The following is a 57,671-nucleotide window of genomic DNA, read 5'->3' as shown; positions in this document are numbered from 1 at the left end:
TTGCCGCTTTTGTGCTGCTGATTGCCTGCTTCAACTTTGTAAACCTGGCCACTGCGAAGTCAATGCAACGGGCCAAGGAGGTGGGCATCCGCAAAACCATCGGGGCTAGCCAGCAGCAGTTGATGCTGCAGTTCCTGACCGAAACGGTACTGCTAACCTTTGTCAGCGTGTTGGTCGCGGCGGTTCTTACCTCCCTCGTGCTGCCAACACTCAACGACTTCACCGGCAAGGATATGTCATTCAACCTACTCGCCCAGCCGATTATCCCGCTACTGTTGATGATGCTAACGGTGGTAGTTGGGCTGGTGGCGGGGTTCTACCCGGCGCTGGTGCTGTCGGGATTCCAGCCTATCAAGGTGTTGAAGCGCTCCGTGGCAAGCGAGGGAATGTTTGGCCGGGTGCAATGGCTGCGGCACGGGCTGATTGTGGTGCAGTTCTCGTTGTCGATCTTCTTGATTGTAAGCGCCATCGTGGTTTTTCTGCAGGTTGATTACCTGCACAACAAAGACCTGGGGTTCAACCGGGAGCAGATCATGTTCTTCCCGATGCGGGGCGAAAACATGACCAAGAGCTACGAGGCGTTCAAAAGCGAATTGCTGGAAACGCCGGGTGTGGCGGCAGTTTCTATCGGCTACGGCTTTCCGGGCGACGCCGTGGCCGGCGACCAAATTTCGGTGCCTACTAAAGGCGAGCAAAAGCTGTATTCCGTCACGCACCTGATGGTGGACTACGACTACCTCAAGACGCTTGGCCTGCAGCTACTGGTGGGCCGCAACTTCTCGAAAAACTTGACCACCGATAAAGACCACGCCTTCATCATCAACGAAACCGCTGCTAAGGGACTAGGCTTCGGCACACCGGAGCGGGCTATGGGGCAAACGCTGGTGTGGAACGTAACGCCCGATTCGGTCAAGAAAGGGCAAGTTATTGGGGTGGTGAAAGACTTTCACTACAAGAGCCTCTACGACCGGGTGGAGCCCGCTGTGCTGCACATCAACCCAGCGGATTATTGGAAGGTAGCCGTCAAGCTGAAGGGCGAAAACATAAGCAGCACCATTGGGGGTGTAAAGGAAGCGTGGAGCAAATTCTCCCCTGATTACCCCATCGACTATAAATTCCTGGATGACAATTTCACCCAGATGTATCAGGCCGAAGACAAGCTGAAGTCCTTGCTTTGGGTGTTTACCTCGGTAGCCGTGTTCGTGGGTTGCCTCGGCTTGTTTGGGTTGGCTACGTACGCGGCCGAGCGTCGCAAAAAAGAAATTGGCATTCGCAAAGTATTAGGCGCCAACACGTCTACCATTGTGGCGCTGCTGTCAAAGGAATTCCTAAAGCTGGTGCTGGTAGCGGCTGTCATTGCGTTTCCAGTAGCTTGGATGGTGATGCGCAAATGGCTGGAAGACTTTGCGTACCGCATCAACTTCCCGCTGTGGGTTTTCCTAGCGGCTGGCGTGGCGGCTTTAGTTGTGGCCTTCCTCACCATTAGCTACCAGGCCATTAAGGCGGCAACCACCAACCCCATCAAGAACTTACGAGCCGAGTAATGCTAGAAAGGCTGGCAACGGCTACCTGTTAGCCAGCCTCGCTCCTACTGCTTTGTCATTGGTTTTCTGCTAAACTTCTGCTGTGGTCATGCTTCAAAACTATCTCAAAATTGCCCTACGCAACTTGTGGCGCAACAAAGCCTTTTCGGCTATCAATATTCTGGGGCTAGCCATCGGCCTTGCTACTTGCCTGATGATCATGCTGTTCGTGCAAAACGAATTAAGCTACGACCGTTACAACGAGAAGGCCGACCGTATCGTGCGGGTGGTGTTTCGGGGTTCGGTGCAGGGTCAGAAGATGAAAGAGGCGAATGTGATGCCACCGGTGGCGCAGACACTGCAAACGGAATACCCGGAAGTGCAGGCCGCTACGCGCATACGGGAAGGCGGCACTCCCCGCATCAGTTACGGGGATAAGTCGTTCAAGGAAAGCAGTGTGGCCCTCGTCGACTCCAACTTCTTCCAGGTTTTTACTATTCCCTTGCTTAAGGGCGACGCCAAAACGGCGCTACTTCAGCCCTATACCGTGGTTCTTTCGCAGGCCACGGCGCGCAAGTATTTCGGCAATGCCAACCCAATAGGTAAGGTCCTGAACTTCAAGGAATGGAACCATTCCTGCAAAGTGACGGGCGTGTTTGATAAGGTACCAGCCAACTCGCACTTCCACTTCGATGTTTTTGCGGCCCTGGCCAGCGACCCGGAGGCCAGAGCGTCGTCTTGGATGACCTCCAACTATTTCACCTACTTGGTGTTGCCAGAAGGCTACGACTACAAAAAGCTAGAGGCCAAGCTGCCACAAGTGGTCGATAAGTACCTGGGTCCGCAGTTGCAAAAAGCCGTGGGCATGAGTTTCCAGCAGTTTCGGCAGAAGGGCAACGACTTAGGGCTGTTCCTGCAACCTCTTACCGACATCCACTTGCGCTCCGACTTCACGGGCAACCTGGAAGCTGGGGGTGATGTGCGCTACGTGTACATCTTCGGCTCGATTGCCGGATTTATGCTCCTCATTGCCTGCATCAATTTCATGAACCTTTCCACGGCCGGCGCTTCCAAGCGGGCGCGGGAAGTGGGCGTTCGGAAAGTGCTCGGGTCACTGCAAAGTCAGTTGATTGGGCAGTTTCTGCTCGAATCCGTTTTGCTGACGTTAGTTTCTTTGGTGCTGGCCGTTGTGCTCGTGATTATGGCCTTGCCCGTTTTCAACGACTTGGCGCAGAAACAACTTACGTTCGACTTGATGGCTACTTGGTGGCTGTTGCCGGGCTTGGTGCTGTTCGGGGTGCTTATTGGTGTTTTCGCGGGCAGTTACCCCGCCTTTTTCCTTTCTTCTTTCAACCCGGTGGCTGTGCTCAACGGCAAGTTCACTTCGGGCAAAGGCAGTCTAGGCTTGCGCAGTGGCTTAGTGGTGTTCCAGTTCTGCATCTCTATTATACTGATGGTCAGCACGCTGGTGGTGTATCAGCAACTTGAGTACATCCAAAACAAGAAGCTCGGCTACGACAAAGACCATGTGCTGGTGCTGCCAGAGGCTCACTTGCTGGGCAAGCACGCCGAAGCGTTTCGGCAGCAGCTCCTGCAAGACCCACGGGTGGTAAGTGTGAGCACCTCGGGCTACTTGCCCGCCGGCCCAACATACTCCAACAACTTCCTGGTTTCCACCGACAGTAATCCCACGCAACTACTAAAAGTACTGCGCTACGAAGTCGATCCGCAGTACCTCCCCACGCTTGGTATCCAACTGCTGACGGGCCGCAATTTCTCGGCGCGCCACTCCACCGATTCAACGGCCGTGATTTTAAATGAAACGGCCGCCAAGACGTTCGGCTGGAACAAGAACGATTTAAGCCACACTTTGTCCAACTCCAGCAATCAAGGTCAGAAAATCACGTATCGGGTTATTGGGGTCATCAAAGACTTCCATTTCAAATCCTTACACGAGCCTATTACCCCGCTGGTTATGACACTGGCTCACAGCTCGGGCGCCATGATTGTAAAAGTGAAAGGTTCGGGCTTAGCTGATTTAGTGGCGTCGTTGAAAGAGCAGTGGACTAAGTTTTCACCTGACGAGCCGTTCTCTTACTCGTTTCTGGATGAGCGTTTCATGCAAACCTACGAGGCCGAAAAGAGGCTAGGCCGCATTCTTTACCTTTTCGCGGGTCTCACCGTTTTGGTGGCTTGCTTGGGTTTGTTTGGGCTGGCGACGTTCACGGCCGAGCAACGCACCAAGGAAATCGGTATCCGCAAGGTGTTGGGTGCTTCTGTCACCAACATCGTTTCGTTGCTCTCCAAGGACTTCCTGAAGCTGGTGGTAGTGGCCAACGTGGTGGCGTGGCCGCTGGCGTGGTGGGTTATGCACCGCTGGCTGCAGGATTTTGCTTACCGCATCAATGTTAGTTGGTGGGTGTTTGTCTTGGTCGGCGTAGTGGCGCTTCTCATTGCCCTAATGACGGTGAGCGTGCAAGCCGTGCGGGCTGCTGCGGCCAACCCCATCAAAAACCTGCGAGTTAATTAAGCTGCTTGCTGCTAATCATGCTAAAACGGAGCACGATTCAATGGAGCTAGTACCGCCTTTATGCCACAAAAAAGCCCCTCGCAAGGAGGGGCTTTTTATTGTTCGGCTCATTTTTACATCGTCTCGGATACGTAGCGAGCAAAGAGGCTTAGCTTATTGATTCCAGCCGCCACCCAATGCCCGGTACACGTTGATTGTGGCATTTAGCTGCTGCATCTTGGTTTCAATAAGGTCGAATTTCGACTCCAGCGCGTCGCGCTGAGTGAAGAGCACTTCCGTATAGTCGGCCCGGGCGGAGCGGAAGAGGCTGTTGGAAATCGTGCTCGACTGGTTGAGGGCTTGCACGGCCTTGGCTTTTTCGTCGTAGCTCTGGGCCAGGTTATTGATGTTGGCGAGCTGATTGGCCACTTCAATGTACGCGTTGAGTACGGTCCGCTCGTACTGGTACGCCGCCTGCGTCTGCACCGCGTTGGCGCTGCCATACACCGCTTTGATGCCGTTGCGGTTAACCAAAGGCGCTACCAAATCGCCGGCCAAGGAGTACAGCATGGATTCGGGCGTTGAAAACAGCAAGCCGGGCTTGTAGGCTCCGATTCCGGCAGCGCCAGTGATACGCAGCGCCGGATAAAAGTTGGCTCGGGCCACCTTCACATCCAGTTTAGTAGCCGCCAGTTGCTGCTCGGCCTGCCGGATATCCGGCCGGTTTTGCAGCAGCTGAGACGGAACTCCTGCTTGCACAACAGCCGGCACCAAATCGTTGAACGAGGCCGAGTTGCGCACTATCGGCCGCGGGTACCGGCCCACCAAGAAGTTGATTCGGTTCTCGGTTTCCACGATGCGCTGCTGAATGTTGTACTGCAGGCTGCGAGTGTTGTGCACCTGCGCTTCAAAGCGTTGTACCGCCAACTCGGTCACGCGGGCCGATTCCTTTTGCAGTTTCACTAGCTCCAAAGCATTGCTTTGCAGCTCGATGTTCTGCCTAGTGATGGCCAATTGATTGTCGAGCGCCAGCAGCTCGTAGTACGAATTGGCAATTTCGGCAATCAGGTTGGTGACTGTGAAATTCCGGCCTTCCACCGTTGCCAAGTAGCGGTTGGCGGCGGCAGCACGGGCGTTGCGCAATTTGTGCCAGATGTCTACTTCCCAGCTAGCCACGGCCCCAATCTGGTAGTTTGGCAGCGGGTCGGGGTTACGGTGTTCCGGCTTGATGTCGATGGCTTCTTCCGTTGCGCCCTGGAGCGTGTACCGGCTTGGCCGTTCTGCTTCGGCCTTGGCACCTAGGCCCACAAAGGGCAGGTACTCGCCTTTTCTGATTTGAACCTCGTTGCGGGCAATCTGAATTTCTTGTAAGGCAATGTTGAGCTCCTGATTGTTTTGCAGAGCAGTGTCAATCAGGGCAACCAGATTAGGATCGGTGAAAAACTGTTTCCACCGCATGGTTGCCGTACTGGTAGTATCCTTGGCAGTGGCAGTAGAATAGCTAGCCGGAACATTTCGGCTCTCTTTTCTGGCCACTATCCCCGGCGTTGTACAAGCCGCCGCTGCTACCGCTAGAAGGGCCGCGCTCAGGCTTTGATATATTCGTTTCTTAAGCATGAGTTTCAACTTCTTCAACTAAAACGTGCGGCTCGAATTCTGACAGAGGATTTTCGTTTTCATCCCCAATTAGCTTGCGGCCAGCGGCGAGAGTGCCAAAAATGTAATACAGGCCGGGCACGATGATTACTCCGAAAACGGTACCAAACAGCATCCCGCCCAAAGCCGACGTACCAATGGTGCGGTTGCCGATGGCCCCGGCACCAGTAGCCAACACCAGCGGAATCAAGCCCGCAATAAAGGCGAAGGAAGTCATCAGAATCGGGCGGAAACGCACCTTCGCGCCTTCAATGGCCGCGTCACGCACCGACATGCCTTCCTCGTGCTTCTGCACCGCGAATTCCACAATCAGTACGGCGTTCTTACCCAGCAGACCTACCAGCATCACCAGTCCCACTTGGGCGTAGATGTTGTTGGCCAAGCCAAGCGTTTTGATCAGCAGGAACGAGCCGAAGATACCCGCAGGCAAGCTCAGAATTACGGCCAGCGGCAGCAGGAAGCTTTCGTACTGCGCGGCCAACACCAGGTACACGAAGGCAAGCACCACCAGGAAGATGTAGATGGCCTCGTTGCCGCGCGACACTTCGTCTTTCGACAAGCCGCCCCAGTCGATGTCGTAGCCGCGGGGCAGGGTTTTCTTGGCTACTTCCTGTACCGCCTTGATGGCCTCACCCGAGCTGTAGCCCGGAGCCGCGTCGCCGCGGATAGAAGCCGTGGGGTACATGTTGTAGCGGTTGATTTCGTTGGCGCCCTGGCCTTTCACAATTTTCATGAAGGCCGAAAACGGTACCATTTCACCTTTGTCGTTTTTCACCCACATGTCCAGGATGTCCTTGGGCAGGCGGCGGTACTCCGGCGAAGCTTGCACGAACACCTTGAAGAAGCGCTGGTACTTGATAAAGCCCAATTCGTAGGTCGAGCCCACCATGATGGACAGCGTGTTCATGGCGTTACCAATGCTCACGCCTTTTTGCATGGCCAGTTGGTTGTCGATCTGCAGTTCGTACTGCGGATAGTTGGCCGAGAAGAAAGTAAACAGTCCGGCCAGCTCCTTACGCTTTTTCAGCTCGGCCATGAAGTCTTCGTTCACCTTTTCCAGCGCTTTATAGTCGCCGGTGCTGGTCTTGTCGAGCAGTTGCAGCTGGAAACCACCCGCCGCGCCATAACCCGGTACTGCCGGTGGCTCGAAGAATTCGATGGTCGCGCCAGGGATTTCCTTGGCCTTTTCTTCCAGGCTCATCACGATGTCGTGGATGGATTCCTTGCGCTCGTGCCAAGGCTTAAGGTTAATGAGCAGCGTACCGGCGTTGGAGCCACGACCTTCGGTGAGCACCTCGTAACCAGCCAAGCTGGAAATGCTTTCGATGCCGGGCACTTTCTCCGACAGCTTCGAGAGTTGCTGCGACAAGGCGTTGGTGCGCTCCAGCGTCGAGCCGGGCGGCGTCTGAATAATGGCGTAGAGCATGCCCTGGTCTTCGGCCGGAATGAAGCCGGAAGGCAGCGTAGACGAAATGCCGAAGATGCCGACCCCGAAGGCAATCAAAATTGCGAAGGTGAACACGCGGCGGTCCACTACTTTTTCCAGGATGTTGGTGTAGCGGCCAGTCAGGCGCTCAAAGCCCCGGTTAAACCAGTCGATGAAGCGGTTGATAGGCGTTTTCTTGCGGGGCTGGCCGTGCGTGTTCTTCAAGATCATGGCGCACAGCACCGGCGTCAAGGTCAGGGCCACGATACCGGAAATGACGATAGACGAGGCCATCGTAATCGAGAACTGGCGGTAGAAAATACCCACCGGACCGCTCATGAAGGCAACTGGCACGAATACGGCCGTCATCAGGATGGTAATGGCGATGATAGCACCGCTGATTTCGCCTACTACCTCGCGCACCGCCCCGTAGGGCGAAAGGTGCTTTTCCTCCATCTTGGCGTGCACCGCTTCCACCACCACAATGGCGTCGTCGACCACGATACCAATGGCGAGTACCAGCGCGAACAGCGTAATCATGTTAATGGTCATCCCGAAGGCCTGCATGGCAATGAAGGCTCCCACCAGCGACACTGGCACGGCGATAATCGGGATGAGCGTGGAGCGCCAGTCGCCGAGGAACAAGAACACCACCAGGGCCACCAAGATAAAGGCGTCGCGCAGGGTGTGAATTACGTTCTCAGTCGAGGCGTCGAGGAAGTTCGATACGTCGTAGCTGATCTTATAGTCCATGCCGGGCGGCATGGTTTTCTTCAGCTCTTCCAGCTTGGCTTTCACGCTTTTGATTACCTCACTGGCATTCGAGCCGTAGGTTTGCTTGAGCATAATAGCCGCCGAAGGGTAGCCGTCGAGGTTGGAGTAGATGTCGTAAAACTCCGAGCCCAGCTCCACGTTTGCCACGTCCTTGAGGCGCAGCGTTTCGCCGTTGGAGTTGGCTTTAATAATGACGTTCTTATACTCCTCCACGTCGTTGAAGCGGCCCTTGTAGGTCAGCACGTATTCCAGCGCCGAGGCCTCTTTGCCATCGGAGCGGCCGATACGACCCGGCGAGCCAATAACGCTCTGGTCATTGAGCGCCTCCATCACGTCGTCTACCGACAGGTTGTAGGCCCGCATGCGGTCGGGCTTCAGCCACACGCGCATGGCGTACTGGCGGCTACCCAGGATGCTGGCCCGCCCGATACCGTCGATGCGCTGAATTTCGGGCAGCATGTTCACCCCGGCAAAGTTGAAGAGGTACCGCATATCGGTATTCTTGTCTTTGCTGTAGAGGTTGACGTACATCAGCATGTTGGGCACCACACGGTTTACCACCACCCCTTCACGCTGCACCAGCACCGGCAAGCGGTTCAGGATCTGCGCAATGCGGGTGTTCACGTTTACCACCGCCTGCTCGGGGTCGGTGCCGAGCTTGAAGACGATTTGGATGTTGGCTTCCCCGGCGCTTACGGCATCGGACGTCATGTACTTCATGCCAGGCACGCCGTTGATGGCCTGCTCGAGCGGAATAAGCACCGATTCGGTGAGCACCTTGGCGCTAGCACCAGGATACGCCGTGCTCACCATAACCATGGGCGGCGAAATCTCCGGGAATTGGGACGTGGGCAGGGTATTGATGGCCAGAATACCCAGGAACATGATTACCACCGATATAACGATGGCAAACACGGGTCGGCGAAGGAATCTACTGAACATTATCTAGTTGTTCGTGGCTGTGATGATGTGACCCTATTCCGAGTACACTTTCAGGTGCGAGATGACCGACTTCGGCTCTTGGTACTTGAAGCTGATCTTGTCCCCGTCTTTCACTTTGCGGATGCCTTCCAGCAATATTTTGTCGCCTGCTTTCAGGCCCGAGGAGATGATGTACAAGTCTGGCATTTCGGACGCCACTACCACTTCCCGCTGGTGCACCACATTCTTGCTGTCCACCACGTACATAAACTTCTTCTCGAGCACCTCGAACGTGGCTTTTTGGGGCACAATCAGGGCGTGCTTGAGCGGAACGGTCATCAGCACGCTGCCCGTTTCGCCGTTGCGTAGCAGCCCTTTGGGGTTTGGGAAAGTTGCCCGGAAGGCAATGTTGCCGGTTTCGTTGTTGAAGTCGGCCTCGATAGTTTGCACCACACCGGGCTGGTCAAATACCTCATTGTTGGCCATCCGCAGGTTAACGTTCATGGTGTTGTTGTCCTGCGCGTGGCTTTTGTAAGACAGATATTCCGCTTCCGGCACGTTGTAGTACACCCACATTTTGCTGTTGTCCGATAGGGTCGTCAGCAAGTCGCCTTCATCAACCAAGCTGCCTAACCGGGCCTGGAAGTGGTCCATAATGCCACTGAATGGCGCCTTGATGGCCGTGAATTGCAGGTGCGTTTGCGCTAATGACACTTCGGCCTGCGCCTTGTCGAGCTTGGCTTGTGCCAGAGCCAACTCATTAGGCGACACTACGTTGTTGTCGGCCAGCTTCTTGGTGTTCTGGTACTCGATGTTAACGAACTTGGCTTCGGCCTGCGACTTTTTCAGTTCTGCCTGATAGAGCATCGGCATGATCTGAAACATCATTTGCCCTTTCTGAACGTGTTGCCCTTCGTCTACAAAAATCTTCTGCAGGTAGCCTCTTTCCAGGGCCCGCATTTCGATGTGCTGGATGGAATGAATCTGAGCCACGTACTCCTTGGTGATGGTCGTGTCTTTTTGCAGAGGACTGGTAACTAAGAACTTGGTTACCTCTTCCTTTTCCTCTTCTTTCTTCGAGCAGCTTGTAGAGCAATACAAGACGCTGCAGCCCATGAGCATGAGCAGGAACGTTCTTTTCATGAGAACCTTAGTGGTGATCTTGGAAGATGTGTGTTGGGAGAAGTGTGCTGAAAGGGAATGGGCTGAGCCGGTGAGGCACTGCGGGCCTGCATTAACCGATAACTCAGTTGGTCTTTGGGGCGATTGGCTCGCTGACAATTGGGAATCTGTCGTTGCCAAATCACGCAATCCGGTAGATGGATAAAGTAGCTTACTGCGTTTATACATGCGTTATAATTTGTTTCACTTGGCAGCCGGCTGGTAAATGCCAGCAAAGGCGGCGTACTAATTCGATGCGGCGGGGGCGAAGCGAGGCGAAATGCCCCCGCTGCAATGCTGGTGTTAGAGGCTAAGCGCTACAAAACTCTAGTCGGAATATGAAGACGGTATGAAGTAATCTAGGCCCTGTAGTGCCGCGAGGCCCTTTCTTCACAAATACAGTTCGCCTTCAAGGGGTTAAGCGCATTTTTGCGAGCAAGCAGAAATAGAAAGCTCTTGCAAAAATGGGTTGGCTCGACGCTGCTACTTTTAGAATTCCATCCGGTTAGGCAGCGCAAAAAGGCGTACTAAAGGGCTGCTAGCGCGTTACCTTTTGACGAGTCAATCAAACATTTCGCAGCTCCTCAGGGATTAGCTATACTTGTCTTCAACCCCGATGATATACACGTACAGCTCCGAGATGTATGGCCAGCAGGCTATGGAAACCAGCGTATCGCACGCTTGGCCGGGGCTGCGGGTGGAACGCTACCAGCTAGCGGCTATGGCCATGCCGGCGCATTTTCACGAACACCATCTGCTGCTGATTCATCAGGGGCAACAGCCCATCCGCTCGCAACGCCGCAGCGGCCACCGCCTCGAAGAAGACCTGTTTAGTGCTGGCGACGCAGGCCTTTACCCAGCTGGCGAGTACGGCCCCATTGCCTGGGACGGCCCCACCGACATCATCCACCTGCACCTCGATGCCCAGGCGCTGGAAGCCAAGGCCCGCCATGACCTTGACCTGACGCGCTTTGCGCTGCACGAGCGGTTCCGGTTCGAGGATGGGCTAATAACGCACTTGGGGCGGCAACTGCTGTCGGCAACCAACGCCGGGCATACACTTGGGCAGCTCTACATCGAGTCGCTGGCTACTACCCTTTGTTATCATCTTATCGAGCACCACGCCAGCTACGAGCGGCGCGTTACAGGCACAGGCGCCAAGCTACCCGCCGCGGTAATGGCGCGCCTGGATGCTTATTTGGAGGCCAGCGTCGAACAGCCGATTACGCTGCAAATGCTGGCGAGCTTGGCCAACCTGAGCGTATTTCATTTTGCCCGCCGCTTCAAGCAAACCACGGGTATTACCCCCTATCAGTACGTGCTAAGCTGGAAAATGAAACGGGCCCAGCAATTGCTGCGAACCAACGAACTGCCCATTGCCTCCGTCAGCGATACATTGGGTTTTGCCTCGCCTGCTCACTTTGCGGCTGCGTTCAAGCGAGTCTGCGGGTGCACGCCGCGCGAGTTTCAACGGCGCTAACGAATAGCTGACGACCAGTAACCGCGTGGTCTTGCTTGGGAGTGGACCAAGCCTCGGCCAGCTAATCGAGGTGGAGACCTGCCGCTCAATTGCGGCCTTACAAACTGAAGTTTCTAAACTGCTTTAGCTGCTTACCCATGCGAACTGCAACACCCGTAGCGAAATGGCTTGATAGCGCTAGAAGCTTACTTGCTGACAGAAGAAGAGCAAGCATTTGATAGAAGTAGGCAAGAATTGCGAGAGGAGCCGGACAGGCGAAAAGGACCTTTGCTTCACCAATAGGTAGAGTTGTCCAGCCAATCCCTACCTCAAACTTCTCACAATTCACTTAGCACCCGATGCAATCCACTTCAGAAACCCTTGCAGCTTACTCAGACGAAGCGCTACTTGCGAAATTCCCTGGTTTTACCAACCACTATGCTACCGTCAATGGCATCCGCCTGCACTACGTGGAGGGTGGCAGCGGGCAGCCCCTTATCTGCTTGCCCGGCTGGCCACAAACCTGGTATTCTTACCATCCCGTGGCCTCGGAGCTGGCTCGACACTACCGCGTTATCATCCTCGATATTCGTGGTATGGGCAGCTCAGACAAGCCGGAGGCAGGCTACGACAAAAAGACCATGGCTCAAGATGTATATGCTTTAACGCAACTGCTGGACCTGCCTAGTGTGTCGCTGCTTGGGCATGACATCGGCGGTATGGTAGCCCTGAGCTTCGCCTTCAATTACCCTACGGCCACGCACAAAGTAGTTTTGCTGGACAGCGGCCATCCGAGTGAGGGCATGCGCTACATGTCGATGCTGCCTGCTCCCGGTACATTCGAGGCGAAGATGGACGGCAATAACCCGTACATGTGGTGGATGTCCTTCAACCAGATCAAAGAGTTACCCGAGCAGTTGCTAGCTGGCCGCTTCCGCTACGTGCTAGACTGGCTTTTTCAGTATGTAATGATTGACGAGCGCCACATGACGGAATTCGACCGGCAAGTGTACGCGGCCATGTACAACCACGCCGACAGCATCCGGGCCGCAAATGGTTGGTATCAGGCATTCAACCAAGACATAGAGGACATGAAAACGTACTCCCGCCTCAGCATGCCAATACTAGGTATTGGGAGCTACGTGGCTTACAACAACATGAACATGGGTTTGCCCGCCGTGGCCGACAACGTTGAGGTGCTCGGCTTCACGGACGGTGGGCACTATCTATTCGAAGAAAACCCTGCCCAGGTGCTAAAAGCCGTTCTGCGTTTCTTGCAGTAGAGCAGACATCGTAGTCACGAATCGGCAGCGCGCAGGACAACCACTTCGGCACGCTGCCGATTTCTTGTTTGAAATGCGCGAACCTTCGTCTGCTACCTTCTACACTTCAGACAATGAATTCGACGCTTCAGTAAGGTGAGTTTCTCGCTCTTTTGGCCGGGGCATAGCTTTACCCTATACCTCTCCCCTACTGATGCCCCATGATACAGTCCCTACTTGTCTCGTTCCGCGTGCTGCTCGTGTTCCTGGTTGGGTTTCTAGTTAGTACCAACCAAGCCGTTGCCCAACCATCGACCAGTGATACGCACTTCTCTCGCTCAAGTGCAAAGCCTACCACTGGCTTACTGGCGGGCTCCCCCACCATCACTACGACCGACGGGGTAAAGCTTTATGCGAAAGTTGAAGGCCAAGGCTTGCCTTGTGTGTTTATCCACGGGGGCCCTGGCTCGGGCAGTGAAGTAATTGAAAAGTTGGCGGGCAAGGAGTTGGAGCAACGCTTCCAAATGATTTACCTCGACCAACGCGGCAGCGGCCGCTCGGCCAGCGACCCTTTAAAAGATTACACCTTAGCTCGCCTGGTGCAAGATTTAGAAGACTTGCGACAGCAGCTACACCTCACGAAATGGGTGGTCATGTCGCACTCGTTTGGGGGCATCATTGCCACTGCCTACGCTCGTAAATACCCTGAGCGGGTACAAGGCTTGATTCTGGTTAACAGCATCCTAAATCTGCCCGCATCTATGGAAAGCACCGTGGCGTACGGCTACCCTCTCTTGCCTGCACAAGGGCGGCCACCGCTCGACCCTACCGCCCCGTTGCCACAGCGCTACGGGATGGTGATGAGCTTGCTCAACCAATACCGCCTAATAAATCAGCTGATGTACGCTCATGATTCCACGGCTCAGCACGTGAAGCAGGCACAGCAGGGCATTGCCGCCAATCGGGACTTTGCAACTGTAGTAACGCAAACGGCCGCCATCATGGATTACGTGCAGGATTTCACGCCCGCTACGTCCGCTTTGCTGATGCCGGTGCTAGTCGTGACCGGGCAGGACGATTACGTGGTTGGCCCCGATCAGTACAAGGCTTTTCGCTTTCCTCACCAACAAGTGGTGGTCCTTGCTGGCAAGCATTTCGCTTTCCTAGATAACCCAAAAGGCTTCGACGAAGCCCTGGCTAGCTTTGCACATCAATTGGCTTTAAAGAAGTAAGCCCTTAGTTAGTTACATGCACATGGGTATGAATTATCAGAAACTTAACATGTGAAACAAAATCTATGCTGCTAAAAGAAGAGCCACCAGAGCATGGTGCTTTCCTCCTATCACTCAATCACTTATACCACTCAAATGATTGTAGGTTTAAGCTACAGGCACGACGTGCATTACTAGAACAACGCATCAGTAGCCACAACTTTGTGGGGCCTGTGCACAATTACGGTTTAGCTTGAGATATAAAAGGCTTATCTTTGTAGAGCTGAGGCGTACAGAGGTGTAGCCCAGTGATTCAGAATACAAAAACCCTGGTCGGCTCCTGATCAGGGTTTTTCTGTATATAACAGTGCAATACCCAACCAGGCTTTCACCTTCGTCGCTGCTTGTCATCAGCCTAGCCCCGACGCGCTATCTGTGGGTACAGAAGGCCACAAGCTGCTGCCTTAATTGGAATCGGTTTGTCTACCCTTTGCTTTTATGCTCGTTAATAAGAGGGAACGGCTGCCTGTCCAAACGGAAGTAGACGCTGCCGGCTCGATACCTGCTGCCCTCTAATGTCTGATTCTCCTACGCGCTACGCGCGAGTTCTGGCCTGGCTAGACCAACACCTGATTCGCCGCCTTTATACCGACCGGGTGCGGCGGCTGATTCTACAAAGCTTTCCGTTTTGGTTTGCTTCTGTGGTAGTGGGGTTTGTGGCAGTCGGCTACGAAAAGCTATTTGCCTGGGCCGAGCAAACCAGCTTCCGCTGGTTTCGTCAGGAGCCACTACTGGCTTTTGGCTTCACGCCGCTAGCTTTTCTGGTATCCTGGGCACTGGTACAGCGCTGGGCACCAGCGGCCCGGGGCAGCGGCATTCCGCAGGTTATGGCGGCCATCGAGCTATCCAATCCTGGCCAGCACCACCGCACGGGCTACTTGCTTAGCCTGCGGGTGGCCATCGTGAAGGTGTTGAGCAGCGTGGCCTTGCTGCTCGGCGGCGGCGTGATTGGGCGCGAAGGGCCTACTATCCAAATTTCGGCGGCTATTTTCCGGACCATTAATCGTCTGCAGCCAGCGGGCTGGCCGCAGCTTTCGCGACAAATTGCGCTGGTTACGGGCGGCGCGGCTGGGCTGGCGGCGGCGTTCAACACCCCGTTGGGCGGTATTGTGTTCGTGGTGGAAGAACTCACGCAGATGCACATGGCCCGCTTCCGGATGGCCGTATTTTCGGCCGTTATCATAGCCGGTCTTACTGCTCAGGCCATTTTAGGGCCTTATCTGTATTTAGGCTTTCCAAAAGTAACGGCACGGGCTGGTTGGTTTCTGGCAACGGTGGTGCTGGTGGCATTGATTTGCGGACTGGCTGGCGCTCTGCTTGCTAAATCCTTGCTCTGGCTTGGCAGCTACCGCCGCCGCTTTGCTACCCTAGGCCAGCAGACCGCTTGGGTGCTAGGCTGCGGCTTGCTTCTGGCTGGGCTGGCCTACGCCGTAGGACAGGAGGGCATGGGCACGGGTAAGCCTATTATCAACCGGCTCTTGTTTCAAAATAATGGACAGACGCCTTGGTATTTGTTTCCGGCGCGCTTTGCTGGCATGGCCCTGAGTTACAGCGGCGGGGGCGCGGGCGGCATCTTTGCGACCTCCCTAAGCGCGGGTGCTATCTTAGGCGATGCGCTGGCTCGGCTCGGCCAAGTGCCACTCGAAGACCGCAACCTATTGGTACTGGTCAGTATGGTGAGTTTCCTGACCGGCGTGGTACGTTCTCCCTTCACGGCCGCTATTCTGGTGTTGGAAATGACGGACCGCCATTCGGCCATCTTTCAACTGCTGCTTAGCGGCATGATGGCTCAAGCCGTGGCTTCGCTAGTGGACCCGCACTCTTTTTATGAGCACCTAAAAACGGGCTTCCTCCGCGAAACGCTGGCCCAGCCAGCACCTCCATCTACCCGAAATCGGATTGCCGGCCCACCAGCCATGGAATAAATGAGTGCCAGCCTCACCAAGCAACAAGAATGCTTGCTGCGGGGCCCACGCCTGCCTAGCCGGGTCACTTCCCATTTCTCAACTTTACAACATAAGCTACCGAGCAAGCGAAGCCTGCTTAGGCCGGTTAGCAAAAGTCTTCCTGATTGAGCGGAGTAGGGGGAAGCTGGAAACAGTAGTTGTACCTCAACGCTAGCTACGTGTTGCCTAGCTAGGATGCTGCCCAATCATATCCTAGCGTCTGTTACTGACCGTATAAGCAGCGCAAACGCATCACTTTATGTTGAAGTCAATTATAGAGAAGTTTCCGCCCGCGTACTTTGCTTTCGTCATGGCTACGGGCATCATCTCGCTGGCTGCGCATGCTCAGCACATAGCTTGGCTGGCTGAAAGCTTCTTCTATCTGAATTTGCTGCTCTACCCGCTGTTTCTGCTGCTGCTGGCAGCGCGGATACTTCTGTTCGCTGGCGCGGTAAAAGCTGAGTTAGCTTCGCACGAGCAGGGACCTAACTTCTTGGCTCTGGTTGCGGCTACGTGCCTGGTAGGCAATCAATTTGTGCAACTGCGCGGCAATCAGGTGCTGGGGCTGGCGCTGTGGGTGTTTGGCGCACTCTGCTGGCTGGTGCTGCTCTACGGGTTTCTGCTCAGCACCACGCTAAAGCGCGACAAGCCCAAGCTGGAAACTGGCTTAGATGCTAACTGGCTGCTCTTAACTGTCTCCACGCAGGCGTTGGCTGTGCTCGGGGCCGGCTTGGTTCCTAAGCTAGCACTACCCACCGACGTAGGCATATTTCTGGTGCTGTGCTTATTCTTGCTAGGCAGCTTATTCTACGGCGTGCTCTGCACGCTGCTATTTTACCGTCTGGCGTTTAAGCCAATCGAGGCGCAGAAGATCAGCCCACCGTATTGGATTATTGTGGGAGGCAGCGCCATCACAGTCATGGCCGGCGCGACGCTGCTGAGCGCCCTGCCCCATAGCTCGGCTCTAGCTGATGCAACTGGATTTGTGAAAGCCTGGAGCGTGCTGTTTTGGGTGATAAGTACTTGGTGGATCCCCTTCGTACTAGTTTTGCGTGGATGGCATCACCTACATGCGCGACCAACTTTTTCGTACCAGCCCTCTTCGTGGAGCATGGTTTTCCCCTTGGGCATGTACGCGGCATCTACTGGCCGCTTAGCTGATGCGCTGCCCTTGGCGGCCTTGCATACCGTTTCGTCCACCTTCATTTGGCTGGCCCTCCTGGCCTGGGGACTTACGCTAGCTGGCATGCTGGTCCACTATGTTGCTTCAACCCAGTCCGACAAAAGCTCGTCGCCCGCCCGAACCTAATAGCATGCACTATCAAAAAAGGCGAGGCTTCCGCTTACGACTGTCAGTGGAAGCCTCGCCTGTTACAGAGGTGAGCCAGCTTTTTTATTCTGCTACCAACAGCGTCTGCGGGGCGGCTTGCTTGATGCGGCTGAGCAGCCATTCAACTTGGCGCTTGGTTCGGGCGCTGCAAAAAGTGTAGCACGCTTTCAAGTCTTCGTCGCGCAACCCCAAGGCGGCTTGCTGAATCACAACCCAGCATAGTTGTACTTCTTGGGTTAGCAGCCACAGGTCGTGCAAGTCGCGCAGCAGGGTCAGGCTGCTGTGGCGTTTCTCCGCAAACAAGTCCCGCTTTAGCTTGCTTGGCTCATTGCTTTTTTCTTCAGAGTATTTCTCCACAAACCGCTGCACCTTTCCGTGGTGCTCCCGCGACCAGGCCGAGAGTTTTTGGCACATCTGCTCGATATCGGGCTCGTCATGGTGATGATTGGCTACGTACTCGAAAGCTTCTGCTAGCTGCTTTTCGCTGTTTTCGAGCAGCCCGATGTAATAAGGAAGGTGCATAGCAGGGCAAGATTAGGCGTTTACTTTGCGGATACGCACAGCAGCATACTTGAAGTGAGGCTGCTTGCTAACCGGGTCCCATTCGGTCAGAGTCAGTTCGTTAACCGCCCGTGGCCGGTCGTCCTGGTCCCAGTAGCCGTAGTGGAAAGGAACGAAAATCAGTCCTGGCTCGATGTCGCCTATGCGGGCCGGCTCTTGCACCTTGCCCCGTCTCGATTCTACCTCCACCATGTCTCCCTCTACAATGCCGAAACGGGCCGCATCTTCGGTTGAGAGCTGCACGTAGCCATCCGGGGCAGCTTTGTGCAACTCGCGGGAGCGTCCGGTTTTTGTACGCGTGTGAAAGTGAAATACCACCCGGCCCGTAGTGAGCCAGAGCGGGTATTGCGCGTCGGGTTCTTCGTGGGGCGGCTCGTAATCTATGCCTTTCAGAAAAGCTTTGCCCTTGGGGTCAATCAGCTTGTAGTCGTCTTTGGAGCGGGGCGTTCCTGTTTCCAAATCGTGGCCGTAATCTTCGCAATAATCAATATTGGTGCTGAAGACACCATCTGCGTAGAGGTGCTTTTTGCCGTCGGGATACTGCTCGTTGCAAGGCCATTGAATACCCGAGTCGCCCGTAAGTTTGGCGTAACTCAACCCAGTATAGTCACAGGGGCGGCCGCGCGTGCATTCGCGCCAGGCATTGAAAGCATCCTCAGTGGTTTGCCAGGTGCTGGTAAGCAGTGGGTTACCGTCTTTGTCGCGAAAGTCCATGCGCCGGGAATACTCCACAAAAATGTCGAAGTCAGAACGTGCTTCGCCCGGTGGATCGACGGCTTTGTGAGAGATGTGCACGGTGCGGCCCACGTTGGTGAAGCAGCCCGTTTTCTCGCCCCAGATGGCGGCAGGCAGCACCACATCGGCTAGGGCCGTGGTTTCAGTAGGAAAGGCATCCTGTACCACTACAAACAGGTCTTCCTTGGCTAGAATCTTGCGGGCTCGGTCTAAGTCAGGCATTGAAACCAGCGGATTAGTAGCGCTGATCCAAAGCATTTTGATGGACCCTTGCTCGCAGTAGCGCCAGATTTGCATGGCGTGCGTGGGCGGAGCCCAGTGCGGAATTTGATCCGGGTGCACGTTCCACAGATCGGCTAGTTCCTGAATGTGTTGTTCGTTGCCCCAGTTGCGGAAACCGGGTAAGTCGCCGTCGGCACCACACTCCCGCGTGTTCTGGGCCGTAGGCTGGCCGTTCATTTGGTAGATGCCGCTGCCATCGTGCCCGATGAGCCCGCGCAATAGGTGCAGGTTGTTGACTTGCACCGCCGCCGCGGTAGCCTGCATCGACTGGTAAACGCCTTGCAGTGCCGTCGATACCAAGGTGTTGCAAGTACCCAAAATGTGGGCGGCCTCGCGCAGTTTGGCAGCGGGCACGCCTGTTAGCTGCTCTACACGCTCCGGCGTCCATTTGGCCACTAGTTGCTTCAACTCCTCGAAGCCTACCGTGTGCGCGTCGATGTATTCTTGGTTGATATTGCCAGCTTCAATGATGAGGCGCAGCAACCCGTTCATGACGGGTACGTTGGTGCCTACTCTAGGCGCTAGATGCACAGTGGCTTTTTCAGCGGTATACGTGGCACGAGGGTCGATAACCACCAGTTTAGGCGGATTGGGCCCGGCCAGACGGTCGAGCACCCGCATCCAAAGCACGGTTTGCTGGGAAGCGATGTTGTGGCCAACATGCAAAATAGCTTCGGTGGTATCGAGGTCGGAGTAGGAACCAGGCTGGCCATCCGAGCCGAACGACTCTTTCAGAGCTGCCGCCGCAGTGGCCGTGCACAGGCGGGTGTTGCCGTCCATGTGCGGAGTGCCTAGGCCAGCCTTGCCCACAATACCCAGGGCGTAGTACTCTTCTAGAAACAGCTGTCCAGATGTGTAGAACCCAATGGAACTGCTGGTATGCTTTTCAAGCAGCTCTTTGGACTTCCGCACAATCAGGTCCATAGCCTCATCCCAGGTTGCTTCCTCCAGCTGACCGTTGCGGCGGATCAAAGGCTTCGTTAGCCGGTCGGGGCTATTATTGGCCACCCAGCCGTTCAATCCTTTAGGACCTAAGCGGCCGTGATTTACGCTATCAACGGCTCGGCCCCGCACACCAACAATACGTCCTTCTTTCACTCCAATATCCATCCCGCACCCATTAGAGCACAGCACGCAAGCCGATTGTACCCAATGGTCGGGGTCTTCCTCGACGCGTTCATCAACGCGTACTGGCCATTGACCTTCGTACCCGAAGCGAGGGCCCCATATATCTTGAATACTATCGCGGGTTTGGTTCATAAAGTGTAGGCAAGGAGAGTAAACTGCTTCCTGACCGAGCAATGGCTAGTGCAGGAAGTATGGAACTTGACTGTGCCTACTACGGAAACGTACCCGAAAAAGGAGAAAATCTTTAATCAAAATTTAATTCCAAAGCCTTATTACCAGCTCCTACGGGCAGTTTACTGAGGAGCTTATGCGTCTTTAAACAACCTATTACACTGCCGCAGTACAAGAGTATTCTCACTGTCTTCAACACCAAAAAGCCCGTTGGGGTATCCAACGGGCTTTCACTTGAATTCTGAAAATTAATTCAGAACGGCAGTGTGCGACTTCAGGATCTGACGAGCAACGGCCAAGTTGGTGTCACGAGCGTTAACGGCCAAGTAAATGAACTTGTCGCCTTTGCTCGAGAGCTTAATCACGTGCAGCTGGTCGGTCAGGGTCAGCAGGATGTCCTGAATGGTCTGGTTCAGCTTCAGAGCCGAAATCGCCTTCAGCTTCTGCTTTACCACTTCCGTGTTGTAAGCAGCAGCCGTGTCAATGTCAAAATCAGAAATGTTGGAGTGAGAGGCCAAAGCCATGCCCGTTTCCGTTTCTACAACGGCTACTGCGAGCAGGGTGGGGAGTTCGTCCAGAATTTCTTTAACGGTTTGCTTAGGAGAAGACATGAGGTAAAAAAAGTTAAAAAGTAAGGGGAATGAAAGAAGTGAAGATTAAGTAAGCGGAGCCGTGAGGCGACGTAACAGTTCAGAAGCCATCGCTAAGTTGGTATCAGCTATGCGAACGGCCAGAAAGCAGTAGGCTTGACCACCTTGCACTGGTCTTAGTAGGTGCAATTGCTCGTCAAGTATCAATGTCATTTCCGTCAGCGGCCCACCAGGAATATGCTGGGCGGCAAGGGCTACATCAGTTGCCCGAAGTAGCTTGGCGTAGCGCAAGCTTACTTGGTTGGGGTTGAACGCCGCTGTAGTAGTATAAGACGCAACTACGCGGCCTGATGGCACTTCAACCACACAGCTCATAAGCAAGTCAGGCAATTCTTCAAGCAAATGGTTTAGTACGATGCGGGCCTGTTGACCAGCCTCATTGGCAGTGCCGACCGTGATTTTGCGGAGGCTGAGGCGGTTTAGAAAAGGGAACTGCATGCAGGAGATAAAGCAGGGTAATTACCGGAAAATCACTTCAGTTAAGCACCTGAAAGCACAAGAACAAGTCTATAGCTTTTACAAGAATTATAACTGTCAGGACATTATGAAAAGTGTTTACTTTATAGAACTTTATGAAGTCTACTTTTGAGAACAAATCAAAGATAGTAGAGCTTCAATGGCATTATTAGCCAATAACGCTCAGTATAGCTAATTTCACTACGAATAGCGGCCAAATCTCGATGAATTAAGATTATAAGGATTTTGCATGTTTCAGGCAGCAATAGCGTCTCTTACTACTGTATTTTACTAAGCTTCAACTTAATGCAATACTCCACATAAAAGTGTGAACAAAGTGAGGGCCGTGTTGTGAATCAACGTGGTCTGCGTTTCGCCATTTATTTATTTCGAGCAGCATGCGCTGCCTCTTTGGTGGCATTACTCTAGATGGTAGTTAATGCTTATTCAGTAGTTGAAATACTCTTTAAACGCTCGATTAGCGTTGGCTTTACGGTTAGACGCCAAAGCGAGTATTGTCATAAAGCCATCAAAACCTCATCCGTAGACAAACAGCCCTGAGTAGTCGCGTATAGAAAAAAATAGAGTTAATCTCTGTTCAGGTAGTTCGTATCAAAAACCTTTATAGTCCATAGTTAATCATTGCAAAATCATAACAAAAGTAGCTTGGTTTATACTTGGCAAGACGCATAAGTGAAACAGGTTATATCATGTTTTAATTATATTAAAACGAATATTAATGACATATCATGATATTCTCAATTTGGGACACAATTACCGACTATTCTATAATTGGTTTAATATCATATAACTATTAAAAGAACTTTTAAAACGCTTTTTTAACTTTTAAGCGTTAATATGGCTTTGTTCATCCGGATATTCTCGTTGTTGGAAGAGAAACTAGCTAGTTTCATCTGAAATAACGTGCATTTCATATGATATGAATTTACTCCTTTCGTATAAATACTATGTAAATAAGTGCAATTCACTATTCTATCTTTGCTCTCGTTCTGAAGCACATAAATCACCTCTTAGCATTATATTATATGAAACTCAGCGCTCACCCCTTTCACCCCGTTACCGGCGACCTGCTCCCCTCTTACCGCGACGCCTACCTGCGCGGCGACCTGACCAGCAAGAATACGGCCGCGGTTGACGCCTACCTCAAAGCCAACAGCCAGCACGGCGACGCCACGCTGCGCCGCTACTACGAACTCACTCAAGCCGGCCATCAGGTACAGGCGCTGGGCTGGGTAGCTCGTCAGTTCGAGCTCATCCGCACCGAGCCCCAACGCTTCCGCCGCCGCGCCACTTCGCTGGTCGCAGGCAGCGCCCTGCTCGGCGGAGCCGTGTTCGCCGGCACCTCCCTGCCCACCAACGAGCAAGCTACCTCCAGCGTAACGGTCACTGAACTGCCTGCCGAGCTGCTGGCCTCGACCGAGAGCAGCGCCAGCGCTAGTGCCGCCTCAACCCTGCGCCTGAGCAGCGTGCGCGGCCGCATCCTCGATGAGAACGGCAAGCCCCTGGTTGGCGCTACTGTTATCGACAAAGTCAGTGGCCGGGGCGTGAGCACCGACGCGGCGGGCAACTACACCTTGCTCGTGCCGGCGGCACAGACGCCCGTGTTGCAGTACGGCTATGCCGGCTACAGCGAAGAGGAAGTGCAGCTCACCAGCCGCGGCACCCATAACGTGACGCTGCTGCCTCGCGAAGCCAAAACCAAAAAACACCACTGGTGGCAGTTCTAAGGATTCGCTTATGCATCCTTAAACTCCCAATGAGCTTTATTTAGAGTTTGCCGGTAATAAATTATAAGTTGAGTTTCCGTGCTATAAAGCCCACTAGTTTTACTAGTGGGCTTTCTCGTTTCTATTCTTCTCTATTGTGTAGCTAGCTTGCTACTATTGACCTCTTCAATGGCTTGTTCTTCAGCGAATATATCTGCAAGCAGCGCATCAATAAGGCTTTACTGCTTGGCACAATTACCTACTTAGAATACCTTATCGACTAGAGTTACTCTGCGCGCATCTTTAAGTAGCAGACGGCAAAATCTTGTCCGCCTATCGAAAAACAGGTAGTCACAAGTAAAATTTCTTCCAGGAGAAATTTTTGTTCTATTTTCTGGACTTAGCCCCGTGTACCATTGCACTAGAACAGCTAGAGTATGCCCCAGCTCTTCACCTTATATGCTTGATGTACTTCCCCCTCCTGCCAAGCCTACTTTCTCTGAAGCGCTGCGTTTCTGGCTCAAATTAGGTTTTATAAGCTTCGGCGGCCCGGCGGGGCAAATAGCCGTAATGCACACGGTGCTGGTAGAGCAGAAGCGTTGGATTTCCGATGCTAAATTTCTGCATGCTCTCAACTATTGCATGCTGCTGCCTGGGCCTGAGGCCCAGCAATTAGCGACATATATCGGTTGGCTGCTACACGGTACCCGCGGCGGGTTGGCGGCGGGCATTCTGTTTGTGCTGCCTTCTGTGTTTATTTTGCTCGGGCTGAGCGTGCTCTACATGACGGTGGGTACACTTCCGGCTTTGCAAGGTGTGTTTTTAGGGCTGAAGCCTGCTGTGGTGGCCATTATCATATTGGCCCTAGTCAAGATTGGGCAAAAGTCGCTGCACCGACCACTGCACTATGCGGTGGCAGCTGCCAGCTTCGTGGGCATTTTTTGGATGAATGTACCCTTTCCCATACTTATCCTTAGCGCGGCGGCAGTTGCCTTAGTGGCCCAACGCTTTTTTCCTGCCCCGGCGGCAACAGCCGCTACTCAGGCTAAAGCGGTGCAAGCTGAAGAAGGCTATTACTTGACCACCCGCTCCGTCGTAGCCGGTACTGGCTTTTCGCTGCCTCGTCTGGTGCGTCAGCTTGGGGCCGCGCTGGTGCTTTGGGGTTTGCCACTGGGCGGTCTGGCTCTGACTTCCTCTGATTTTTCTTTCTGGCGCACCCTCACCATGTTCTTCACGCAGGCGGCCTTGGTAACCTTTGGCGGTGCCTATGCAGTGTTACCTTATGTGGCACAGGTGAGCGTGGAAAAATTGCACTGGCTCACCCCTGGGCAGATGCTCGACGGGCTGGCTCTTGGCGAAACCACCCCTGGCCCTCTGATCATGGTCTTAGCCTTCGTGGGTTTCATGGGCGGTTTCACTCATTTCGCTGGTTCCCTGACGCTGGGTGCACTTGGGCTGCTCGTTACCACCTACTACACCTTTTTGCCTAGCTTCGTCTTTATCCTAGTAGGCGCGCCGTTAATTGAGCGTACCCAGCACAACCAGAACCTGCAAGCAGTGCTGGGCGTCGTCACGGCTGCTGTAGTAGGTGTGGTTCTCAATTTGGCGGTGTACCTGGGAAAAGCTGTCCTTTTTCCAACGCAACGTCTAGCCGCAGACCAATTGCACTGGCCCAGCTTAGTCTGGGTGCTTGTGTCATTGTTAGCCCTCTACCGCTTCAAGATCAATCTTATTTTGTGGGTTGTCTTGAGTGCCGCGGTTGGGTTGCTGTACTATTTGTTTTCTCCCCACACTATGGGTATACACTAGTAACCTGCGCCATAGCGCAAGTAAGCTGGCAGGTAATGGAGGCTGATTAATTGCGCTTTAGGGAGACACGAGCCGCTAGTGAAGTAAAAACAGAATCCGAGCCGCATTATAGGTTGCTTAGAATTCTGTTTTTACTTCCTCAATTCCATGTTACCTCCTAGAGCAAGGCGCTACTTGGTGTTCTTTTCAGTTTTCAAAGTAGGATGCCTGATCGAGGTCGGTCAGGAGCCCTGGATAACTGGGGCGCCAACCTAATTGCTGCTGGGTTAAGGCACTGGAAGCTGGGCTGTTGAGACTGAGAAAGTTTGCCAGCCACCCGAAATGACTAGCAGCCTCCTCAGGAGACTTTGAAGCGAGCGGTACATTCAAACGGCGGCTGACGACTGCTGCAATGTCGCGAACAGGCAGACCTTCTTCGGCAACGCCATGGTAGCGCGTGCCTGCTACTCCTTTCTCCATTACTAGCCGGAAGAGCTGAGCCGCATCGAACCGATGCACCGCAGGCCAGCGGTTGAGTCCGTCGCCGATGTATCCTGACACGCCGGTTGACCGTGCAATGCTGATTAGCGCTGGGACAAAGCCGTGGTCACCTTCGCCGTGCACCGATGGCGGTAGGCGCACCACCGCTGAGCGTATACCCTTTGCCGCTAGCGCCAGTGCAGCCTCTTCCGACGGCACACGCGGGGCGCCAACGGAGTTGGGGTCAGCTGCATCGTTTTCAGTTGCGATGCGGTCTGGTGCTAACAACGCCGTTCCGGAGGCAATAACGAAGGGTCGGCCCGAGCCCACAAGTGCGGCGCCAATAGCCTCGATTGCACGCAAGTCGGTTGCACAAGCACCAGGGTAGTCTGAAAAGTCGTGTACGAAGGCGGTATGAATGACACCATCTGAAGCTGCTGCGCCACGCTGCAGGCTATCAAGATCGTCGAGCGACCCTTGGTGGGCTTCAGCGCCCACTGCAGCAAGCGCTTTTACTGCTGCTTCGTTGCGGGCAAGGCCAAGCACTTGGTGGCCTGCGCCGAGTAGTTCTTGCACCACGGCTGAGCCAATAAAGCCGGTTGCGCCAGTTACGAAAATACGCATAGTAGTGGTCCTTTAAGGGTTATGAAATACTCCTCAAAGGTCTGGCAAGAGTGCATCAGCGGATTTGCGCACTTCAAACAGTCTACTGAATAAATCAAACAATGACCTTAGCTCCGGAAGGCGCTTGGCACCAAACCTGTTTGGCGCTTAAAGAAATTACAGAAATGGGCTACATCGGTAAAGCCAAGGCAGTCGGCAATTTCGGAGATGTTCCAGGTGGTTTGCTTTAACAAGATTTTCGCTTCCTGCGCCACGCGGCTGCCGATGAGAGCCGTAGTGGTGCGGCCGGTGGTCTCCTTAAGCACGCGGTTGAGGTGATTGACGTGCACAGCCAGCTGGTCGGCGTAATCTTTGGCTGTGCGCAAGCGTAGTTGCTGCTGCGGGGTTTCCAGCGGAAACTGCCGTTCGAGAAGTTCGGCAAACAGCGCTGTTACTCGGGCCGAGGCGTTTGGAGTATGGGCCAGCGCTGGGGCAGGCTGTAGCTTCTGCCCGAAGTGGATCAGTTCCAGCAAGTAGGTGCGCAGCAAGTCGTACTTATAGGCATAGCCCGACGTTATTTCCTTCGTCATTTTAAGAAAGATAGCCTCAATGGCTGCGTAGTCGGTATCGGTTACTTCCAGCACCGGGTAGGCTCCGGCCTGAAAAATGGGCAACTCTTCCAAGACTACTCCACTCTTAGCGGGCAGCAGAAACTCGTCGGTGAAGATGCAGAAGTAGCCCGTCTGGTTCAGGTCGTGCGGCAGCCACCGATACGGCACCCGGGACGTGGCGAACCACAAACCGTTTTGCGCGATGTCAACCACTTTATCCGCGTTTTCAACCCGGCTACGCCCCCGAATCAAACTGATCTTGTAGAAGGCCCGTCGGTCGAAGGTCATAGGCGGCCGATGGCGGTAATTGGCAATTAGGTCCGCTACTTGAAAGACGTTGAAATGCCCAACCTCCTGCTGGATTCCGGGAGGCAGCAAGGTGTTGGTGGGTGCACCATCTTTGGCAGCCATCTTACTGTAAAATTCTTCGAGCGAGTTCGGCTTCATATCATACAGCTGTAGAAATCAAATATAGCTGGTCCCTCACCGTATTGCACGTCAATGCTGCTTGGGAAATGATAGCACTCATTAGCTGTCCTTCTTCCCGAAGGGCTTAGACAATCTCTCCTTCCGTTAGTGAGATTGTATGGTCCCGATTACTACTGCTCTGGAAGAACGTCTCTCCCCAATCACTAAGCAACCAGTGGGCAAACCAACTGAGGGCTTAGTGCGCCGCAAGTAGTAAGAAACCAACCACGGCATATCAAGCCCTCCTTCTACTGCGACTCGTTGATTTGCAAACTCCAGTAAAATATTGCCGTGAACTGCTGAGTGCTTAGAGATTGAATATTTTTCTCACTCCTTCCGCTAGCGGGGTAGGCTTGCGGCCTAGAAGCTGCTCTAAATCAGCGCTTATTATTTCTTCCTGTCCGTTCTTTATATCGGTCATGAAGCCCACGATGCGCGGAATCATGACGGTTGGTACGCCTCGGCCTTGCAATTGCCGTTCAAAATCAGCAGTTTCAACCGGGGTATAGGCAACCGGTTTGCCGGAGAGGGTGGCCAAGGCAGCTGCTACATCGTGAAAAGAATATGCCTCGCCGCCTGTGAGGTAGTAGGTTTTGTTGGTACAGCTAGTGTCTAGCAGCACATGCGAAATGGCCTCGCCCATTTCGCTGCGCAACGCAAAGGCTACTTTGCCCTCGCCAGCGGGCAAAACAATACCTGAAGTCAGCACGTGCGGGCCCGTAAACTGTGGCAGGGCCTCCATGTACAGGATGTTGCGGAATAAAATGTAAGCTAGGCCACTGGCTTTGATGTAGTCTTCCGTCTGAAAGTGCCGCTCCATCAGCTGGTTGGTAAGCGTGCCAGGGTCTTTCAACGCGCGGCTGGTGTAGGCGATGCATTGTACGCCAGCCTGACGGGCGGCGTCTACTACGTTGTAGTGCTGCTGAAGGGCATCGTCATCGCCGCCGCCCGATATGAGCAGCACCTTTGTTACGCCTTGCATTGCGCGCTCCAACGAGGCTGGGTCACTGTAATCACCGACCCGTATGCTTATTCCTTGGGCTTGCAGGTCAGCGGCTTTATTGGCGTCGCGCACTAAGGCTGCGAGGTTGTTGGGGGCGGTGTTATTGGCTAGCGTCTGAAGCACAGCTCGGCCCAGATGCCCGGTAGCACCAGTTATCAAAATCATACAAACAAGCTTATCTGGTTGAACAAAGGGGTGCAGTGGCTGCCTCCGCTACTTGCTGCTCGGCCGATGAGCAAGTAGTGGAGTGTCTCGCTGTTGTACCAGCAAAGTTCCTAGTTCGTATGCAGGCTGAAATGGCCAGAAGGTGGCAGGATTTGGCTAAATGGCGGCACGCGCACGTACTACACTTGTTTGTAAGCGGTGGGCGAAAGGCCCGTGCTCTTTTTGAAAAACCGGCTAAAGGCAAACTGGTCGGCAAAATGGAGCTTATCGGCTATCTGCTGCATTGGCAGCTTGGTCGTTTGCAACAGGGCTTTAGCTTCTAGCACTACGGCTTCGGCTATTAAGTCGCTGGCCGTTTTGCCGGTTACCTCCCGTACTATTTCGGTTAGGTGCTTCGGCGTGACGCAGAGTTTATCGGCATAAAACGTGACGCTGCGGGCCGACGCGCTATAGGTCTGAATCAGTTGCTTGAACTCCGTGGTCAGTTCTTGGCTCCTAGGGTGGGCTACGGGGAACGGAGCAGGCTCTTGGTCGTACAAAGCGCCTATTTCGTACAGCAGCCCGTTGATGATATTCTTTACAATGTCCCGGCGGTTTGCGTGCGGGGTGCGGTATTTCTGCTGCAGAAAACGGAAGGAAGCGGCAATGTTGGTAGCCTCCGGCGCTGAGAGGGGCAGCACATACGCCGTCGGGTTCAGCAGAAAACCTAGCTTCCCCACATGGGCGTTGTTCTTGGTGATAAAGTCGCTGGTGAAAAAGACCGACAGCGTTTCGTAATCGTCGGAGATGTGCGTCCACTGCTTGATGATGTAGGGCGTAACCAGTACCAAGCAGCCCGGGCTAACGACCGACGTTTGCAGATTGACTTTTAGCTCGGCCGTTCCGCTCAGGCAAAGGCTGATTTTGTAATAGTCGCTGCGGTACGGAACGGAAATGGGTGCAACTGCTTTTCCGCCTGCACAGTGCTCTGGACAAAAGACCTCCGCAGCTGCCTCGTCGTAATCGGCAAACATGTGCAGTTGATACGTCGGAATCTGGGAGTTCATGGGGCGTGGCCAGCGAGCTAGTACAGGTTAAGTCAATATGCTAGTAGCAGTAACAGGACTTTATCAGTGTAAGGTACGCCGTAACCAGCAAAGAGCCGCGGCGAAAGCTACGGCTCTTTGATTCGGCTAATAGGCCAATAGGTTACGGATATGCTTTCAGAACCAGCGTGTATGGCTCGTTAAGATTGAAATCTTTTGATCATCTCCTTTTCTTGCTCGGCATGGTTAGCGGCGAACTGCTTGTGTTGCTCGGCCGTGCGCTCGGTGCCCAAGCTTTCAAGCTGCTTTTGAATGTCGGAGGCCGACAAATTGGTGCCGTATACCGGCGTGCCGGGCTGCTGCCGCCACGACTCGTGCAAGCTGCCAGCATCCACGGGCTCAAAGCCTAGCTCGTCTACCAATTGCATCACTTTCTGTTTGCTCGTGGCATCATCCCCGGCCACGGGCAGGCCGATGCGGTCAGGAGCGCCTGCGGGCTTACCAGCACTTTCCAAATCTCCGGACCCGATGTTGTTGAACACCTTAATCACTGGCCGGCCTAGGTGCTGTTGCACCCATTCGCTTTCGGTTAAGTTGCTCTCGTCGTCGAATTCGGGCATTTGTCCATCACGCAGCAAGGGGTAATAGTTGCTCGTGTCAATCACAACTACCTCGTCGCTGACGCCCTCAAACAAGTCTTTGGGAAGGTCGGGTATACTTTTCAACGGGATGGTTACCACAACGACTTCGCCACTGCGGGCCGCTTCTTGAGCCGTGACAGGCGTAGCGCCCGTTTTTTCGGCTACGTCCTTCAGGGTTTCGGGGCCGCGGGAGTTGGCAATTGATACTGTGTGGCCTAGGCTGGTGAAACGACTTGCAAGGGCACTACCAATGTTGCCGGCACCAATGATTCCAATGTTCATTGTAAGAAGCGGTTAAGAGTTTTCGCAGCCGTTTGTGGGCTGCATGTTGTAAGACCACCCTTAGTACTGAATGTTTGCCCTTTGTGTTGAGCTGTTCTATTACTGCAAGGCCACTTCCTGCGGCAGCTTTTCCCGCACTTTGTATTCTTCTAGGTCGAGTAGAGCCAAATACTTGCGAATCACTTCTTCGTCGAAATCGGCGCGGCGGTTCATCTCGTGCAGTAGGTCGCGTTGCTGATTCAGGAGTTTCAAATAGCTGTGCTGAAACTGTTGCAACGTTTCTTCGCGGGTGTGACTTCCGTCTTCCAACTGCTGCACCAGAAAGTGCTCATCGAGCTGTAGGCGCATACGCAGGTTGTGTAGGTAGTCATTGGGGAGAGTGCCCGGTCCGTGGTTTTCTTCCAAGTAGCGCAGAGCAAGTTGGGCGAGCTTTTTCTGCACCAGCAGTTCTTGACGCTCCTCCGGAATGATGGTGTATTTGTCTTCCAGGTTCAGTTTTTCAATCAGCCAGGGCAACGTCAAGCCTTGAAACACCAGCGTGACCAAAATGACTACGAAGGTGATAAACAAGATGAGGTCGCGGTACGGGAAGGGCTGGCCCTGCGGGGTAAGCAGCGGCACCGACAAGGCCGCGGCCAGCGACACCACCCCGCGCATGCCCGCCCAACCCGTGATGATTGGCAATTTCCAGCCGGGATTGGCATCGCCAACGGTGATGAAGCGGCTGGCAAATCGAGTGAACAAGGAGGCGCCAAACGCACACAACAGCCGGGCAACGATGAGCACCAACGAAACAAGCAGCCCATACCCAATTGCCCGCCCGAGGGTGATGTTGCCGAGTTGCTGCGTGATAGAGGGCAGTTGCAGCCCAATAAGCAGGAAAATGAAGCCGTTGAAGATGAAGCTCAGCACCGTCCACACGTTCACGCTCTCAATCCGGCTGCGGTAGGTGAGCATGGTATTGCGCTTGCTCGATAGCAACAACCCGCCGCTCACTACGGCCAGCACGCCCGAATAATGAAAATGCTCGGCCATGTAGTACATGCTGTACGGCGTTACCAGCGTCAGGGCCACATCCATACTTGGCGTGGTGGGCAGCCAGCGGTGAATAGCATAGAACAAGAAGCCTAGCGCGACGCCGATTAGGGTGCCTAACACAATCACTAGAAAAAAGCTGGTGGTTGCTTCACTGAACACGAACTGCCCGGTAAGCACGGCTGCCAGCGCAAACCGAAATACAATCAGGGAGGACGCGTCGTTGAGCAGACTTTCGCCTTCAATCACGCTCACCAGCCCCTTCGGCACTTTCACCTGCCGCATAATGGTAGTGGCCGAAATGGCATCGGGCGGCGACACAATGCCGCCTAGCAAAAACCCCAGCGCTAGCGTGAAACCCGGAATCAGCCAGTGAGACACCACTGCTACAATGCAGGAGGTGATGATGACAATAGGAAACGCGAAGCTGGCAATAATGCGGCGCCATCGGCAGAACTCCTTCCACGACACCTGCCAGGCCGCTTCGTACAACAGCGGAGGCAGAAAAATCAGAAAAACTATCTCGGGGTTGATGGTAAGGTTAGTGAACAACCCGGTGAAGCTAAGCGCCAAGCCGCCTAGCACTAGCACTATCGGGTAGGCCAGTCGGAGCCTATTTGCAACCATCACCAGCGCCAGAACAATCAATATCAAGTAAACGAACTGAGAGAAGAGCTCTTGCATATAGAGCTAACAGCAGTGAAAGCAACGACAGCCTGAACATAGGCCTCAACAAGGTACTTCTACGCATACAGATTCTGATAATCACCCGTCTCCTGGAACTAGTATTAGACTAGTGCTAGGGTTATTGACAACTCTATGTTACCGCGCACTTCTCCCGTGAGACGATGCTTTTAGTGAAACACCAAACAGACACCTATGCGAGTGCAAGAGTTAGTCCGTGTTTTGTGTGGTAGAAACAATGGTCTGTGTGGCTCCAGTATTGGCAGGACGTTGGAGATTTACGGCGCTGTCTGCATTACCTTTATATAGCTATGAAAGCCCCGGCTAAAGATTTTCGCGTGCTGGCTACCGTCACCGACTACACCCGCTTCTACGGGCTGCCGGCGCCGGCGCATCCGCTGCTCACCCTTATCGACTTGGGCCAGGCGCGCGAACAAGCCAATGGGGTCGACCTGACGCCGATGCTCGGGCCAATAGTACCGCAGCTATACACTGTTTTTCTGAAGCGCGGCCTCAACGGCCCTCTCTACTACGGGCACCGGTCCTACGATTTTCAAGAGGGTGTGCTCGGCTTTGCCGCACCCGGCCAGGTGTTTCAGATAGACGAAGTATCGGACACCTCACAGCTGACCGGTTGGATGCTGGTTTTCCACCCTGATTTGCTGCTGAAGTATCCGCTGGCCCAGAAAATAGCGGGCTACGGGTTCTTCTCCTACGATGTGCACGAGGCCCTGCACCTGTCTGCGCAAGAAGAAGCCCTACTCGCCGGCCTGCTACAGGCCCTCAAGCTGGAATACGAACGGCCCATCGACGCTTTCAGCCAAGATGTGCTTGTCTCGCAGCTGGAAGTACTGCTCAATTACGCCAACCGCTTTTATCATCGGCAGTTCCTGACCCGGCGGGCGCATGAACACGATTTGCTTAGCCGCTTCGATGGGCTGCTGCGTAGCTATTTCGCGCAGGACAACGAACTCCCCCTGCCCACTGTGCAGCACTTTGCCGATGCCCTGCACGTCTCTCCAGCCTACCTAAGCGACATGTTGCGCACACTCACGGGCCAAACCACGCAGCAACACATTCACCACCAGCTTATAGAAAAGGCCAAGCACCTGCTCCTGACCACTTCGCTGTCTATCAACGAAACGGCCTTTCAACTCGGCTTCGAGTACCCGCATTACTTTAGTCGGCTCTTCAAAAGCAAAACTGGTCTTACACCAGCCGCCTTCCGCTTCTCGGCGCAATAGGGCTGCGTATTTATAGCTCTTGAAGAAGCTGTTATTCACCGAATAAGTCGGAAAACAATGCGGCTGCTAAGCTGTGTTATGGCTGCTCTTCAGCTACAAAGCTAAAATCCTCACAGGCTTGCTCGCTGCCGGCTATAGTAAAACTAAGCCAGCCATGGCTTATGCCACATGGGTGTGAAGCATTTCTCTAATTTTTTACATTTACTGTACTAGGCACACAACTCCCGTTGGTACAGCGCTAAGGCCATTTTCGACGCGAATAGTATTCAGTTCCTACACCACGTCCAAGCAGTTATTTGTCTGGAAGTTGCTTGAGTGCTTGTGTATTAGCAGTTGTGCATGCTGTAATATGTTAACTTTATACCTGCCTCTTATATTCTAAGCCCGTTTTTCCCTGGTTTAATCCGATTTTTCGGGCTTGCTTACTCCCGGTTACTGTATTCTGCCTCCTGCATGCCTGGCTTTTTCAACCACTTGCCTATCACCTCTTCCACTACGCCTACCGAACCACCGGCCGGCGGGGATAAAAGCTTGTCTTTCGACGAGCATAGAGCAGGGTTGAAAACAACTTCAGCAGGCTCGGTGGCCAATATCCTGGTTGTCGTTGACAATGCCGATACACGCAGCTACGTGCAGCGCATTCTAGCTCAGCAGCCGCAGTGGATTGTTCAAACTGCCACCGATGGCCTACAAGCCCTGGAAGGTATTGCGCAGCAGCTGCCCGACTTGATTCTCTCCGACGTGATGCTGGCGCGCCTCGACAGCTTTGGGCTACTCCAGGCCCTGAAACAGGACGCCCGCACGGCTCGCATTCCGGTGGTACTGCTCTTACCCCGCGCTGACGATCATGCTACAATAGAAGAACCCGACTGGAACGCCGATGAGTATTTGGTCGAGCCGTTTGCAGCCCGTGAACTGCTGGCCCGCGTGCGTACTCAACTTGAGCTCACCCGCGCCCGCCAGGAAAACGCCAAATTGCGAGCCGCCGAGCAGCAGCTCGTCGCCAGTGAGCAGCACTACCGCTTGCTGATTGAGGAAGCCCTGGTTGCAACAGCTTTGTTCCTGGGCCCCGAAATCCGCATTCAATATGCCAATGCCACCATGCTAGCCTTTTGGGGCAAAGACGCTTCGGTGCATGGAAAAACCATTCGGGAGGCGTTACCGGAACTGGAAGGTCAGCCATTCCCGGCCTTGCTCGAACAAGTGTATGCTACCGGAGAGGCCTACGTTGGGGTGCGGGAGCCAGCCACGCTGCTAGTGGAAGGCCACCTGAAAACATCGTATTTCAACTTCACTTACAAGCCTTTGCGCAATGAGGCTGGGGAGGTATATGGCATCCATCACACGGCCATCGACGTGACGGAAGAAGTGCAGAGCCAGCAGCAAATCGAGGAAGAAAAAGAGCGGGCCCAACTAGCCATTGAAGTAGGCGGCTTGGGAGTATTCGAATCCGACCTTGCCACGCAGGAACTAGTGGCCGACCAACGATTCAACGAAATCCTCGGTTTCGATGGTCCCCAAACTCGCAACAGTTACTTATCGGTTTTCCATCCTGACGATGCGGCCAACCGTGCGCAGGCCATAGAGCAAGGACTACAAACCGGCTCGTTCGAGTACGAAGCGCGCTTTATCCATGTAGTTACCAAGCAGGTGCGCTGGGTGAAAATCCGGGCCCGCATCTACCGCAATGCGCTGGGCAAGCCGGCGGCGGTGCTAGGCGTGGCCCAGGATACCACCGAGCAGAGAACCTACACCGCCGCGCTTCACGAAAGCGAACAGCGCTTCCGCATTCTGGCCGATGCGGCGCCCAATCAGGTGTGGGCCGTCAACCCCGATTCTACCATCCGCTACATCAACCGAGCCTTCCTCGACTTTGTAGGCGTCGAGCAAGAGCAGTACTTAGTTACCGGTTGGGGGCCGTACATGCACCCTGAGGAACTGGAAAGTGCGCAGCAAACGCTAACCCAGGCCATTAGCGCGCGTGCGCCTTATCGGCTGGAGCACCGTATGCGCCGCCACGACGGGCAGTATCGTTGGCTGCTGGCCCAAGGTGCGCCGAGCTACTACCCCAATGGAGAGTTGTACGGCTACGTGGGCTCGGCCATCGACATCACCGAATTGAAAGAAACCAACCAGCAGTTGGTGCGCACCAATACCGACCTAGACAACTTCATTTACACCGCCTCCCACGACCTCAAAGCGCCAATCACCAACATCGAAGGCTTGCTTTCTACACTGGCCGAAGAACTACCCACCGAGCAGCGCAACGAAGAAGTCACCTTTATCCTGGGCCTGATGCAGGGTGCAGTGGAGCGCTTCAAACGTACCATCGAGCACCTCACCGATATCAGCAAGCTACAGCAGGAGCACACCCTGGTTACGACGGAAGTGAATCTGGCTGAAATCGTGGAAGACGTGCGTCTGGACCTAGCCCCGCTGCTGCAAGACACCGGAACCAAGCTCGACGTTAAGGTAGGCGGGTGCCCGAATGTCCGTTTCTCGGCAAAGAATCTGCGCTCGGTGGTGTACAATTTGCTTAGCAATGCCATTAAGTATCATTCCCCGGCGCGGGTGCCGCAAGTGCAGATCCACTGCCTCGTCACTGCTGAGCACCACATACTAACCGTAACCGACAACGGACAGGGCATTGAAGCCCGACAGCTTGGCCAGCTATTCACCATGTTTCAACGCTTCCACACGCACGTAGAGGGTTCGGGGGTAGGCTTATACATGGTCAAGAAGATGGTGGAAAACGCCGGCGGCCGCATCGAGGTGCAAAGTCAAGTAAATGTGGGCTCTACTTTCACCGTGTATTTCCCTCGCTAAGCGAGCTGTCGGGCTAAACGAGAAGTTTGGTTTAGCATATTTCGCAGCATGCTTTCACCAACAGCCACCCGCGAGAAAAGCAGCTCAACTACTCAGTAATTCACTGTCCTTTTGCTACTTACAAAGCGCTTGGCTTGGCAAACTGGCAGCAAATGAGTTTATTTAAGTTACTCGCCTGTGTTGCTGTGCCTGACTTTCTATCTGCCCATTTGTTGAAGAGGGCAGCTTACCTGTTCTGAAAGCACACCTTTCTTTGCTGCATGCATTTCCCCTCGATGTCCAACAACTCACCTACGTTTTCGGAGCCTAACCGCTTAGCCTCGGTGCCTGGCGGGGCCCAGGCCGTACTGCATTGTTTGCCCGGGGCCGTGGTGGTGATTAACCAGAATTGGGTAGTACAACTGGCTAATGCGGCGGCAGAGCAGCTATTTGATCGAAGTTCCACAGGCATGGTGGGGCTCTCCTTGGTTGCTATGCTGCCAGAGGAGCTAGTTAAGAAGCTAAGGCAGGCTCAAATAGAGGCCGCCGGGAAGTTTTTTACGCTGGAGCACTATAATGACGGCCCGCACAAGTGGTTGTGCTGGAAGGGTGTATCCTTGCAGGAGTGTGTGGTGTTAACCGTGGAAGACATCAGCGCCTACAAGCAAGCCGGACAAGTGTTCCGGCAAACTCACCAGCAGCTAGAAGCCATATTTGATGCTATACCCGCCCAACTTGGCTACTATGAGGCCGTGCGCGACGCTCAAGGCCGATTGATCGATTTGCGCTCCATGGCAGTGAATCAGGCTTCCAGTACCAAGATGCTTCTAGTTGGTGATTCCGCGGGGCAACTTATGTCCACTCAGGTGCCAGGCTTACGGGAGCTGCCGGTTTGGCAAACTATCCAGCAAGTTATCGAGACCGGGGAAACGCAGCAGTTGGAACTTCAGCACACGTTCGGCGACCACACGGTGTGGTTTGATGTGTGCTACAGCCGCTTCGGTGATGGCCTCATTAATGCCTCAATCGACATCACCGCCCGTAAGGTACTCGAGGATGAATTGCGCGCGGGCAAAGCTATGTTACAAGCCGTATTCGACAGTTCTACACTGGCCCTACATGTGTTGCGCAGCATACGCGACGCCGAAGGTCGCATCGTAGACTTCGAGGTGATTTTAGCAAACAAGCCTGCTGAAATAGAAGCAGGTGGACCACTGGTGGGCAAGCGCATGCTCGTCGACTGGCCCCATAGCCGGAAAGTAGGGCTCTTCGATGGCATAGTGCGCACCGTGGAAACCGGACAAGCACTGGATTTAGAGCACTACTACGATGGCGAAGGCATGCAGGATTGGTACCGCTGGACGGCCGTTAAGCTCGGCGACGGCGTAGCGTCAACGGTGGAAAATATCACGGCCCGCCAGCAAGCTACCGCCGAGCAGCTGCGCCGGGAGCGTGTTCAGCAGCAGGAGCTTGCTAATGCCGTGCTCGAAGCGCAGGAAACCGAGCGCCGGCGCATTGCCGAAAGCTTGCACAACGGGCTGGGTCAGCAGCTATATGCCGCTCAACTGCACCTGCACCAGCTAATGCCTACCGCTCCCCCTGCCGCATTTGCGGAAAGCATGCGGCAAACGCAGGTACTGCTCCAGAACGCTATCCGGCAAGCCCGCACCCTCTCGCACCAACTCATGCCCACCGTGCTAGAAGATTTCGGCTTGACTGTGGCCCTGCGAGACATCAGCCAAAACTTCACCACCCCGCAGCTACGCTTTACCACGGAGGTAGAAACACTGCCGGAATTGCCGCCGACCCTGCAATTGGCCTTGTATCGCATGGCGCAGGAGTTGGCCAACAACGTTGTAAAGCATGCCAGCGCCACTGATGCTGTTATGCAATTGCGCGCTCCAGATGGCTGGCTGGAACTCGAGGTAAAAGACAATGGCCTCGGCTTTGACCCCGCACAGCGCAGCCGAGAAGGCTTAGGCCTGCAACTATTGACCGATCGGGTGCAACTGCTTGGCGGGCAACTTACCGTAATTTCCTCGCCCGAATCGGGCACGCAAGTTCAGATTCGCATACCCCGCCAAGCGCACACTGCGGCTAGATAAGCCGGAGCAATTACTTTGTTACAAACGCGCTGCAAATTCAAGTGAAGCGCATAGCCAACGTCGCAGCACTTCAAGTTGGGATGCTAGGTAGCTAGTGGGCTAATTCTTGAAGCCCAGTAGTAGGGTTGGTTGTTCGAGTATTATAACACCATCTGGCCGGGCCAACAGGCGTATGCGGCAGCACTCTGCTGTGACACTAGCTTACGGCCGTCACATACTTGAGGCCAAGGTTGGGTGTAATCCTTTGTTTGAGTGGCCTTACTGCTCGTCATTAGAAACCTTACGCGCTTTAGCCTGGTAGAGAAAATTATCTGCTTCGCCTGACTTACTGCTTATAGACTATGGCTCCAACCTCTCAGCCTCAGCACAAGCGCACCAGTAAGATTTGCCAAGAAATTGGCCGTTCTAGCTAAACCCAGCACCAGCTGATTTCAGTTGACCTAGGGGCCCGAGCGAGCTGACTAGCATCAAGTATAGTTCGAGAAATACGTATAGCAAGTCCCCCATCCGAATCCGTACTTCCCCACCGAATCACACTTCATTTTTGCTATCTATCTTCTAAAGTCCAGCCGATGAGCAGCTATAGTATCGAGCAAATCTTGCGGGGCGACGTACCGCGCGTTGGACAACCGCAGCCACTAGCCGCCGATCCGCACCTTATGCCGGTGAGTTTGCGCGTCAATAACCACGTGTACATGCTCCAGCTCGAGCCGCGGGTAAGCTTGTTGGATACGTTGCGCGAGTTTCTGGGCCTGACCGGCACCAAGAAAGGCTGTAACCAAGGCGCTTGCGGGGCCTGCACTGTGCTTGTGAATGGGGAACGAATCAAGTCGTGTTTGACGCTGGCCGTGATGCACGAAGGCCATGACATTACCACTATCGAAGGCCTTGGCCAGCCCAACCAACTGCACCCTTTGCAAGCAGCCTTCATCGAGCACGACGGCTTTCAGTGCGGGTACTGTACACCCGGCCAGATTTGTTCGGCAGTAGCCATGCTCCGCGAGGTGGAACAGGGAGATGCCAGCTTCGTAAGCGAAGACCTTACGGCCACTGAAGTGAACCTGACTGATGAGGAAATGCGCGAGCGAATGAGCGGCAACATCTGCCGTTGCGGAGCCTATGTAGGCATCATGAACGCTATTCGGGAAGTGTACGAACAGCAGCAAAAGGGTCCGCGCATATGAGAGGCTTTACCTACACCCGCGCCTCCGATGCCGATACGGCCATTCGTGCCGTAGTCCACAACGCGGAAGCCAAATTCATTGGAGGTGGTACCAACCTGGTGGATTTGATGCGCGAAAATGTAGAGCGCCCTAGTGAAGTTGTGGACGTGAACGGGCTGCCTTTTGCGCAGATCGAGGAGTTGCCCAATGGCAGTCTACGCCTCGGAGCTATGGCCCGCAACAGCCACACGGCCAACCATCCGCTGGTGCGTGTGCGGTACCCGGTGCTGGCGCAGGCGCTGCTCAGCGCAGCCTCGCCGCAGCTACGCAACATGGCTACTAACGCCGGCAACCTGCTGCAGCGCACCCGTTGCTACTATTTTTACGACACCACCGCGCCTTGCAACAAGCGCCAACCTGGCACCGGCTGCAGCGCCCTCGCCGGCTACAATCGCCTGCATGCCATCCTGGGCACTAGCCCGCAGTGCATTGCTACCCACCCTTCCGACATGACCGTGGCGCTGGCCGCCCTCGATGCTATAGTGCAAGTACAAGGGCCCAACGGTCAGCGCAGCCTTCCAATAGCCGACTTCCACCGCCTACCCGGCGACACGCCAGAGCGCGACACCAACCTTGGCCACGACGAGCTGATAACGGCCATCGATCTGCCCGCGCTACCCTTCGCTCGTCACTCACTCTACTTAAAAGTGCGCGACCGGCCCAGTTTCGCCTTTGCGCTGGTATCGGTGGCGGGAGTGCTGAAACTATCCGATAACCGCATTCAGGAGGTGCGGCTGGCGTTGGGGGGTGTGGCTCACAAACCCTGGCGAGCACACAAAGCCGAAGAAATATTGACAGGTGCCCCGGCCACGCCCGAGCTATTCCGCCGTGCCGCCGAGGCCGAGCTACAAACTGCGGTGGGCTTCGAGCACAACGCCTTCAAAATCGAGTTGGCCAAGCGCATCATGGTCCGCGCACTCACCACCCTGACTGAGCGCCGCCTCGCATAACTTTTACAATCGTCAGTGAAGCCAGTGCGCAAGGCTCATTTGCCAGCAAAGACATTTCAAAATTTAGACGGGCGTGTTCTTATATATTACTTCAAATCAGATGTTTATATTTAATAAAGAAGCCCGACAGGTTGTCCTTTATAAAGGTGTAATTGACCTGTGTTTTGCTTATATTTAAGATAGGTACGCTTATCCTATCGAACGGGGTTGACGTGTGATTTTGATAGTGGATGTGCAAGGAGTATTGACGCAGATCTAGTCGCAGAAAGCAGCGGCGGATCTCCAGCCTAGGCTGGCTACTACATACGAAAAGTCTAAGTGGGGCCGCGCATCGTTGCGGGCTTCTTTCAACGAGTAGGGAATTGTTGGGACTAGCTAAGTCCGCTTATGAAAACAACTCTATGCTATCCATTTATCTGCTTGTTGCATTTGCTTATCCGGGCCCGAAAATGGCAAACGGCTCCTAGGGTACTGGCTTTGGTTGGCTTGTCAATGCTACTTTCCGGAAGCGTTGCGGCAACTGAATCGCCCGATGCGCAAGTGACAACGCTACTCCGACAACAGCCACTCGATACCTTACACCCAGCAACTACTGAGGCGGCTCAAGTAGCCTTGTTTTACTGGCGTAACAGGTACGCTCCCGTCTGGACGCGGGCCGATGGGCCGGTACCGGAAGCTTGGGAAGGCTTACGCTTGCTGCAAAGCGCCTCCCAGTTCGGCCTAGAACCTACTGACTATCAAGTAGCACATCTGCGAGGGCTCTTAGATTCGCTCGCGCAGACACTTGGTCACGTTGTGCCTTTGCGCGTGCGTACGGAGCAGCACCTTACGGCAGCTATGCTTGGCTTTGCGCGCCACCTGCACGATGGGCGCATCACTAGCCTCGATTTGCGCCCGGCCAAACCTGTTGATGCTCCTGCGTTTGATGCCATTACGCACTTGCTGCAAGCCGTGCGCAGCGGGCAATTTGCCGCTAAACTGCTGAGTGCCCAACCCGATTCTCGTAGTTACGTTCGGCTGCGCTGGGCCTGGCAGCGCCTGCTGCGCACCGACAGCGTTGCCGCCCAACGAATGGCGTTGGCAGTAGCGCTCAATTTGGAACGCCTGCGTTGGGAGCCGCCCACCGATTCGTTATACTTAGTGGTTAATATCCCGGCGTTTAGCTTGCAAGTTGTTCGGGGCGCGCGAGTAGTAGCCACGCATCGCGTAATTGTGGGCAAGGCGAGTATGCCAACCCCAGAGTTGTTTAGTGCCGTAACTTACTTTCAAGCGGCACCCGAATGGCGAGTACCCCAAAGTATTGCCATCGACGAAATGTTACCCGGACTGCAACGAAATTCCGGCTACCTTGACCGGCATGGTTACCAGCTGTATTCGGCCACGGGCCAGCGCGCCAACGCATATCGAGTGAATTGGAAACAGATACGGCCGGAAACGTTTACCTACCAAATACGGCAATTGCCTTCGGCCCGTAATGCACTCGGGCACGTCGTGTTTCGCTTCATCAGCCCCTATGCTATTTACTTGCACGATACGCCCGCCAAGGCAGCCTTCCGCGCTACCAACCGCGCGTTGAGCCACGGCTGTATCCGCGTGGAAGAGCCTTTGGCGCTGGCATGCTTCCTACTCCAACGCGACGATACCAGCCGAGCTGTGCGCCGCACGCAGGAATTGGCAGCTAGTGTAATTCAAGGCCGAACCAAGGGTTTTTCGCTGCAAGCCCCCGTCCCGCTGTTGGTACGTTATCTTACTTGTGAAGCCGATGGCAGCCAGCTACGCCAATTGCCTGACGTGTATAACCGAGACCAAGCACTTGCTCAGGCCTGGCAAGCACCGGCCAAAACCAACTTACCCACTCTTGCCGCCGGACAATAAACAGCATGGCAACATCTACCAAGTATTAGAGCCAGAGAAGTAGGTGACGGCTATGCTATGCCACATTGCTCTGCTGCTAGTACATAAGCGCTTGCAGAGCAGGCACAAGTGAAGAGTAAGCTCACAAATGCTGAACTAGCACTTATAGCACATGGCCGTAGCGACGGATGCAAGGCTTCCAAAACTCAGGGTTGTACTGAATCCAGGCGTGCACGCCGAAGGGCAGGGTGCTGTTGTCTTGGTTAGAAAACGGCAGCTTGTCTTCTTCCCAGTTGTTGTAGTCGGCTCCGAAACGCTCGGCTACTTCGTTGGGCGGAATGCTGAAATTGGCCTCGAGTTTGGGAAAGTGCAGCGAGACAAATAAGTCGTCGAGGAAGATGCGCTTGCGCTTCTTGTTGAGCCAGAGGAAAAAATCGATGTAACGCCTGTGCTTGGAGGTGACGCGGTAGAACGTACTTGTTTTCTTCAGACAGAAGCCACCAGCTCCCACATAGCTTGGGCTATTGTAACCGATAAGGCCGCGAAACAGTGTTTTAGGCCGGATATAGCCTTCGTTGTAGATGACAGCCCCAATGTAGTCGTGGCCGCGGGCACACCATTCCTCGAGCTCGTCGCGGAAGACGAAGGCATCGAGGTGGCAAATCAGCATGTAGTCGTAGGCCAAGAAGCGGTGGTAGAATACCGGGGCAATCATGAGCTCGGCAAAAGCCTGCCAGCCGCGCCACTCGAATCGCTCAAAGAAAACTTGTGCTTTGCCCTCGCAGTAGGCCTCGTACCAGCTTGTGTCAAGCCAGGTAGGGGCCATAAAGGTGATGTGGTACTTGTGCAAGACCGCCAAGGTCTGCGCCAGAGAAATCTTTTCTAGCTCCGACGGCTCTTCCTTGTGGATGGGAATAACGACCGTTACCAGATAAGGTGACCGTTGCTTGGCTACCGCTTGGGAGAAGGCACCTGTTTCGCCAAGGCGAGTACCATCGTCGTCTGCCGGAATAACAGCTTCCAAATTACTAGTGATTAAAGGAGAAAAGTGTGGTTGTGAGAGGACGAGGAGCAGTTGTTAAAATAAACTGGATGATAGGTAATAAGATATTTTTTATAAATATAAAGGATATAGTAGCACATTTCGAGCATAGTACCCCGACGAGGTGCCTTATGCCGCTACATATAGGCTTTGTGCCAAAAAGGTTTCAGCTAATTACACGAGTCAAACTGTAAAGACTTCTTGCCGAGTAAACTTAAAGTTCAAGCCTGAATAAATGACATAGTGTTCAGCTTGGAATAGAGGTACTTCTAGAGGCTGCTCAGCTAGGATTGTTTTTCGGCAGTTGAGTTTAATATGATGCAAAATAAAAGCGGAGGCATACCCATAAAAGTAGATATAGTTGAATGTTCGGAATATGAAGCTGCGTGCAGCGCTGCAAAATTTTCCTTTTGACTTGGGTACGAATTAGAGAAGTAGCAGCACATAGTATTTCTAAAGCTTCACTTCGAGCGGAAGGCTGCGTGAGATTTTGCACTAGCTAGTGGGGCCGGATATTCTATAGTTCGGAGGGTACATTGTGCATCCTACTAAGCAGCGGCTGAATTAATTGACTTACCTCCTAGCTGTCCTATCCACGACACCGGCAAACAGTCAACAGGTGCTTCGGCATCTATTCCGATTCAGACCAAGCGGTTGTCAACATCGCTTATTGTAGTTGAAACTTACTAGACCTTTGGTACTCGTGTCAACCTACCGAGTTGATGCTGACGATACGTTAGACGCAGCAAAAAATTGATATTTTTTCATTGTTTTTTATCCATAAGCCTAGTGCAAGGCTTCTTGGCGTAGTTCACTTTCCTAGGCGATAAAAGCTGCCTGGCACGTGTGCAGTAAGTGTACAAAACTGGCTACAAGTGCAGCATGACGGTTTTTCGACCTTTGCATTTTCGCTTGAATGCTGAATATATTCAGCGGCAACAGCATCAATTTCTTTGCTTTCGGGCACTGCTGTCAACCTAGCTTCAACCTGAGCGAGGATGTGTGAGCTGGTCACGGCCCCATAAGGCAGCAAGCAATTGGCGCGCTGTCGCTCTTGGTTAAGTAATACTTGCATTACCCACCCCGACCCGTTGGTGGCTTGCTCCTATATCCATCCAATTCCCACTTTCATGAAACAACACTTGTACTTCTGTGCCCACTTTTTTACGAGCAGAACCAAGCTCTTTTTGCTGCTTGGGCTGCTTGTGGCCACCCTACTACCTGCCCGCGCCCAGCAACAGTTGGTATGGGAAGAAAACTTCGATGGCCCTACCATCAATCCCAACACCTGGACCTACGACCTCGGCGACGGTTGCGCACAAGGTGTGTGCGGCTGGGGCAATAGTGAACTGGAATCTTACACAAACCGCCCCGAAAACGCCCGCATCAACAACGGCAACCTAGTTATCGAGGCCCGCCGCGAAGACTACCAAGGCAAGCCGTTTACCTCGGCGCGTCTCAAGACGCTTGGCCGGGTGCAGTTCAAATATGGCACACTGGAAGCTCGCATCAAAGTGCCCGACCTGAGAAACGGTTTGTGGCCGGCTTTCTGGCTGCTAGGCGCTACCGGCACGTGGCCCGCCAGCGGGGAAACCGACATCATGGAAATGGGCTCGGCCGATGCAGTAGCGGTCAACTTAACCAACCGGCGGGTTGGCGGTGCCACGCACTGGCAAAACGCTGGTTCTCACGCGTCCTACAGTACCCACTACGACAGCCCCACGGACCTATCCACGGACTACCACGTCTACAAAATGACGTGGGACAGCCAGGCTATTCGCATGTTTATTGATGGCGCTCAGTACTATGCCATTGATATTTCTAAAGGCGCGGCCGCCGATTTAGAAGAGTTTCACAAAGCGCAGTACATCCTATTCAACTTGGCTGTTGGAGGCCAGTACACGGGCATTTACTCGGCCAGTGGCATCACGGCGCCCCTGCCAGGTCAGATGCTGGTTGATTACGTCCGACTCTACCAAAGCCCGGGCGACGAGCTGTATCTGGGCACCAACAACACCATTGCCGGCGACTTTGGCATTTACACCGAGAATCCGGCCATCACCAACAAGCTGGCATATGGGCAGGATGCTAACCTCTATATCTGGAACAACCTGACCAACATCACCTCTCCTACCCCAGTGCCGTTCGAGGGCTCGGAGGTGCTGGCTTTGCGCGCCGCAGCCGGCAACTGGTTTGGCTTGGGTGTAGACAATCAGATCAAGAACTTGTCAGCCTTCAACAACGGCTCGTTGAAGTTTCATTTCAAAACTACCTATACCGGGCAGTTTAAAGTTGGCCTTAAATCGGGCGCTAGTGAAAGCTGGGTGGAGTTTGCGACCGGCACTTCCCGCTACGGTTTGGTGCGCGACGGCGAATGGCACGAAGTGGTGATTCCGCTGTCGGCGTTCAACAACGGCGACTTAACGTCCGTCAATCAAACCTTTATGTTTGCCGGCGACGTGGCTAGTTCCACCGCCGACTTCTACTTCGACAACATCTACTACAGTGGCGGAGTAGCTTCCAACCCGGCCCCAACCGTCAGTTTGACGGCTCCCGCTAACGAGGCCCTGATTACGACGCCAGCCACTATCACGCTCACCGCCAACGCCGCCGACGCCAATGGCTCCGTGACCAAGGTGGAATTCTACAACGGCTTCACCTTGCTTGGCACAGCCACGACAGCACCCTACAGCTTCACTTGGAACAACGTAGCCCCCGGCGTTTATACGCTTACGGCCAAGGCCACCGACAACCAAGGCGTCGTGACTACTTCCGCGCCAGCCACTGTGTTTGTGGCGGCGCCCAACAACGTGGCACCGAGTGTAAGTTGGACTTCGCCTACTGCTAGCAGCAGCTTTACCACGCCGGCTACGGTTACGTTGCAGGCAGCGGCTTCCGATACCGATGGTTCCGTCTACAAGGTGGAATTCTACAACGGCGCTACGCTGCTTGGCACCGATTTGACAGCACCCTACTCCTATACTTGGAGCGGCGTAACAACCGGCACCTACACGCTGACCGCCAAGGTTACCGACAATGCCAAGGTCAGCACCACCTCGGCGCCCGTGACCGTGACGGTGAAAGACAATACCATTGCCGGCCCCGATTTTGGTGTCTATACTGATAACGCGCAGATTGCCAGCAAGCTGCTTTTTGGGCAAGACGCCAATCTGTACCTCTGGAACAACCTAGCCAACATCACCTCCCCCACCCCGGTACCGTTCGAGGGTTCGGAGGTGCTGGCCTTGCGCGCCGCAGCCGGCAACTGGTTTGGCTTTGGCATTGATAACGACGTGAAAAACGTAGCGGCCTTCAATAAAGGCTCCCTGAAATTTCACTTTAAAACCTCTTACACGGGCCATTTCAAGGTAGGTATTAAGACGGGCCGCGGGGAAAGCTGGGTGGAATTTGCCGCCGGCGCAACGCAATACGGGTTGGTCCGGGATGGACAGTGGCACGAGGTAGTAATTCCGTTCCAAGCCTTTGCCAACTTGGACCTAACCACACTAGACCAAGCCTTTATGTTTGCCGGCGACGTAGCCAGCGCCACCGCCGATTTTTACATCGACAACATTTACTACAACGCTCAACCTGTTAGCGTGCCGCCGGTAACGTACTGCGGCACAGCTGCTAGCGGCGACTATAGCTACGCGGCTGCTACTACGGGCTCCAGCGTTGCCTTCACGTTCCACCCCCTAGGCAGCGTAGTGGGCGGCAACTTAGCCATTCTCTACGTGGGCAATGCGGGCTATACCATGACGAAAAACACGGCCGGAGACTTCACGTACACGGTGCCCAATCAGGCTAGCGGCACCAATCTAAGCTTCTACTTCACGTACCAAGTAGGCACCAACGGCCCCGAACGCAACTCTTCGGCCACGCCGCACAGCTACACCGTTGGGACCACCTGCACCAATACGCCCGCCAACACGGCGCCCACGGTTAGTCTCACTTCCCCTGCTCCTTCCGCAACGTTTACGGCGCCGGCCACTATCACGCTCACTGCCAGTGCTGCCGATGCGGATGGTAGCATCAGTAAAGTGGAGTTCTACAATGGCGCCACGCTGCTTGGTTCTGCTACCAATACGCCCTATAGTTTTACATGGACTAATGCAGCAGCCGGCACGTACTCCCTCACCGCCAAAGCCACCGACAACTTAGGCCTGACGACCACCTCAACCGCTGTTTCCGTAACCGTAACCGGCTCTACGCCCGGTGGCGACACGGGTGGCTATTGCGGCACTGTAGCGAATGGTGACTACAGCTGGAAAGCCGTAACTACGGGCACCAACGTAGCCATTACGTTCCATCCGCTGGGCACCGTAGCTGGTGGCAACCTCGCTATTTTCTATGCCAACAATGCGGGTTACGGTATGACTAAGAATAGCGCTGGTGATTTCACGTTCACACTTCCAAACCAAGTTAGCGGCGCTACGCTCAGCATCTACTTCACGTACCAGGTGGGGGCCGGTGGGCCGGAGCGCAACTCCTCGGCCACGCCGCACAGCTACACCGTTGGCGAAGCTTGCGGCGTAGTAGCCAACGTACCTCCCACCGTCAGTCTGACTTCGCCAGCAGCTGGAGCCAGCTTCGCGGCACCTGGCACGATTACCCTCACGGCCTCGGCTGCCGACACGGATGGCACAATCAGCAAAGTGGAATTTTTCAACGGCACTACCCTGCTGGGTACGGCTACCGCGGCTCCGTACAGCTTCACCTGGAGCAATGCGCCCCTGGGCGCTTACTCGCTCACGGCTAAGGCTACCGACAACGGCGGACTAACTACTACATCGGCGGCTGTGGCCGTAACCGTGCAGGCTTCCGTTGCAGTACTGCACCAGGATGCAGACCGTCAGCCTACCAACAACACGCTCAAGCCTAATTTGCAGCTACGCAATGAAAGCGCGGCCGCCATTCCGTATCAGCAGCTCACAGTCCGCTACTGGCTCACGGTTGAGGATTACGCGCCCGTTCAAGCAGTTATCGACTGGGCGCAGCTCGGTACTAGCGGCGTGCAAGCGCGCTACGTGCAACTCACCGATCCTCGTCAGGGAGCATCCGGCTACGTGGAATACAGTTTCTCGGCCGCCACTGGCAGCTTGGCGGCGGGTAGCACTTCAGGACCCATTCAGTCGCGCATCTACAAGCAGACGCAGACCAGCTTCGATGAGGCGAACGACTACTCCTATACTGCCAACAGTGCGTATCTGAAAAATGAGCGCATCACGGTCTACCGCAACGGAGTGCTGATTGGCGGCACCGAGCCAGCATCTGTGCCTGCTGAACGCCGCCTGCAAGTGTGGACGGAAAACCGCGAACGGAATGCCAACAGCAATACCATCAGCACGACTCTGCAACTGCGCAACGTGGGCAACCAACCAGTAGCTTACCAAGACCTAACCGTGCGGTACTGGTTTAGCCCCGAAGGAACGCAGGCCATGAAAGCTTTCGTGGATTACGCGCAGCTCGGCAGCAACAACGTGAGCGTTACGTTCGGCCAAGCCGGCACGCAGTCCTACGCCGAGCTGCACTTCGCGGCTGCTTCGGGCAATCTGGCCTCGCTGAGCAACACTGGCAACGTGCAGTTCCGCCTCGCAAAGGCTGACTGGTCGGCCTTCAATCAAGCAAACGACTTCTCTTACCGGGCCGCTGGCCCCCTGGCTGAAAACGACCATGTCACGGTTTATGTGCAAGGACAGCGCGTGTACGGGCAAGAGCCAGCCGGCGCCAGTGCTAGCAAAGAAGCGCAGACGGCTGCAGTACTAGCTACATCCAGCAAGGCAGCTTTATTCGGTCAAACGGTAAGCAGCTACCCCAATCCGTTCACGGGCAGTACCACCCTGGAGTTTACGTTGGCGCATTCGGAAGCTTACCAACTTGCAATTTACGATACCAACGGCCGCCTCGTCCAGCACTTGAAAGCAGGTCAGGCCTTGGCCGGGCAGCCGGTGCAAGCGCAATGGCAAGCCGCTCGGGTTGCACCCGGCCTCTACGTAGCCCGCCTCACCACAGCTACCGGTGTACATTATCTCAAGCTCGTTCTGCAGTAATGTAGCTGCCAAAATCCATCCTCGGCAACTCGTAATTCGATTAACGCACTATCCCTCTTTCAGTTAGCTGGAAGAGCAGACGCTAAAAGCCAAACAGTAGCTGCCATCCTGTATAGGGTGGCAGCTACTGTTTAGGCCATGTTTGATGTGTCTACGTTCAACGCGCAAGCACCTGTTCTATGTGCAGCACGCCGGGCAGCTCAACGTGTGCGGGTAGCATGCCGGTGCGGGCAAAATCCATCCACAAGCGGCGTACGTGCTGCCCAGCTGCGTGAACATCATCCCACGCGGCGCGACCCAGCAACGGCGTAGCTACCCAACGCGCCGGCTGGCCGAGCAAAAGCGGCAAATCGATGGTGTGAGCGGCCCCAAATTGGCTGCCGAGCGGATGATACACCACCAGGAAATGGTAGGCGCGGCCGCCCGCCCGGGCGTGCCGGCGGGCAAACGCCTTAGCTGGGTCTAAGTAAATTTTGTGCGAACTTACTTTGGTTAGCAATCGGGAAAAGCGCGGGCCTAGGAACGGGATGCGGGGTATCCAATTGAACTTTGGGTCAATAACGGCAAAGAAGCGAGTTTCTTCTGCCGTGGCGCCAACTAGCACGTCCACGTTGGTGGCCACTGCTTCCCAAGCCTGCTCTAAGTCTGCCTCGGCAGGCAAGGGGTAGGCCCCGTACTGCGTCCCGAAAGGCATTCCTCCCTTCAACCCAAACTTGCGCGCCGCTTTTTGCACGGTACTTTCCCGGGCCAGCACCTCATCGATAGGTGCATCGGGGTGGAATGCACCTGCTGCCGCTACCATGGCTCGGTTCATGGCGTGGCGGTTAGCTGCCAGTCCTAGCGGAGCACTATGCAAGATAACGCGGCGAAACAGCCCTTTGGCCCCGTCTGCCACCATCAGGTGCGCAATGGCGTCGGCCCCGGCGGACTGCCCAAACAAGGTAACCAGAGAGGCATCACCCCCAAAGGCGGCGATGTTGCGCTGCACCCAGCGCAAAGCCTCCAGCAAGTCTAGCAGCCCTAAGTTTGGTTGTATGCCCCCTTCGCTGCCAAGGAAACCTAGCAGCCCGAGCCGGTAAGTTACTGCTACAAACACCACTCGTTGCTCGGAAACCAGCGCCGCAGGGTCATAAATAGGCAAGTCGCCGGCGCCGCTCACATACGAGCCCCCGTGCACCCACACAATCACGGGTAGTTGCTCGCCGGGGGTACGCTCAGCAGGCAGCGTCAGCGAAAGCCGAAGACAGTCTTCGCTGAAAGTCAGTTCTTCAAACAAATCACCCAGGACCTGGTCCAACCTTGGGTCTGCTACTTGCGGGCAGGCCGGGGCAGGAGCAGTGGCAAGAATAGGCGCCGCCGCGGCCGGTTCGGCAACCGGCGGCTGAAACCGCGTTGCACGTGCGTACCGGATGCCTGTAGCGCGCACCAGAGCGCCATCGCGCCGCCCAATAATGGTGCCTGCGGGAGCAAGAAACTGAGGAGTAGAAGAAGGCATTAAGAGCGAAAGTTGACTCTGGACACGACCCCTAGAGCCCATAAAAGCAGCTAGGGTTGTTTGCATACGAGTAGTGTAGCCGAATAGCTTATGGTGAGTACCGTCTTCCCCGTGTTGCCTAGCCGGCATAGTAAAGGCCTATCGATTTCTTATAAAGCCTCTACTAGTGTCAAAACAGTGGTAAGCAGCAGCTAGCAGACGGATGAGAAGGCAACCGACTTAACAGCTTGGCTTCTCAAATACACTTCATTCAGCTCCTCCGTTCTGGTAGATACCGATTAGCTTTCAAACCTGAATGCAAACTTGTTAGCCGGTTTTAAACCTTAAATATTTAATATATTTAATTGTTATTTTTCACTCTAGGTATGACTTGCCCACCGAACTTGATTTCCATTTTTTACACCCGACTTCATGTCTGATCTGCTACTTGTTGACCAGCTACGCTACAGGCTAGAGCACCTTCACCATTTGAACAGTGCCCATCCTTCAGTGGCCAACAGAAAGTCGTTGCGTGACCTGTTTACTTCGCCTAAGAAGTGTACAAGGCATTCCAAACGGCCATCAACACTATCTTAACCAATAAGCTCTAGTCCGCTAGGTAAGATGTAGCCTCCTAGCTCTCTATGCTTTTGCAGGGGTGGGAAATCAACTTATTACTCTAAACGCCTTAATGAAAAGCACACTACTTGACCAACTTCGGTTGACGCAACGGAGCCTTCAACAACAAAGTAACACCTCGTACACCACGGCCGACAAGCAAGCCCTTCGCGAAATGCTGTCTTCCACCATTAAGTGCTTGCAGGAGCTTTACCCCGACAATCTCTCGTTTCCCCAACGCGTCCAGTTGCTTCATCACTTAAGCTTGCTGGAACAAGAGCATTTTTTGCTTGCCCCCACGGTGGAAGTACCGCTTTCAGAATGGAAAAGCCTGCACGAATCACTGCTCGCTTCCATTAATACCACCTTAAGCAACGCCGCCGAGCACGAACACTAGGTCCTAAAGCTGCCAATGTTAGTTGCGCAAGGGCATAACCAGCCCGGCCCCTAACCGCGCTACAAAGTGTGTAGTTGCTTAGTAAGGCTATAGTGCCACCTGTTGCCCCTTGCGTCCCTAGTTCCCATCGTTGCTGTAGGATTAAGTTGCCGCAAGGGGTAACGCAGCTTTAATTGGTGGCAGCCAAGGAGCCATAGGTATCCTGTGGTGCCGCCTGGATTAAGCGTTTTCTCCACAAGTAATACGAAGCCAGCAAGACAAGCAGGAACAAACCTGGTGCCAATACCGCACCTAGTGAAGCACCCGAAAAAGCCCATGATGCCGCAGCGCCCAGCAAGTCGATAACAAAACCTGCGTAGGCCCATTCCTTGAGCGTGCGACCTACTGGCAGTACCAAGGCTCCGGCCCCAAGAATTTTGGCAACACCTAAGATGGTACCTAAGTACATAGGATATCCTAGCTGCTGCATAACCGCTTGGTTGTCAGCGGTTGGCTGCATACCCATGATACCAGAAAACAGCATGGCCGCTGCAAACAGCACGGTAGCTATCCAGTAAAGAATGTTAGTTGTTTTGGGACGCATGACTAAAACGCTTAAAAGTGATAAAATGCGGTTTCCAAAGCAGGCTATAGACTAATATACCTAGCCAGCAATTGCCAACCTTGTTAGCAAAAGTAGTAGAGCAGCCAGACTGATATAAGGAGGAATTGCGCCGAATTACGGGGGCATATGCGACAACACCTCCCACCCAAGTAGTAGAGAATGCTATCTGAGTAGAAGGCATGCTAAAACGATAGAAGGAGCAGCTAGCGAAAGAGTAAAATCTCTACTTCTTGACCGTGACAAATGCTACACAGCCGCCAAGAACTACAAGACTATTAGAAGTCATTGGTTAGGGAATTCGAATAGTGGGCCTTTCACTATTTATAAATAGGTGTTCGACCGTCTGCTACAGAACGGCAGAAGTTTCGGATTTCATTAAATACCAACAATTAGCTGTTCCAGACGAACCATCTGCTATAAGAATCAATACTACCTCTTGTCCATATCATATTAGGTAGAAATAAGTCTAGTCAAGTAACTTGCGTTTCCTGTTTTTATCTTATTTCATCAGTTCATAACATGTTTTCACGCTTCAATTACTGGTTCTATCTCGGTGTTATCTTATTCATTAGTCCGGCGGTGCACGCTCAAGCTCCTGCCACTCGCCCTTTAGCAGAGCTGATTAACCGTGAAGAGCCTGGATGGGTCCTTGTGACCGAGTGGTTGCGGGAAGCTAAAAACAAAGTGCAGGTTTTACCTAAAACCCCTGCTCGCGCAGACAGTACTCTCTTAGCAGCTCAGGTCACCACACGCTCGCCCATGGGAGCCATTATCTATGAAACTGGTGGCTTGTTGGTCGACGGAGGTTGGCTACGGATTCTTGGCTCGGGAAGTACAGCGCTGAACCGCACGCTGATGGGATGGAACCAAGGCAAGGCGGCAGGTCTGTTGCTGGTTGCAGACGATGTGCTCGGTGGCTTCTATGCCCTCAACGGTGGCGCTTTCGGTTCAGAATCGTTAGGCAAAGTTTTTTATTTTGCCCCTGACAACCTGCGCTGGGAACCCACCAATAAAACCTACTCGGAGTTTCTAGTCTTCTGCTTTTCGGGAGACCTCCAGGGCTATTATAAGAAGTTACGCTGGAAGGGCTGGGAGCAAGAAATAAGCACTCTAACTGGTACGCAAGGCTTAGCTTGCTATCCGTTCCTGTTTACCAAAGAAGGAAAGAACATCAGCAAGGACCAACGAGGAGTCGTCCCGATTGCCGAGCTATGGATCTTTGGTCAGGACATGCAGCGGCAATTAGACGTTGCGCCCTAGTTTGCTGTCAGGCTTCTAGCTCGGTGGAGAAGGCTATGTCTTGCTGGACAATAGGAGCAACGAGCTGCTCCACTACCGCTACAGCTAGTAAGCTACTACTAGCGGATATTGAGCAAGAAGTGGGGCATTTCAACATGACCGAACTCTTGCTCGAATAGCAATTGGTGTAGAAGTTTTCGTCGTAGATTGTTGCCCCTGCTTGTTTCAACGCCTATGACCAACTTTTTCCGTGCCCTCATGGTGCTGGCTTTATCAGCACCCCTTATTGCCCCGGCCCAACAGTTGCCCGCCCTCACTGCGCAAGACTATGCCCGGGCGGAGCGCTTCATGAGCTATAACACCCAACCGCTGGTAGATCACAGTATCGAGCAACCCAACTGGCTGGCCAACGACCGATTCTGGTACCGGGTGCAAACTGCGCAAGGCAGTGAATTTGTACTCGTTGACCCGGCTCGCAAAACCAAAACGCCCGTTTTCGACCACGCCCGCCTGGCTGCTGCGCTGTCCGCGGCCAGCGGCAAAAGCTACTCGGCCACTAAACTGCCGTTTCGCACATTCACTTTTTCAGACAATGAGCAGCGGATTCTGTTTTCGGCGGCCGGTAAAAGCTGGGAGTACGACCGTCGTAGCAACCAATGCCGCCCTGCCGCCAGCACTGCCTCAGATGGCAGCACTAGTTCGAACGAAGCCAATGAAATCGTCTCCCCCGATGGGCGACTAGCGGTTTACATTCACGACTACAACTTGTGGGTGCGCGACACCAAAACCAACCAGCAAACCGCACTTACCACCGATGGTGTCAAGGATTTCGGCTACGCTACCGACAACGCTGGCTGGACTACGAGCGACCGGCCCATCTTGCTTTGGTCGCCTGACTCGCGCAAAATTGCCACCTTCAAGCAGGACCAGCGCGCGGTGAGCGACATGTACTTGGTCACTACCAATGTGGGTAAGCCGACCCTTAAGTCGTGGAAATATCCGTTGGCTGGCGACCAAAACATCATCACCATCGAGCGAGTAATCGTGGAAGTGAATCCGGCCAAGGTAGTGCGCCTGCAGATGGCGCCTGATCCGCGGCGGGGCACCCTCTGCGACGATATTAATTGCGGAGGCACTGGTTTCGACGACGTAGATTGGAGCCCCGACGGCCGCCAGTTGGCGTTTGTTTCCACTTCGCGCGACCATAAGCAAGAGAAGTTCCGCGTAGCCGACGCTGCCACCGGTACCATTCGAGAAGTTTTCGGTGAAACCGTTGCCACGCAGTACGAGTCGGGCCAAGGTACCATTAACTGGCACTATCTACCCCAAAGCAAAGAAGTTATCTGGTACTCCGAGCGCGACAACTGGGGGCACCTCTATCTTTACGACGCCACCACGGGCAAGCTCAAGCACCAGATTACCAAGGGCAACTGGGTGGTAACGCAACTAGTGCAAATCGATGAAAAGCGGAGGCAACTGTATTTCCTGGCTGGTGGCCGAGAACCGGGCAACCCTTACTTCAGCTACCTCTACCGCATCGGGTTTGACGGCAAAGGCCTCACGCTGCTCACGCCGGAAGCCGGCGACCATCAGCTTACTTTCTCTCCTTCGGGCCGCTACTTCCTTGACAGCTACTCGCAACCTAACGTGCCGCCCGTCAGTGTGCTGCGGACGCTTGATGGCAAGCTCGTTTCGTCGCTAGAGAAAGCCGATGTTTCGCGGCTAACTGCCACCGGCTGGGAGGCGCCCACACCCGTTACCGTCAAGGCCCAGGATGGGCAAACCGACCTTTACGGGCTCATGTTCACGCCCACCAAGTTGAATCCAACCCGCAAGTACCCAGTTATCAACTATATCTACCCTGGTCCGCAGGGCGGTAGCGTAGGCAGTTGGTCGTTCCGGTCGGCACGAAGCGACCATCAGGCGCTGGCTGAACTTGGGTTTGTGGTGGTGGTTCTGGAAGGCAGCTGCAACCCACTTCGCTCCAAAAGCTTCCATGATGCCTGCTACGGCAATATGGCTGAAAACACCCTAGGCGACCAAATGGCCGGGATGCGGCAGCTCGCCCAGCGTTTTCCTTATATCGACCTCAACCGGGCCGGTATCTGGGGGCACTCGGGTGGCGGCTTTGCGGCCGCGGCAGCTATGTTCCGTTACCCTGATTTCTTCAAGGTCGGCATCTCCGAATCGGGCAACCACGACAGCCGCAACTACGAAGACGATTGGGGCGAGCGGTACATAGGGTTGCTTACAACCCAGGCCGACGGTACGTCCAATTACGACAGCCAAGCTAACCCACCATTAGCCAAAAACCTGAAAGGCAAGCTCATGCTGGCTCATGGCCTGATGGACAACAACGTGCCGCCCTACAATACCATGTTGGTAGTTGAAGCCCTTATCAAAGCCAATAAAAGTTTCGACTTAGTGGTACTGCCCAACGCTGTCCATGGCTACGGCCCCTATTCGCCCTACATGACCCGCCGCCGCTGGGATTACTTCGTGCGCCACCTAGCCGGCTTAGAACCACCCCAGGACTACCAGATGAATTCTATGCCCGAACCGCGCAACGAGTAGCTGCGAAAACAGTAAAAACAAAAGAGGGGAAGATTTGAGTTGGTTTCCGGCTCAGATCTTCCCCTCTCTTTTAAGTGGAAGTAAGGGTTATTCTTGGTTGAATTGATACGGTGGCAAAATGGCCTTTCAAAGTATCTCTCAGTACGTTTAAAGCCAAAACAGAAAAAAAGGCTGCTAGGTCTGCGCTACGAAGAGCCAGAGCGCACTAACGCTAGTCGCGCTTAACGACAGCTTCGATTCCTAAGCGATTTTTCTCTAGCTCGAAGCCCTGTGACAGATACACACGGTCTAAATAGTCTTCAAATGGCTCGCTAGTCTGGCCGCGCTTCACCGCTACCTCGTAGCCAGCGCGTACATCTGCCATAAAGTAGATTATCGGTTCCGTCTTCTTTTCCCGAGGAAGCCGCACGGCCTGGCGTTTCTGCAAGCGCACTAGGTACTCAGGTAGCTTGTAGTCGTTCTTGATGGCATCTACTACGTAGCCAGCCAGGGTGGAAATTTTGCCGGCTTCCTTGCGCTTCTTTAGTTCACTGATAACGAAGAGGACGTAGTCTGGGTCGAAATGCCCAAGCTCAATACGTTGCCCGATGGCTAGAATACTAGCCTCACTGATTTCGATGGCTCGCAGTGCTTCCATCCACTTTGGCGTCTCGGCCCCTCCAGGCTCAGGTAAGCTGTTCTTGCCTTTCAGCTTGGTGAACACAAACCGAATTTCCTGCACTCCACTCATGCCCGGTAGAGTCCGTTCTTCGAATTCAAAAGCTAGGTTGGTTTGGGCTAATTCCCGCTGCGCTACTTTCAAAACGCGGATTCGAAACATCGAAAACTTCGGATAATCCTCCTCCAAGCCGAGCAAAGATTTAAGCTCTTCCACGCCGAAGGTACGCTCTCCATACTCGCCGCGCTGCTTGAGCAGCCAGTAAATTCGAAACGAATGCGAGGATTTAAGCTTGAGCAGCTGAATCAATTCTACCTGGGTGAAATTGCCTTCGTTGAGCTGCAGAAGGTGGTCACGAACGTAGTCGTTGAAGCGAACCTTCAGCGCGCAATGGTCGCTGCTGTAGCTGGCATAAGCCATGAGCGGAATTTTCTCGAAATCCCCCATATCATCGTCTCCCCCACGGCGCTTGCGGCGACGCGGTGGCAACGCTGTGCGAATAGTCAGCTTCTTCGAAGTGATTTTGTCGCACATTCGCTCGAGCTGGTCGTAGTCATTGCGTGAGGGCCGACGGCCAGAAAGCGCAATGATTTCTCGCACTGGAATGAGCACTTCGTGAAACTCGGTGTCCTCGCGACGGATACGCGAGAGCATGGCCATAAACAACCGCATTTCTAGGGTTGTAAAACCAAAGCGCGCATTGACCAAGTCGTTGCGCTGTACCAGCAGCTTACTTGGGGTGGGAGTATCAGGGAATAGACTGCCTTGCATCGGGGACGCTGTTTGACGAGCCTAAAGTCAACAATTAAACGCTGGGAAACAAGTAACAGAATATGTTCCCTTTTCTTGTTGATATTCCCTATTCGTGCTTTTTGTTCCCTATTCGTGCTTTTTGTTCCGCCCTATTCGTGCTTTTTGTTCCCTTCCTTCGTGCTTTTTGTTCCCAAAAGCAGGTTCGTTTCGTGCTTTTTGTTCCCTTCCTTCGTGCTTTTTGTTCCCAAAACACACCTTAATAAACTAATTTTCAGTGATATACGGCGCCTATAATAGGTAGTAATAGGTTAACTAATAAAAAGAACAACCGGTTAAGGGTTGCTTTTT

General features: G+C 54.1%; 36 protein-coding genes (1 of these 36 running past the window's edge). 19 read left to right on the top strand and 17 right to left on the bottom strand.

Annotated features, from left to right (window positions below):
- On the top strand, positions 1 to 1,544 hold the 3' portion of the coding sequence (locus tag P1X16_RS29775; protein WP_277236413.1) for an ABC transporter permease. The gene continues 871 nt to the left of window position 1, outside the view; only the last 1,544 of its 2,415 coding nucleotides appear in the window; its start codon lies off the left edge, out of view; its stop codon occupies positions 1,542 to 1,544.
- An 88-nt stretch (positions 1,545 to 1,632) separates the two neighbouring features.
- Entirely contained in the window at positions 1,633 to 4,053 is a 2,421-nt protein-coding gene (locus tag P1X16_RS29770) for an ABC transporter permease (protein ID WP_277236412.1), read from the top strand.
- 153 nt (positions 4,054 to 4,206) lie between these two features.
- Here the strand turns inward: P1X16_RS29770 and P1X16_RS29765 are convergent, their stop codons facing one another.
- Genes P1X16_RS29765 through P1X16_RS29755 form a run of 3 tightly spaced genes read right to left on the bottom strand, consistent with a single transcriptional unit; the run spans position 4,207 to position 9,952 of the window.
- Complete coding sequence (locus tag P1X16_RS29765) at positions 4,207 to 5,649, bottom strand: efflux transporter outer membrane subunit (protein WP_277236411.1); 1,443 nt, start codon at positions 5,647 to 5,649, stop codon at positions 4,207 to 4,209.
- Positions 5,642 to 8,830 (bottom strand): efflux RND transporter permease subunit, encoded by a 3,189-nt coding sequence (locus P1X16_RS29760; protein ID WP_277236410.1) that lies wholly within the window; start codon positions 8,828 to 8,830, stop codon positions 5,642 to 5,644. Before P1X16_RS29760 ends, P1X16_RS29765 begins: the two co-directional genes overlap by 8 nt.
- A gap of 33 nt (positions 8,831 to 8,863) precedes the next feature.
- Complete coding sequence (locus tag P1X16_RS29755; protein WP_277236409.1) at positions 8,864 to 9,952, bottom strand: efflux RND transporter periplasmic adaptor subunit; 1,089 nt, start codon at positions 9,950 to 9,952, stop codon at positions 8,864 to 8,866.
- A gap of 634 nt (positions 9,953 to 10,586) precedes the next feature.
- Here P1X16_RS29755 and P1X16_RS29750 point away from each other — a divergent pair.
- From P1X16_RS29750 to P1X16_RS29730, 5 genes are all read left to right on the top strand, one after another.
- Positions 10,587 to 11,450, top strand: a complete 864-nt coding sequence (locus P1X16_RS29750; RefSeq protein WP_277236408.1) for a helix-turn-helix transcriptional regulator — start codon at positions 10,587 to 10,589, stop codon at positions 11,448 to 11,450.
- A gap of 338 nt (positions 11,451 to 11,788) precedes the next feature.
- Positions 11,789 to 12,712: an alpha/beta hydrolase gene (locus tag P1X16_RS29745; protein WP_277236407.1), complete on the top strand. Its 924-nt coding sequence runs from the start codon at positions 11,789 to 11,791 to the stop codon at positions 12,710 to 12,712.
- A gap of 200 nt (positions 12,713 to 12,912) precedes the next feature.
- Positions 12,913 to 13,923, top strand: a complete 1,011-nt coding sequence (locus P1X16_RS29740) for an alpha/beta hydrolase (protein WP_277236406.1) — start codon at positions 12,913 to 12,915, stop codon at positions 13,921 to 13,923.
- Positions 13,924 to 14,477: 554 nt separating this feature from the next.
- Positions 14,478 to 15,887 (top strand): chloride channel protein, encoded by a 1,410-nt coding sequence (locus P1X16_RS29735; RefSeq protein ID WP_277236405.1) that lies wholly within the window; start codon positions 14,478 to 14,480, stop codon positions 15,885 to 15,887.
- A 280-nt stretch (positions 15,888 to 16,167) separates the two neighbouring features.
- Complete coding sequence (locus tag P1X16_RS29730) at positions 16,168 to 17,217, top strand: tellurite resistance/C4-dicarboxylate transporter family protein (protein ID WP_277236404.1); 1,050 nt, start codon at positions 16,168 to 16,170, stop codon at positions 17,215 to 17,217.
- An 84-nt stretch (positions 17,218 to 17,301) separates the two neighbouring features.
- Here P1X16_RS29730 and P1X16_RS29725 read toward each other — a convergent pair whose 3' ends face one another.
- The 4 genes from P1X16_RS29725 to P1X16_RS29710 form a co-directional block, all read right to left on the bottom strand.
- Entirely contained in the window at positions 17,302 to 17,760 is a 459-nt protein-coding gene (locus P1X16_RS29725) for a molybdopterin oxidoreductase (RefSeq protein WP_277236403.1), read from the bottom strand.
- A 12-nt stretch (positions 17,761 to 17,772) separates the two neighbouring features.
- On the bottom strand, positions 17,773 to 20,076 hold the full coding sequence (locus tag P1X16_RS29720) for a nitrate reductase (protein WP_277236402.1): 2,304 nt from the start codon (positions 20,074 to 20,076) through the stop codon (positions 17,773 to 17,775).
- A gap of 287 nt (positions 20,077 to 20,363) precedes the next feature.
- Complete coding sequence (locus P1X16_RS29715) at positions 20,364 to 20,726, bottom strand: hypothetical protein (RefSeq protein WP_277236401.1); 363 nt, start codon at positions 20,724 to 20,726, stop codon at positions 20,364 to 20,366.
- A gap of 45 nt (positions 20,727 to 20,771) precedes the next feature.
- Positions 20,772 to 21,203 (bottom strand): hypothetical protein, encoded by a 432-nt coding sequence (locus tag P1X16_RS29710; RefSeq protein ID WP_277236400.1) that lies wholly within the window; start codon positions 21,201 to 21,203, stop codon positions 20,772 to 20,774.
- 1,064 nt (positions 21,204 to 22,267) lie between these two features.
- Between P1X16_RS29710 and P1X16_RS29705 the strand changes: the two genes are divergently transcribed.
- Both P1X16_RS29705 and chrA read left to right on the top strand, forming a co-directional pair.
- Positions 22,268 to 22,969, top strand: coding sequence for a carboxypeptidase-like regulatory domain-containing protein (locus P1X16_RS29705; protein ID WP_277236399.1), 702 nt, complete (start codon positions 22,268 to 22,270; stop codon positions 22,967 to 22,969).
- A 438-nt stretch (positions 22,970 to 23,407) separates the two neighbouring features.
- Positions 23,408 to 24,757, top strand: a complete 1,350-nt coding sequence (gene chrA, locus P1X16_RS29700) for a chromate efflux transporter (RefSeq protein WP_277236398.1) — start codon at positions 23,408 to 23,410, stop codon at positions 24,755 to 24,757.
- A gap of 186 nt (positions 24,758 to 24,943) precedes the next feature.
- On the opposite strand, the gene P1X16_RS29695 is transcribed toward chrA, so the two are convergent.
- The 6 genes from P1X16_RS29695 to P1X16_RS29670 all read right to left on the bottom strand — a co-directional run bounded on the left by P1X16_RS29695 (position 24,944) and on the right by P1X16_RS29670 (position 31,733).
- Positions 24,944 to 25,840, bottom strand: coding sequence for an SDR family oxidoreductase (locus P1X16_RS29695; RefSeq protein WP_277236397.1), 897 nt, complete (start codon positions 25,838 to 25,840; stop codon positions 24,944 to 24,946).
- A gap of 107 nt (positions 25,841 to 25,947) precedes the next feature.
- Positions 25,948 to 26,877, bottom strand: coding sequence for an AraC family transcriptional regulator (locus tag P1X16_RS29690; RefSeq protein ID WP_277236396.1), 930 nt, complete (start codon positions 26,875 to 26,877; stop codon positions 25,948 to 25,950).
- A gap of 328 nt (positions 26,878 to 27,205) precedes the next feature.
- On the bottom strand, positions 27,206 to 28,066 hold the full coding sequence (locus P1X16_RS29685) for an SDR family oxidoreductase (protein WP_277236395.1): 861 nt from the start codon (positions 28,064 to 28,066) through the stop codon (positions 27,206 to 27,208).
- 179 nt (positions 28,067 to 28,245) lie between these two features.
- Positions 28,246 to 29,112 (bottom strand): helix-turn-helix transcriptional regulator, encoded by an 867-nt coding sequence (locus P1X16_RS29680; protein ID WP_277236394.1) that lies wholly within the window; start codon positions 29,110 to 29,112, stop codon positions 28,246 to 28,248.
- A 179-nt stretch (positions 29,113 to 29,291) separates the two neighbouring features.
- A complete protein-coding gene (locus P1X16_RS29675) occupies positions 29,292 to 30,014 on the bottom strand; it encodes an NADPH-dependent F420 reductase (protein WP_277236393.1) in 723 nt (240 codons plus the stop codon).
- A gap of 99 nt (positions 30,015 to 30,113) precedes the next feature.
- Positions 30,114 to 31,733, bottom strand: coding sequence for a Na+/H+ antiporter (locus P1X16_RS29670; protein ID WP_277236392.1), 1,620 nt, complete (start codon positions 31,731 to 31,733; stop codon positions 30,114 to 30,116).
- Between the two features lie 311 nt (positions 31,734 to 32,044).
- On the opposite strand from P1X16_RS29670, the gene P1X16_RS29665 reads away from it, so the two are divergent.
- The 6 genes from P1X16_RS29665 to P1X16_RS29640 all read left to right on the top strand — a co-directional run bounded on the left by P1X16_RS29665 (position 32,045) and on the right by P1X16_RS29640 (position 41,935).
- Positions 32,045 to 32,977, top strand: a complete 933-nt coding sequence (locus P1X16_RS29665; protein WP_277236391.1) for a helix-turn-helix transcriptional regulator — start codon at positions 32,045 to 32,047, stop codon at positions 32,975 to 32,977.
- A 453-nt stretch (positions 32,978 to 33,430) separates the two neighbouring features.
- The gene (locus P1X16_RS29660; RefSeq protein WP_277236390.1) at positions 33,431 to 35,803 is read left to right on the top strand and encodes a PAS domain S-box protein; all 2,373 of its coding nucleotides are present in this window, start codon (positions 33,431 to 33,433) and stop codon (positions 35,801 to 35,803) included.
- A gap of 260 nt (positions 35,804 to 36,063) precedes the next feature.
- Positions 36,064 to 37,887, top strand: coding sequence for a PAS domain-containing sensor histidine kinase (locus tag P1X16_RS29655; protein WP_277236389.1), 1,824 nt, complete (start codon positions 36,064 to 36,066; stop codon positions 37,885 to 37,887).
- A 572-nt stretch (positions 37,888 to 38,459) separates the two neighbouring features.
- Positions 38,460 to 39,071, top strand: coding sequence for a 2Fe-2S iron-sulfur cluster-binding protein (locus P1X16_RS29650; RefSeq protein WP_277236388.1), 612 nt, complete (start codon positions 38,460 to 38,462; stop codon positions 39,069 to 39,071).
- Positions 39,068 to 40,060 carry a xanthine dehydrogenase family protein subunit M gene (locus tag P1X16_RS29645; RefSeq protein WP_277236387.1) on the top strand — a complete coding sequence of 331 codons (993 nt, stop codon included), beginning with the start codon at positions 39,068 to 39,070 and terminating at the stop codon, positions 40,058 to 40,060. The genes P1X16_RS29650 and P1X16_RS29645 overlap by 4 nt, the downstream gene beginning before the upstream one ends.
- A 492-nt stretch (positions 40,061 to 40,552) precedes the next feature.
- The gene (locus P1X16_RS29640) at positions 40,553 to 41,935 is read left to right on the top strand and encodes a L,D-transpeptidase family protein (RefSeq protein WP_277236386.1); all 1,383 of its coding nucleotides are present in this window, start codon (positions 40,553 to 40,555) and stop codon (positions 41,933 to 41,935) included.
- Positions 41,936 to 42,077: 142 nt separating this feature from the next.
- Here the strand turns inward: P1X16_RS29640 and P1X16_RS29635 are convergent, their stop codons facing one another.
- Positions 42,078 to 42,938: a DUF5672 family protein gene (locus P1X16_RS29635; RefSeq protein ID WP_277236385.1), complete on the bottom strand. Its 861-nt coding sequence runs from the start codon at positions 42,936 to 42,938 to the stop codon at positions 42,078 to 42,080.
- Positions 42,939 to 44,086: 1,148 nt separating this feature from the next.
- Here P1X16_RS29635 and P1X16_RS29630 point away from each other — a divergent pair.
- Positions 44,087 to 49,006 (top strand): Ig-like domain-containing protein, encoded by a 4,920-nt coding sequence (locus P1X16_RS29630; RefSeq protein ID WP_277236384.1) that lies wholly within the window; start codon positions 44,087 to 44,089, stop codon positions 49,004 to 49,006.
- A gap of 157 nt (positions 49,007 to 49,163) precedes the next feature.
- On the opposite strand, the gene P1X16_RS29625 is transcribed toward P1X16_RS29630, so the two are convergent.
- The gene (locus P1X16_RS29625) at positions 49,164 to 50,501 is read right to left on the bottom strand and encodes a carboxylesterase family protein (protein ID WP_277236383.1); all 1,338 of its coding nucleotides are present in this window, start codon (positions 50,499 to 50,501) and stop codon (positions 49,164 to 49,166) included.
- 670 nt (positions 50,502 to 51,171) lie between these two features.
- On the opposite strand from P1X16_RS29625, the gene P1X16_RS29620 reads away from it, so the two are divergent.
- Positions 51,172 to 51,495 carry a hypothetical protein gene (locus P1X16_RS29620; protein ID WP_277236382.1) on the top strand — a complete coding sequence of 108 codons (324 nt, stop codon included), beginning with the start codon at positions 51,172 to 51,174 and terminating at the stop codon, positions 51,493 to 51,495.
- A 169-nt stretch (positions 51,496 to 51,664) separates the two neighbouring features.
- Here the strand turns inward: P1X16_RS29620 and P1X16_RS29615 are convergent, their stop codons facing one another.
- Entirely contained in the window at positions 51,665 to 52,078 is a 414-nt protein-coding gene (locus P1X16_RS29615; RefSeq protein ID WP_277236381.1) for a DoxX family protein, read from the bottom strand.
- 540 nt (positions 52,079 to 52,618) lie between these two features.
- On the opposite strand from P1X16_RS29615, the gene P1X16_RS29610 reads away from it, so the two are divergent.
- Both P1X16_RS29610 and P1X16_RS29605 read left to right on the top strand, forming a co-directional pair.
- Positions 52,619 to 53,359, top strand: coding sequence for a DUF2625 domain-containing protein (locus P1X16_RS29610; RefSeq protein WP_277236380.1), 741 nt, complete (start codon positions 52,619 to 52,621; stop codon positions 53,357 to 53,359).
- Positions 53,360 to 53,572: 213 nt separating this feature from the next.
- Positions 53,573 to 55,912: a DPP IV N-terminal domain-containing protein gene (locus tag P1X16_RS29605; RefSeq protein WP_277236379.1), complete on the top strand. Its 2,340-nt coding sequence runs from the start codon at positions 53,573 to 53,575 to the stop codon at positions 55,910 to 55,912.
- Between the two features lie 211 nt (positions 55,913 to 56,123).
- Here P1X16_RS29605 and P1X16_RS29600 read toward each other — a convergent pair whose 3' ends face one another.
- Positions 56,124 to 57,341 carry a replication initiation protein gene (locus P1X16_RS29600; RefSeq protein WP_277236378.1) on the bottom strand — a complete coding sequence of 406 codons (1,218 nt, stop codon included), beginning with the start codon at positions 57,339 to 57,341 and terminating at the stop codon, positions 56,124 to 56,126.
- Positions 57,342 to 57,671: the final 330 nt, after the last annotated feature.

The sequence above is a fragment of the Hymenobacter sp. YC55 genome (assembly GCF_029433095.1).
Classification (GTDB): Bacteria; Bacteroidota; Bacteroidia; order Cytophagales; family Hymenobacteraceae; genus Hymenobacter.
This window is presented reverse-complemented; position numbering and strand designations above follow the sequence as displayed.

Bases quoted from the DNA above. Each gene is read 5' to 3' on its own strand.
- P1X16_RS29770 (WP_277236412.1), top strand. From the start codon at position 1,633: ATGCTTCAAAACTATCTCAAAATTGCCCTACGCAACTTGTGGCGCAAC.
- P1X16_RS29765 (WP_277236411.1), bottom strand. From the start codon at position 5,649: ATGCTTAAGAAACGAATATATCAAAGCCTGAGCGCGGCCCTTCTAGCG.
- P1X16_RS29760 (WP_277236410.1), bottom strand. From the start codon at position 8,830: ATGTTCAGTAGATTCCTTCGCCGACCCGTGTTTGCCATCGTTATATCG.
- P1X16_RS29755 (WP_277236409.1), bottom strand. From the start codon at position 9,952: ATGAAAAGAACGTTCCTGCTCATGCTCATGGGCTGCAGCGTCTTGTAT.
- P1X16_RS29750 (WP_277236408.1), top strand. From the start codon at position 10,587: ATGATATACACGTACAGCTCCGAGATGTATGGCCAGCAGGCTATGGAA.
- P1X16_RS29745 (WP_277236407.1), top strand. From the start codon at position 11,789: ATGCAATCCACTTCAGAAACCCTTGCAGCTTACTCAGACGAAGCGCTA.
- P1X16_RS29740 (WP_277236406.1), top strand. From the start codon at position 12,913: ATGATACAGTCCCTACTTGTCTCGTTCCGCGTGCTGCTCGTGTTCCTG.
- P1X16_RS29735 (WP_277236405.1), top strand. From the start codon at position 14,478: ATGTCTGATTCTCCTACGCGCTACGCGCGAGTTCTGGCCTGGCTAGAC.
- P1X16_RS29730 (WP_277236404.1), top strand. From the start codon at position 16,168: ATGTTGAAGTCAATTATAGAGAAGTTTCCGCCCGCGTACTTTGCTTTC.
- P1X16_RS29725 (WP_277236403.1), bottom strand. From the start codon at position 17,760: ATGCACCTTCCTTATTACATCGGGCTGCTCGAAAACAGCGAAAAGCAG.
- P1X16_RS29720 (WP_277236402.1), bottom strand. From the start codon at position 20,076: ATGAACCAAACCCGCGATAGTATTCAAGATATATGGGGCCCTCGCTTC.
- P1X16_RS29715 (WP_277236401.1), bottom strand. From the start codon at position 20,726: ATGTCTTCTCCTAAGCAAACCGTTAAAGAAATTCTGGACGAACTCCCC.
- P1X16_RS29710 (WP_277236400.1), bottom strand. From the start codon at position 21,203: ATGCAGTTCCCTTTTCTAAACCGCCTCAGCCTCCGCAAAATCACGGTC.
- P1X16_RS29705 (WP_277236399.1), top strand. From the start codon at position 22,268: ATGAAACTCAGCGCTCACCCCTTTCACCCCGTTACCGGCGACCTGCTC.
- chrA (WP_277236398.1), top strand. From the start codon at position 23,408: ATGCTTGATGTACTTCCCCCTCCTGCCAAGCCTACTTTCTCTGAAGCG.
- P1X16_RS29695 (WP_277236397.1), bottom strand. From the start codon at position 25,840: ATGCGTATTTTCGTAACTGGCGCAACCGGCTTTATTGGCTCAGCCGTG.
- P1X16_RS29690 (WP_277236396.1), bottom strand. From the start codon at position 26,877: ATGAAGCCGAACTCGCTCGAAGAATTTTACAGTAAGATGGCTGCCAAA.
- P1X16_RS29685 (WP_277236395.1), bottom strand. From the start codon at position 28,066: ATGATTTTGATAACTGGTGCTACCGGGCATCTGGGCCGAGCTGTGCTT.
- P1X16_RS29680 (WP_277236394.1), bottom strand. From the start codon at position 29,112: ATGAACTCCCAGATTCCGACGTATCAACTGCACATGTTTGCCGATTAC.
- P1X16_RS29675 (WP_277236393.1), bottom strand. From the start codon at position 30,014: ATGAACATTGGAATCATTGGTGCCGGCAACATTGGTAGTGCCCTTGCA.
- P1X16_RS29670 (WP_277236392.1), bottom strand. From the start codon at position 31,733: ATGCAAGAGCTCTTCTCTCAGTTCGTTTACTTGATATTGATTGTTCTG.
- P1X16_RS29665 (WP_277236391.1), top strand. From the start codon at position 32,045: ATGAAAGCCCCGGCTAAAGATTTTCGCGTGCTGGCTACCGTCACCGAC.
- P1X16_RS29660 (WP_277236390.1), top strand. From the start codon at position 33,431: ATGCCTGGCTTTTTCAACCACTTGCCTATCACCTCTTCCACTACGCCT.
- P1X16_RS29655 (WP_277236389.1), top strand. From the start codon at position 36,064: ATGCATTTCCCCTCGATGTCCAACAACTCACCTACGTTTTCGGAGCCT.
- P1X16_RS29650 (WP_277236388.1), top strand. From the start codon at position 38,460: ATGAGCAGCTATAGTATCGAGCAAATCTTGCGGGGCGACGTACCGCGC.
- P1X16_RS29645 (WP_277236387.1), top strand. From the start codon at position 39,068: ATGAGAGGCTTTACCTACACCCGCGCCTCCGATGCCGATACGGCCATT.
- P1X16_RS29640 (WP_277236386.1), top strand. From the start codon at position 40,553: ATGCTACTTTCCGGAAGCGTTGCGGCAACTGAATCGCCCGATGCGCAA.
- P1X16_RS29630 (WP_277236384.1), top strand. From the start codon at position 44,087: ATGAAACAACACTTGTACTTCTGTGCCCACTTTTTTACGAGCAGAACC.
- P1X16_RS29625 (WP_277236383.1), bottom strand. From the start codon at position 50,501: ATGCCTTCTTCTACTCCTCAGTTTCTTGCTCCCGCAGGCACCATTATT.
- P1X16_RS29620 (WP_277236382.1), top strand. From the start codon at position 51,172: ATGAAAAGCACACTACTTGACCAACTTCGGTTGACGCAACGGAGCCTT.
- P1X16_RS29615 (WP_277236381.1), bottom strand. From the start codon at position 52,078: ATGCGTCCCAAAACAACTAACATTCTTTACTGGATAGCTACCGTGCTG.
- P1X16_RS29610 (WP_277236380.1), top strand. From the start codon at position 52,619: ATGTTTTCACGCTTCAATTACTGGTTCTATCTCGGTGTTATCTTATTC.
- P1X16_RS29605 (WP_277236379.1), top strand. From the start codon at position 53,573: ATGACCAACTTTTTCCGTGCCCTCATGGTGCTGGCTTTATCAGCACCC.
- P1X16_RS29600 (WP_277236378.1), bottom strand. From the start codon at position 57,341: ATGCAAGGCAGTCTATTCCCTGATACTCCCACCCCAAGTAAGCTGCTG.